The following is a 57,406-nucleotide window of genomic DNA, read 5'->3' on the forward strand; positions in this document are numbered from 1 at the left end:
TTCCGCAGCCGCAACGAGCCCATGGAAGACATCGTTCAGGTCGGCACCATCGGCCTGATCAAGGCGATCGACCGCTTCGACTGCGAACGGGGCGTCGAGTTCCCGACCTTCGCGATGCCCACCGTGGTCGGCGAGATCAAACGCTTCTTCCGCGACACCTCGTGGTCGGTGCGCGTGCCGCGCCGACTCCAGGAGCTGCGGCTCGCTCTCACCAAGGTCAGCGACGAGCTCGCCCAGAAGCTCGACCGCTCGCCGACCGTGCCGGAGCTGGCCAAGGCGCTCGGGGTCTCCGAGGAGGACGTGGTCGACGGCCTGGCCGTCGGCAACGCGTACACCGCCTCGTCCCTGGACTCCCCCTCGCCCGAGGACGACGGCGGCGAGGGCTCGCTGGCGGACCGCCTGGGGTACGAGGACACCGCCTTGGAAGGCGTCGAGTACCGCGAGTCCCTGAAGCCGCTGCTGGCCAAGCTCGCCCCCCGCGAGCGACAGATCATCATGCTGCGCTTCTTCGCCAACATGACGCAGTCGCAGATCGGCGAGGAGGTCGGCATCTCGCAGATGCACGTCTCCCGCCTGCTGACCCGCACGCTCGCCCAGCTCAGGGAAGGGCTCGTCGCCGACTGACCCCCGCACCGCGACGCGAGGGTTCCGATTTGACGGTCCGTCAGCCACACTGACGCGATGCGACGTCAGACGTTCGGACCGACCGGCCGCCGGGGCACCGTGATCGCCGCCTCGGCGGCTGTGCTGTGCCTGGGCGGCGCGGTGGCCGCCTGCGGCGGGGGCGCGGGCAGCGAGGGGTACGTGGCGGTCGGCGCGGCGGGCACGGGCCCGGCCGGGACGCCGGGTGCCGCGGCCCTGCCCTCGGACAGGGTCACGCTGATCCCGCTGGACACTCCCGGCGCGGAGCGCGGCCGGGGCGGAGACCGCGCGGGCGGCAGGACCACGGGGGAATCCGGGCCGGCCGACGAGCTGCCCGATGCGCTGGAGAACGCCAAGGGGCCTCGTACCGACACCACGAACCCCGGCGACAGCGGCAGCAGCAGCGGGGGCAGCGGCGGGGCGAGTGGCTCCGGCGGTTCGGCACCGGACGCCGCGAGCCCGGATCCCCCAGCGCCCGCAGACCCGTCCGGCAGCCCGGCCGCGGGAGGCACCGCCGGCGGCGGGGACCCGGGAAGCACCGGCGGCTCCGGAGGTACGGGCGGCACCCCGCCGCCTTCGAGTGGTCCCGCACCCGCCGCACTCCAGGTCGGCGACCCGGTGCACGGGGACGCGGACCGGCGCTGGTGCGAGAAGGTGACCGTGGAGTTCCGCAACACCGGTGGCTCACCGGTCCGTTCGGGCACCCTCACCTTCGAGACGCACATCATCGGCGCGCTCGGGGTCGACTGGGCGACCGTGGAGTCCACGCAGCCGCTCCCCACGCCCATCGACGCGGGAGCGGTGCGGAAGAAGACGTACACCGTCTGTGTGGAGTCCTGGCGGGTACCCCTGGGCATGCGGACCGAGACCCAGGACGTAGCCGCCAGCTGGAGGTGACCCCCACGGACGTGGGGGACGGGCGGTCAGCCGAGCGCGAGCCAGGCGACCGCACCGAGGACGACGACGACGGCGACGACGGCCGCGATCACTCCGACCTTCGGTCCGGACGAGGTCGCGGCGGGCTGCTGCCGGCGCTGCGGCTCGCCCTCGTCGACGAATGCGCGGAACATCTGGGTGCTGCCCGCCGGGTCGTTGGTGCCCTCGGGGCCCTGCTGAGGGGCGTGGGGGTTGTGTGCCATGGGCCAGGACCCTAGCGAACTCGGCGTTACCACCCAACCCCCGGGTGCCACGGAGGCAGGAAATGCGCGAGTGAACCACCGGCCGACCGACCGCTACGGAGTGTCGCACGTCACAGCGGCGAAGCGCCGACGGCACACGCCGCGCGTTTGACCCGGACCCTACTCAGGCTTTGGCGTTCCTTTACTCCTGCAAGGGTTCTTTCGTTTGCCTGTAGCAACCATCGGCTTCTATGGTTGCCCTAAGCAATTAGTTGGAGCCGAGATGCCGGGAGGGCTTGTGGCCACTCGGAGTCACTATCAGGAGCTCGCCCGGCAGCTCAGCGCGGTCGGCGCCGTCAAGCGCGGCCTCGCCAGGACCCTTCCCCCCGAGTGCCCGGGTGGCTCCGCCGCCGTGCTGGCGCTCCTCGCGGAGCACGGCGAGATGCGGATCAGCAGACTGGCCGAACTCCTGGCCGTGGACATATCGGTGACCAGCCGTCATGTCGCCCACGTGGCGGAACGGGGCTGGATAGAACGGTCACCCGACCCCGCCGACAAGCGGTCCCGCATCCTGCGGCTGACCCCCGCGGGAGGCGAGCAGCTCGACGAGCTGAGCCGCCGGACGACCGAGATGTTCGCCCGCAAACTCATCGACTGGTCCGACGAAGACGTCGGCCGGCTGAACGCCCTGCTGTCCCGGCTGCGCGACAGCTTCGCCTGCCGCGGCTCCGGTGAGTGCCTTCCCGGAAAACACAGCGGAGACTGCCGCACGCGGCACTCAGAGGACGCGCACACCCGTACACCTGTGTAACAGATGCAAAGAGAAGGAACTCAATGGCTACGACCACACCCACCGGTGTGCGGGGCGGCCACGCCAAGCACGGGGGCTCCGGAGCCCCCGACGGCACGCCGATGACGCACCGGCAGATCATGGAGGCGCTGGCCGGGCTGCTGCTCGGCATGTTCGTCGCGATCCTGTCGTCGACCGTCGTCTCGAACGCCCTGCCCGAGATCATCAACGACCTCGGCGGCGGCCAGAGCGCCTACACCTGGGTCGTGACGGCCTCGCTGCTGGCCATGACCGCCACCACTCCCCTGTGGGGCAAGCTCTCCGACCTGTTCAGCAAGAAGCTGCTGGTCCAGATAGCGCTGATCATCTACATGGCCGGCTCGGTCGTCGCCGGTCTCTCCACCAGCAGCGGCATGCTGATCGCCTGCCGCGTCGTGCAGGGAATCGGCGTCGGCGGTCTCTCCGCCCTCGCGCAGATCGTGATGGCCGCGATGATCGCCCCGCGCGAGCGCGGCCGGTACAGCGGCTACCTCGGCGCGGTCTTCGCCGTCGCCACCGTCGGCGGCCCGCTGCTCGGCGGCGTCATCACCGACACCAGCTGGATGGGCTGGCGCTGGTGCTTCTACGTGGGCGTGCCGTTCGCGGTCATCGCGCTCGTCGTGCTCCAGAAGACCCTGAAGCTGCCGGTCGTCAAGCGCGACGTCAAGGTCGACTGGGCGGGCGCCTTCTTCATCAGCGCCGCCGTCTCCCTGCTGCTGCTCTGGGTGACCTTCGCGGGCGACAAGTACGACTGGGTCTCCGGACCCACGTACGCGATGCTCGGCGGCACCGTCGTGCTCGTCGCGCTCTTCCTGCTCGTCGAGTCGAAGGCGAGCGAGCCGATCATCCCGCTCCGCCTCTTCCGCAACCGCACCATCACGCTGGCCTCCGTGGCCTCGCTGTTCGTAGGTATCGCGATGTTCGCGGGCACCGTCTTCTTCAGCCAGTACTTCCAGCTGGCGCGCGACAAGTCGCCGACGATGTCCGGTGTCATGACGATCCCCATGATCGCGGGACTCTTCCTCTCGTCGACCGTCTCCGGCCAGGTCATCACCAGGACAGGCCGCTGGAAGGCATGGCTGGTCTGCGGTGGCTTCCTGGTCACGGCCGGGCTCGGCATGCTGGGGACCATCCGGTACGACACCGCGTACTGGCAGATCGCGGTCTACATGTTCGTGTTGGGTCTCGGCATCGGCATGATGATGCAGAACCTGGTGCTCGCCACGCAGAACCAGGTCGCTCCCGCCGACCTCGGTTCGGCCAGCTCCGTCGTCACGTTCTTCCGTTCGCTCGGTGGCGCGATCGGCGTCTCGGCGCTCGGCGCCGTCATGGCCAACCGTGTCACCCACTACGTCAAGGACGGCCTGGCCGACCTCGGTCCCGAAGGCGCGGCCATGGGCCACGGCGGTACCGGCGGCGGGGGCATCCCCGACCTGGACACGCTGCCCGGCCCGTTCCGTACGGTCGTGGAGGCCGCGTACGGGCACGGGGTCGGCGATGTCTTCCTGTACTCCGCTCCGGCCGCGCTCGTCGCCTTCATCGTGACGATCTTCATCAAGGAGGTCGCGCTGAAGACGAACGCCGCGGACGGCACCCCGGCCGCCGCCGACGCGGCGGAAGCTGTCACGGAGACCGCTCAGGCGGGCGTCGCCGGGGTCACCTCGGCCGCCGCCCCCGAAGGGCCGGTGGACGCGGTGCCCGGAACGGCGGTACGCGGTGTGGTCCTCGGCGCGCAGGGCGAACCGGTCGCACGGGCCGCCGTCACGCTGATCTCACCGGCGGGCCGGCAGCTCGGGCGCTCCGTCGCCCAGGCCGACGGCGGCTACGTCCTTCACGCGCCCGGCGCGGGTTCGTATGTCCTGATCGCTTCCGCCGACGGCTTCCAGCCGCAGGCGTCCACGGTGGTCGTAGGCGACGAGCCGGTGGCGTACGACATCCTCCTCGTCGGTACGAGCGGTCTCACCGGGACCGTGCGGGCCGAGGAGACCGGGACTCCCGTCCAGGGCGCCATGGTCGTCGTGACCGATGTGCGCGGCGACGTGCTGGCGACCGGCAGGTCCGGCGATGCGGGCGAGTTCGCCTTCGGTGAGCTGGTCCCGGGCGCGGTGACCGTCGCCCTGAGCGCCACCGGGTTCCGCCCGCTGGCCCTGCCCGTGGAGATCGGCGGCCAGGGTGTCACCCGGGTCGAGGCGGCGCTCCGCGCCGGTGCGCTGGTCCAGGGCGTCGTACGGGCCGGGTCCGCCCGGTCCCCGCTGTCCGACGCCCGCGTCACACTGATCGACGCGGCCGGCAACGTCGTCGCCACCACGAGGACCGGGGAGGACGGGGCGTACGCCTTCACCGACCTGGACGCGGGCGAGTACTCGCTCATCGCGACCGGCTACCCGCCGGTGGCCGGCTCCCTGACCGTGGCCGGTCACGGCGTCGAAGGCCACGACATCGAGCTCGCCCACCCCGGCGAGTAACCAAAGACCCCTGGCGGGAAGGCGCTTCGAGCGGAGAGGCTGTCCCCGCCGGCGGAAATGGGCCCCGGGGGCGGATACGGCAGGCAGGGGACGGCCTGCCGCACCCGCCCCCCGGGGCCCGACTCATTTGACCCCCCGGGTCATGGAGCGAGAAGAGAGATACGGATGGCACTTCGCGCACAGGTACGGACGCGGGACGGCTGGGCGATCCAGCACGCGGTCGTGACAGTCACCGACATGACCGGCGCCCAAATGCTGCGCGCCGCCGCGGACGAGGACGGGTCGGTCCGCGCCGAGGACCCGCTGCGGGCCGGCGCCTACACCGTGATCGTCACCGCGGTCGGTTACGCCCCCACGGCCTCCACCGCGCTCGTCACGGCCGGCGGCCGGATCGACGCGGGCACGGTCGTGATGGCCAGGCAGGGCGGCGCCCAACTCCCGCCCCCTGGTACCTGGTCGCTGGACCCGGCGCACTCCTCGGTGGGCGCGTCCGCGCAGCACCTGGGGATCTCCACCGTCCACGGCCGGTTCACCGGCTTCACCGGGCGGATCGAGATCGCCCCGGACATCGAACGGTCCCGGGTCGACGCGGTCATCGACGCGGCCGGCATCGACACCGGCAACCCCATGCGGGACAAGCACCTGCGGTCGCCCGACTTCCTGGACACGGACCGCTTCCCGGAGATCACGTACCGCTCCGGCGGACTGACCCCGGCGGGCCCCGACCGCTGGACGGTGCACGGCGAACTCACCCTGCGCGGCGTGAAGCGCCCCGTGGACCTCGACCTCAGCTACCTCGGCACCGGACCCGACCCGTGGGGCGGGGTCCGTGCGGCCTTCCACGCCTCCACCGAACTGCGCCGCGACGACTTCGCCATGAACTACAACCAGGTGGTGCGCGCGGGCATTTCGGCGATCGGTACGACACTCCGCGTGGAGCTGGAAATCCAGGCGGTGCAGGGCGAGTCCCTGCCGTCGTAGGGGGCCGGGGGCGCCATAGGGTCAAAGGCATGGCACCCCAAATCGCGACCAACACCACCGTGGAACTCGACGAGCTGCTGGCGTTCGTACGGCCCCGGCACCGGGCGATCCTGCTGACCACCCGGTCCGACGGCCGCCCCCAGGGATCCCCGCTCACCTGCGGTGTCGACGACGCGGGCCGGATCGTCGTCTCGACGTATCCGGAGCGTGCGAAGACCCGTAACGCCAAGCGGGACGAGCGGGTGAGCGTGATCGTCCTGTCGGACGACTGGAACGGGCCCTGGGTGCAGATCGACGGGGCGGCCGAGGTGATCGACTCACCGGATTCGGTCGAGCCGCTCGTCGAGTACTTCCGGAACATCTCCGGCGAGCACCCGGACTGGGACGAGTACCGGGCGGCGATGGTGAAACAGGGGAAGTCGATCATCAGGATCACTCCTGAGCGGTGGGGACCGGTCGCCACCGGCGGCTTCCCGGCCCATCTGGCCTCCGGCAGCTGAGCACGCCGATGCACCTCGTAGCGCCCGCCCCCGGCCTGCTCGCGCGGGCCCGCCTCCTGGTCGCGCCCGAAGTCGGCGAACCCGTGCTCCGGGAGCTGGGGCGGATCGCCGGGAGACCGGTCGAACGGGCGGCCGGGAGCGTGCCGGACGGACCGTACGTCTATGTGGGCGCCTCGCTGCCTGACGGGCTGCGCGGCGGGCGGCTGGTCTGGTTCCACAGCGTCAACGCCGGTACGGACGCACTGCTCGGCTCCGGCCCGTGGCCGCCGGACGCGCTGCTCACCCGGACGGTCGGACGCATGGGCGAGCGGATCGCCCAGTACGTCCTGGCCTGGGTGCTCGCCGAGTGCCAGGCGGTCCCGGAGTTCGCCGCGCAGCACGCGCGGGCCGAGTGGCGGCGTATCCCCTCCGAGCTCGTCGCCGGGCAGACCGCCCTCGTCCACGGCACCGGGCGCATCGGTTCGGCGGTCGCCGGCCTGCTGCGGGGGTGCGGCATCCGGACGGTGGGGGTGGCCCGAGGTCCGCGGGCCGTACCGCCGCCAGGGTTCGACCGGGTGATCGGGGCTGACGCGGACACGGAGGAGCTGGGCGCGGCGCGCTGGGTGGTCGCCGCGCTGCCGCTGACCGGTGCGACGGAGGGGTACTTCGGTGCCCGCCGCTTCGCGGCCGTGCGGGGCGCGAGCTTCGTCAACGTGGGGCGTGGGGCGACGGTGGACCTGGAGGCGCTGGGTGCGGCCCTGCGCGCCGGGACCGTACGGCGGGCCGTGCTCGACGTGCTGCCCGCGGAACCCGCGGCGCCCGACGCCGACTGCTGGCGGCTCCCTCGCACGGTGATCACGTCGCACTCCGCCGGAATCACGGCCGACGAGGACGTCGTCACCGACTTCGGGGCGTGCTGGGACGAGCTGCGTACGGGCAGGGTGCCGGCGCTCGCCGTGGACGTGGACCGGGGCTACTGAGCGGGGACGCCCGCCTTGGCGCACATCGCCTCGATGCCGGCGACCACCAGGTCCAGTGCGAAGACGAAGTCGCGTTCGCGCATCTCGTCGACCGTGTCGCCGCCGCGCGCCTCCATCACGTCGAAGGAGGTGTCGACGAACTCCTTGAGGTGCGGCTGGGCCTTGATGGTGCCCATCGCCTGCTGGAAGTACTCGTCCTGGCTGAGCCCGGCCTCACGGCAGCGCTCCACGAAGTGACCCTCGATGGTGCTGAATCCGTAGACGAAGTGGAACGCGGCGGCCAGGGCGCCCGTCTGGTGCCCGGCCGGCAGCCCGGTGGCGCGGATGATGTCCTGGACGGCGTACGAGAACAGCATGGCGTGCGGGCCGATGTTGAGGAAGTGACCCGCCAGCGGCGACACCCAGACATGGCGGACGATCAGTTCGCGGTAGCTGCGGGCCATACCGCGCAGCCGGTCGCGCCAGTCCGCGTCCTCGCGGGGCGGCACGATCTCGGCGAAGACCGAGTCCATCGCCAGTTCCAGCAGGTCGTCCTTGGTGTCGACGTACCAGTAGAGGGACATCGCGGTGACGTCCAGTTCCGCGGCGAGGCGGCGCATGGAGAACTTGGCGAGGCCCTCCGCGTCCAGCAGCCGCACCGTCGCCGCGGTGATCCTCTCCCGGTCCAGGCCCACCGGCGACTCGGCTTTGCGGGTACGCGAGGGTGCCCGCCGATCCAGCCACACGCTGGTCCTCGCGGGGTTCTTCACGCGGTCGGCCGCGGACACCATGACGCACTCTCCTCGTTCTGCCGGGCGGGACGGACCGGGGCGGTGGGGGCCGGGGCTCAGAAACCGGGACTCCGGCTCGGGGTCCGGCTCTGCGTTCCGGCTCTGCGTTCCGGCTCTGCGTTCCGGCACTGCGTTCCGGCACTGGTTTCCGGCAACTGGTTCGGCACTGGTTTCCGGCACCGGGCTGGGGGCATGCACCGGACGGTCGGCATCCGGTACGTGTCCTCTCCGATGCTATGCCGCTGTTCCGGCCGAGTCTGCCGCAGCCGGGTCCTTCGCGGCAGGGCCCGCGGGCCCTGATTCCATCCGCTCGGCCCGCCTCAGCAGGGCCGCGGCGAGCAGCCCGCCCGCCAGCACCGCCACCGCGCCGACCAGCTGACTCGTCTCCAGTCCGGAGGCGAAGGCATCCGTGATGCGCTGCCGCTCACCAGCACTGTCCGCGGCGGCGAGCGCGGCGGGCAGGGACGCCGCTCCCACGGCCGCGGGTACGAGGGCGGCGAAGCGCGAGTTCAGAACGGCGCCGAGCACGGCGACCCCGAGTCCGTTGCCGAATTCGGCGAGCGTGCCGTTGACCCCGGCGCCCACTCCCGCCTTCTCCGGCGGAATGGCGCTCATGATCGCGTTGGCCATGGCGGGCATCGCGAGCGAGATACCCGCACCCATGACGACCAGGCCGAGGAGCATGCCGCCGTATCCCTCGCTGCCCAGCACCGCGATGGCACCGAGCCCGGCGGCCAGCAGACTCATCCCGGCGGCGATGGTGGCGGGTGTCCCCAGCTTCGGTACGAGGCGGGCGCCGAGCCCCGCGAGGTTGAGCAAGACCACGGTGAGTGCGAGCGGAGCCGTACGGAGTCCGGCCTCCAGGGGCCCGTACCCGAGCACGAACTGCAGGTGCTGGGTCAGCAGGAAGAGCGAGCCGCCCATCCCGAAGGCGACCAGAATCGCACCGGCGACGGCCCCGATGAACTTCTGGTTCCGGAAGAAGTGCATGTCCAGCATCGGGTACGGGACGTGGAACTCCCACAGGACGAACCCGGTGAGCACCGCGACCCCGGTGAAGGCGGTGAACAGGACCTGGCCGGAGTCCCAGCCGTGTTCGGGCCCGGAGATGATCGCGTACACGACGGCGGTCATACCGACGGTGGAGAGCAGCGCGCCGAACAGGTCGGGCCGGTCGCCCCGGGGGTTCTTGGACTCCGGCACGAGACGCACGACCGCGATCAGGCCGACCACGGCGACGGGGATGTTGATGAGGAAGATCGCGCCCCACCAGAAGTGGTCGAGCATGATCCCGCCGATGAGCGGTCCGGTGGCGAAGCCCAGCGAGTTGACCGTCGACCAGAGGCCGATCGCCTTGACGCGCTCGGTGTCGTCGAAGATCTGGACCACCACGGCCAGCGTGGTGGTGATCAGCAGCGCACCGCCGACGCCCATCCCCGCACGGGCGGCGATGAGCTGGCCGGAGGACTGCGCGAGCCCGGCAGCGAGCGAGCCGATACCGAAGAGTGCGAGCCCGGCGACCAGCATGCGCTTGCGCCCGTAACGGTCGGCTGCGCTGCCTGCCGTGAGGAGCAGACCGGACTGGACGAGCGAGTAGGCGTTGATCATCCACTGCACGTCGGCGGTGGACGCGTCCAGCTCGGTGGTGAGGGAGGGGATGGCGACGTTGAGGACGGTGTTGTCGAGCAGCACGGTGAGCTGGGCCAGACAGATGACGCCGAGGATCAGCCAGCGCTGCGGGTGCCCTTGGGGGGCGAGGTCGTTCGGCTCGGCGGTGGTCGCCGTCATGCGGGCTCCTTGAAGCTCCATTGCTGCTTGTACGGTGTATGGGAGTGCGTGGCGTCGTACACCGTAAAGCACTCCCTGTACGCCGTACAAGTCCATTTCGCGACCACCGCCGAAAGCCTGTCCTCCCCGGCTACTCGGCTCCGTCCGCCGGCTGGGTCAGGTCGTAGAAGGTCGCGCCGCCGACCGTGACCTTTCTGAAGGAGTCCTCCACCCACGAGGAGATCTGCGAGGAGATGCCCCTGTTGCCGCCACCGCCTCCCGTACCGCCCGAGACGAAGTAGTGGATCTTCCCGTCCTCGACGTAGCTCTTGAACCGGTCGAGCGTGGGGGAGGGATCGCTGCCGTTGAAGCCGCCGATGGCCATCACGGGCTCCCCGGTGGCGAGCTGGTAACTCGCGGCGTTCTGCGAGCCGATGGCCGCGGCGGCCCAGGTGTAGTCCCCGGCGTTCGTTTCGAGGAGCTTCTTGGCCTCGGCGCCGACGGACGCGCCGTTGATCAGTCCGCCCATGCCGCCCCTGCCGCCCCTGCCGCCTTCGGCCGCGGCGCCACCGGGCGCCATGCCCGGCGCCATGCCACCGGGCGCCATGCCACCGGGCATGGCGCGCTGGGGCAGCGCCTGGCCCTGGCCGGGCTGTGCCTGGCCCGGCTGGCCGTCGCCCGGCGGCCGGCCCATTCCGCCACCACCGCCCGGGGCCTCGCCGCCACCGAAACCGCCCCGGCCACCGCCCGCCATCATGCTGCTGCCCGTCGGACCCGCCGTGACGATCGAACCCTGGTGCCCGGTACCGAGCGTGCTGATCGTGTACGCCGTCGGTCCCGCGAGCGACGCGGCGAAGCCGAGACCCACGACCGCGAGCGCGACCCGGCGGGTTGACCGGGCGGCGAGCAGCAGGCCCACCGCACCGACCAGCCCGGCCGCCAGGACGGTCCAGCGCAGCCACGGCAGATAGTCCGGCGTGCGCCCCAGGAGGACGTACGCCCAGGACACCGTGACGGCGAGCGTGCCGGCGAGGACCGCCCGCGCCCACCACAGGGCGCGCTCCGACCACAGCACCGTGACGCCCATGCCCACGAGCGCCGCGATGTAGGGGGACAGGGCCACCGTGTAGTACTGGTGGAAGATGCCCTCCATGTAGCTGAAGACCAGCCCGGTCATCAGCAGCGCGCCGCCCCAGGCGAGGAACGCCGCACGCGCGGTATCGGTCCGCTTCGTCCTGCGGGTGAGCCACACGCCCGCGACCAGCAGGATCAGCGCGGCGGGCAGCAGCCAGGAGATCTGGCCGCCGATGTCGGAGGTGAACATCCGGCCGATGCCGGTCTCACCCCAGCCACCGCCCCAGCCACCGCCCTGACCGCCGCCGTCCCCGCCGCCGACGCTGCCGGTCTCCTCGCCGTTGAGACGGCCGAGTCCGTTGTAGCCGAAGGTCAGTTCAAGGAAGGAGTTGTTCTGCGAACCGCCGATGTACGGCCGCGAGGAAGCGGGCCACAACTCGACGATCGCCACCCACCAGCCGCTCGCGACGACCATGACGCCTGCGGCCAGGGCGAGTTGGCCGAGCCGTTTGCGTACGGAGACCGGAGCGCACACCGCGTACAGCAGGGCGAGCGGTGGCAGGATCAGGAACGCCTGAAGGGTCTTCGTCAGGAACGCGAGCCCGATGGCGGCACCCGCCCAGACCAGCCACTTCGTCCGCCCGTTCTCCAGCGCGCGGAGCACGCAGTGGACGGTGACGGTCATCAGGAGGGCGAGGAGCGCGTCCGGGTTGTTGAAACGGAACATCAGCGCGGCGACGGGCGTGAGCGCGAACACCGCCATCGTGATCAGCCCGGCGGGCGCGCTGAAGCGGCGGCGTACGGCGGCATGGAGCACCCCTGCCGTGGCCACGCCCATCAGCACCTGGGGGACGAGTACCGCCCACCCGTTGAGACCGAAGATCCGTACCGAGAGCGCCATCGGCCAGAGCGTGGCGGGCGGCTTGTCGACGGTGATGGCGTTGGCGGAGTCCAGCGAGCCGAAGAAGAACGCCTTCCAGCTCTGGCTGCCCGCCTGCACGGCCGCCGAGTAGAAGGAGTTGGCGTACCCGGACGCACTCAGGTTCCACAGGTAGGCCAGGCCCACGAGGAGCAGCATGCCGAGCACGGCCGGCCGCACCCAGCGCGGGTCCTCCTCCCTGCCGCGTACAGCGCCCCGCAGGGTGCGGCGGAGGAACGGCTCCCGGGGGCGCCCGTGTCCCGCGGAATCGCCCGGTGGCTGACCGGGCGGGTGGTCGGCCGGGTGGGCGGGCACGTGGTCGGGGAAGGTGGTCATCGGACGTTCCTCAGTTCGTGTTCGGAGCCACTCCGGTCGGGGAAGACCCAGGCGCGGAAGAGCAGAAACCGCAGCACCGTCGCCGCGAGGTTGGCCGTGACCAGGACGGCGAGTTCCGTGCCGTGCGAGGGCGATCCGGACGTCGCTCCGAGTGCGGCGAGCGAGCCGCTGGTCAGTGCCAGGCCGATGGCGAAGACGACGAGCCCCTGCGCCTGGTGACGTAGGGCGCTGCCCCGCCCCCGCACTCGGAAGGTGAGCCTCCGGTTGGCTGCCGTATTGGCGACGGCCGACACCAGCAGCGCTCCGCCGTTGGCGAGCTGCGCGCCGAAGCCCATCCGGAGGAGTGAGTACAGGGCGAGATGGACGAGCGTGGAAAGGGCGCCCACGACGCAGAACCCGACCAGTTGGCGGGCCAGGCCGCCCGGCACGCCGGGCAGCGCGCGGTCGCGCGGATCGTCCCCGAAGGGCCGGGCCAGCCGGTCCAGTGGCAGGGCACCGACGGCCAGCGCCCGCCCCACCCGCCACACACCCTTGAGGTCGTCGGCCGCCGTCCGCACGATGTGGACGGTGGAGTCGGGGTCGTCGACCCAGTCGACCGGCACCTCGTGGATACGCAGCCCGGCACGCTCGGCGAGCACCAGCATCTCGGTGTCGAAGAACCAGCCGATGTCCTCGACCATCGGCAGCAGCCGCTGCGCGACCTCACCCCGTATCGCCTTGAATCCGCACTGCGCATCGCTGAAACGGGCGGCCAGGGAGGAACGCAGGATGAGGTTGTAGGCCCGCGAGATGAACTCCCGCTTCGATCCGCGCACCACCCGCGAACTGCGCGCGAGCCGGGAGCCGATGGCGAGGTCGGAGTGTCCGGAGATCAGGGGCGCGACAAGCGGCAGGAGCGCGTTGAGGTCGGTCGAGAGATCGACGTCCATATAGGCGAGGACCGGCGCGTCCGAGTCGGACCAGACCGTACGCAGGGCCCGGCCCCGGCCCTTCTCCTCCAGCCGGTAGGAGCACACCTCGGGGAGGGTGGCCGCGAGCCGGGCCGCCACCTGGGGGGTGCGGTCGGTGCTCGCGTTGTCCGCGACGGTGATGCGGAACGGATACGGGAAGGTCCGCTCCAGGTGTTCGTGCAGCCTGAGGACACAGGTTTCGAGGTCCTTCTCCTCGTTGAAGACGGGGACCACGACATCGAGTACGGGTGCACCGGCCGCGTCGACCGCTCCGGCCAGGAGATGTTCCCGGGCCGGCAAGGTGCTCCAAGGGGTGTCGGTTCTCATGTCCCCGACGCTCGCCGACCCCGCTGTCACACCGGTGTGCTGAGCCTGTGCCGGTGCTGTGAGCCTGGACCGTTGTGGCGTGGACCGTTGTGGCCTGCGACCGTTCCGGGCCGGGACAGCTGCGAGTCGCGATCGCCATGAACCGCGATCACCGTGAACCGCGGTCACGGTGCGCCGCACTCGCCGTGAGCCGCAGTCACGGCGAGCGGCGACCGCTGCTCCGGCCCGGGACCTCTCCGACTACTGCTTCCCCGCGTACACCGGACCGGCCGGAATCCGCACCGAGAAGATGGTGTTCCCCGGCACCGACCGCACCTCCACCCGCCCGTCGTGCGCGGCGACGACGGCCTGCACGATGGCGAGCCCCAGACCTGTGGAACCCGCGTTGCGCGAGCGCGAGGCATCGCCCCGCGCGAACCGTTCGAAGACGTGCGGCAACAGGTCGGCCGCGATCCCAGGCCCGTCGTCATGCACTTCCAGCGTCACCCAGGGGCGGTCCGCGCCCGCCGCACGGACGCGCGCCGTGACCGTCGTCCCGGGCGGGGTGTGGGTAAGGGCGTTGGCCAGGAGGTTGACCAGGACCTGATGAAGCCGGGTGGGATCGGCGCGTACGGAGGCGGGAACGTCCGGCAGCTCCAGCCGCCAGCGGTGCTCCTCGCCCCACGCCCCGTCCCCGGACCGCCCGGCCGCCCGCGCGTCGCTCACCGCGTCCACGACGAGCGGTGACAGATCAGTGCTCTCGTACGAGAGCGGCCGGCCGGCGTCCAGCCGGGCCAGGAGCAGCAGATCCTCGACCATCCCGGTCATCCGCTGTGCCTCCGACTCGATGCGGCCGAGAGCGTGCCGGGTGTCGGGGCCGGTGTCCTCGCGCCCGCGCCGGGTCAGTTCGGCGTAGCCGCGTATCGAAGCCAGCGGGGTGCGCAGTTCGTGGCTGGCGTCGGCGACGAACTGCCGTACCCGCGTCTCGCTCTCCTGACGCGCCTCCAGCGCCGAACCGACGTGCCCCAGCATCCGGTTGAGCGCCGCACCGACCTGTCCGACCTCGGTGCGGGGATCGGCCTCGGCGACCGGTACGCGTTCGGCGAGGTCCACCTCACCACTGTGCAGGGGGAGTTCGGACACCCGGGTCGCGGTGGCGGCGACCCGGTGCAGCGGGCGCAGGGCGACACCGACCATGGCGGCCCCCGCGATCCCGGCGGCGACGAGTCCGGCCGCGGTGACGCAGACCTCGACGAGGATCAGGGCGGTGAGGTCGCTGCGCACCTCGTCGGCGGAGATGGCGACGAGGACCGTGGTCCCGTCGGACGTACCGACGGCCTCCACGCGGTAGCTGCCGAGGCCCGGCAGACCGACGCCGTGCGCCCCGGGACCCGTCTCGGCGCCGGCCGCCGCGAGCGCCCGTGATTCGGCACCGGTCAGTGCCCTCGTGCTCACCTGGGTGCGCTTCCCCGTGTCCTCGACGACCACCTTCGACTCGGTGACGGAACCGTCGGCGACCACCGCGCCGATCGTGCCGAGGGGCTGGCCGCCCATCCCGACGAAGACGAGCGGGCCGGCGTCCTGGATCTCCACCGGGAGCGGAGCACCGGGCGGCCGTTCGGCCCGTTCGGCCCGTTCGGCGATGGAGTGCAGCTGATCGTCCAGCTTGCCGTACATATAGCTCTGGAACGCGATGGCCGTCACCGTGCCGATGACCGCCGCCACGACGGCGATGAGCGAGACGGCCGACACGACGAGCCGGGTCCGCAGCGTCCACGGCCGCCCCGGCCGGCCCGCCGGGCGCATCCGCCTACTCACCGGGCTTGATCAGATACCCGGCCCCGCGACGCGTGTGGATCATCGGGGAGCGCCCCGCGTCGATCTTCTTGCGGAGGTAGGAGATGTAGAGCTCGACGACATTGGCCTGGCCGCCGAAGTCGTAGTTCCACACCCGGTCGAGGATCTGGGCCTTGCTCAGCACCCGGCGTGGATTGCGCATCAGGAAGCGGAGCAGCTCGAACTCGGTCGCGGTGAGATGGACCGACTGCTCGCCCCGGCTCACCTCGTGGCTGTCCTCGTTGAGCACCAGGTCACCGACGACGAGTGTGGAGTCGCTCCGCGCCGCGGCAGCCGTACCGGACCGGCGGATCAGTCCGCGCAGCCGCGCCACGACCTCTTCCAGGCTGAACGGCTTGGTGACGTAGTCGTCGCCCCCCGCGGTGAGCCCGGCGATACGGTCCTCCACCGAGTCGCGAGCCGTCAGGAACAGCACCGGCACGTCCGAGAGCTCCCGGCGCATCCTGCCGAGAACGGCGAGCCCGTCCATGTCGGGCAGCATCACGTCGAGCACGACCGCGTCGGGCCGGAAGTCACGCGCCGCTCGCACGGCCCCCGCCCCGTTCCCGGCACTGCGCACGTCCCAGCCCTCGTACCGCAGAGCCATGGAGAGCAGCTCGGCGAGCGGAGCCTCGTCGTCCACCACGAGTACGCGGACCGGACCGCGGTCCGGCCTGAGCAGTTCGGTCCGCCCCTGAGGCGAGGTCGTCGTCGTCATGGAACCCACCCTGGGAGACGCCCGTGAGAGAGCTCTTTCCCGTTCCTGTGAATTCCCTGAGAAGCGCCGGACGTCCTCAACGGACTCACCGGACCCCCGAACTCACGAACTCACGAACTCACGAACTCACGAACTCACGAACTCACGAACTCACCGAAACAGGGCGCTCGCGTTCCCATGGCACACGGCCCGCAACCACGCGTCGCCCAGCTCCAGCCGCTCCAGAGCGCGCAACTGGTGGACGTACGGGTACGGAATGTTCGGGAAGTCCGTACCCAGCAGAATCCGGTCCCCGAGATCCGCGAGCCGCACCCGTTCCCCTACGGGGAAGGGACTGAACTCCTCGCTGAAGTCCGTGAACGCCATCGTCGTATCGAGCCGCACCCCGGGATACCTCTCCGCCAGCGCCAGGAAGTCCGCGTACTCCGGCATCCCCATGTGCGCCACCACGATCCGCAGCCGCGGATGGCGTGCCAGCAGCCGCCCGACCGGCTCAGGTCCGGTGTACCTGCCGGGCGCCGGCCCCGACCCGCAGTGCATCACCACGGGCACGCCCGCCTCCGCGAGCAGCCCCCAAACACTCTCCAGCAGGGGGTCGTTCGGGTCGTACGCCCCCACCTGGAGGTGCGACTTGAACACCCGGGCCCCCGCATCGACGGCCTCCCGCACATACCGCTCCACGCCCTCCTCCGGAAAGAAGGTCGCCGTGTGCAGACAGTCGGGCACCCGCTCCGCGAAGTCCGCGGCCCAGCCGTTCAGCCAGTCCGCCATCCCCGCCCGGTGCGGATAGAGCATCGAGGTGAAGCGGAGCACCCCGAACGACCTCAGCAGCGCGAGCCGTTCCTCCTCGGCGTGCCGGTAGGCGATGGGCCACTCCATACCGGTCAGCGGACCCACCGAGTCGAAGTACGCCCACACCTTGCGGAGCACCTGCTCCGGCATGAAGTGCGTATGGACGTCGATGATCCCGGGAAGCCCGAGCCGCTCCCAGAACCGCACGACGTCCAAGCTGTCACCACTCACCCCGGCCCCTCCCTCTCCTCCCACCGACCCTCTCAGAACAACCCGCCCTGCACCCCGCCACCCCCGATATCGACGACGGGCACCGTCACTCCCGCCCCCGCATCTGCCCCCGTGAGCTCCCACCCGGTGACCAGCCGCGTGTCCAGCACCACCACACCCGTCACACCCCCCGCCCCCGTCTCCAGATGCAGATCGGGCCCGGCCGCCGCCACCAGCCGTCCGGCCACCACGCCCTCGTCGACCAGTCCGGTCACCGCCCGCGTCACCTCGGCCGCCACGCCGAACCCGAACACCGCGCCGAACACCGCGCCGTGATCGACGGCCTGGAACGGCAGACGCTCCAACGACTCGGGCCACCCGCCCCCTTCGAGCGCCGCAGCCCGGCCATACAGCTCCGCCACCTCGGCGGCCCGCTCCTCCACCCCCGGCAGCACGGCCCGCACCGCCCTCTTCCGCACGTACGGAATCCGGTCCGGCACCCCGAGCGCGGCCCGCAGCAGTTCCTCCGTCCGGCGCGCGGCCATCAACGGCCCCCGCCCCAGCCAGCTGAACACCACCGCCCCCTGCTCCCGCAACCGCGCCGCACCCCGCTCCTCGGCGGTGATGCCGACCTTGACCATCCCGGGCCCGAACCAGGCGAGGTAGACGCGGTACGTCCGCGGGTCGTCGGCGATCGTGTCGGCCGCGACGGAATGCATCCGGTCCAGCCGCGCGCACTCGGGACACCGGGCCCCGGTACTGCGCGCCGGCACCACGGCAGCCACCGGGCAGACGTTGCCCCGAGCCCCGACGCAGTGCCGCTCACCGACAGCCCGGAACCCGAGCTCCTTCCCGTACGCGAGAACACTCACCCGCCGGACACCGGCCGGACCGTCCTTGCACCACCCCAGCTCGGGCCCGCCCTCGGGCCACCGAAGACCGGTACACCGCCATCCCACGCGCTACCCCCGCACTCCACGAAAACGTCGGCGCACCCACGGTACGGGCGCCACGGGTGGGGCATCCTGTTCCGATGACCGGCCTCCGAATCGACCAGCCCGTCGGCGACGCCATGCTCAAGGACTGGCAGTACGTCCACAACGCGATCATTCCGGCCCACACCCTGTCGCTCGACGACGTACGGGGACGTGTCCTGCACAACCACCTGGAGGTCGCCTACCTCGACGACGTCCCCGTGGGCTGCACGACCGTCCGTCCCCCGGCCGACGACACCTTCACCGCGACCGTCATCGCCCGCGTCCTCCCCGAACACCGCCGTCGGGGCTTCGGCACCGAACTCTACGAACGCTCCCTGAAGCGGGCCCGCACCCTCGGTGCCCAGGTGATCGAGACGGTGGTCCTGGCCTCCGGCACGGACGGCCTGCGGTTCGCCCTGAACCACGGCTTCGTCGAGACGGAGCGCTACCTGCTGCCGGGCGACACCGTCCACTGGATCACGCTGCGACTCGAAGGAAACGACGCATCACCGTGGACGAAGCACCACGAGAGCTAGGATCCGGGCCATGGCTCTGACCATGAACGACGTGGACCGGTTCGAGGCCTCCAGGCCCCGCCTTGAGGCCATCGCCTACCGCCTCCTCGGCTCCGCGAGCGATGCCGAGGACGCCGTGCAGGACACGTTCCTGCGCTGGCAGGCCGCCGACGTCGAACGCATCGAGGTCCCCGAGGCCTGGCTGACGAAGGTGCTCACCCACCTCTGCCTCAATCAGCTCACCTCGGCCCGTGCCCGGCGCGAGACCTACGTGGGTCAGTGGCTGCCCGAGCCGCTGCTCGCCGGGGACCCGATGCTCGGTCCCGACGAGACCGCCGAGCAGCGCGAATCGCTCTCGTACGCCGTCCTCGCCCTCATGGAGCGCCTTTCCCCGAACGAGCGGGTGGTGTACGTCCTGCGGGAGGCCTTCGGCTACCCGCACCGGGAGATCGCGGAGATCCTCACCATCACCGAGGCCGCCGCCCAGCAGATCTTCCACCGGGCCAAGAAGCACGTCGCGGACGGCAGGTCACGCACCGAGATCGACGAGGCCTCCGCCCGGCGGATCGTCGAAGAGTTCCTCGCCGCCGCCGCCACCGGCCGGACGGAGCCCCTCGTACGGCTGCTCACCGAAGACGCCCTCGCGATCGGCGACGGCGGCGGGAAGGTCCCGGCCCGTGCCAAGGCGTTCGAGGGCGCCCTCGCGGTCGCGACGTTCATGCGGGGCCTCTTCAAACCCAGCAAGGCCAAGCGCACCCTCGCCGGCGGCTCGGCCGACATCTACGCCACGACCGCCAACGGCGCCCCCGCCGTCGTGGCGGTCGTCGACGGCCGCGTCATCGGCGTCATGTGCCTGGAGATCACCCCCGAGGGCATCGCCGCGTTCCGCAACCAGGCCAACCCCGACAAGCTCGAACGCGCGACCCTTCGGTGGGCGGCCACCGACCACGGGGAGCCCCAGCTCCGCGTCTTCTGATCGCGCCCGAACGCGACGTGATGTGCTTCACATCGCACTCCTGTCAGGAATCGACGGGCTGCCCGGTTCAGGTAGCGAAACCGCGTGAGACAGGAGTCAGGACATGCAGCACCGCATCATCGTCATCGGAGCCGGATACACCGGAGCCGTCGCCGCCGGGCGCCTCGCCAAGCGGCTGCACCGCGACGACGTCGCCCTCACCCTCGTCAACGCCGAGCCCGACTTCGTCGAGCGCGTCCGGATGCACCAACTGGCCGTCGGCCAGGACCTCGGAGCCCGGCCCTTCAGCGAGATGTTCGCGGGCACCGGCGTCGAACTGAAGCTCGCGAAGGTCACCGGAGTCGACGTCGACCGCAGGACCGTCGCCGTCATCGGCGCGAACGGCATCGAGGAACTGGAGTACGACACCCTCGTCTACGCACTGGGCAGCGGCTGGAACAGCCAGGACGTCCCCGGCACCGCCGAGTACGCCCACGAGATCGCCGGCCGCCCCGGAGCACTCCGGCTGCGCGAGCGGCTGGCCGGCCTGGACGCCGGACAGCCCGTGGTCGTCGTCGGCGGCGGCCTCACCGGCCTGGAGGCCGCGACCGAGATCGCCGAGACCCGCCCGGACCTCGATGTCGCCCTCGCCGCCCGCGGCGACCTCGGCGACCGGCTGTCGCCCAAGGGCCGCCGGCACCTGCGGAAGGTCTTCGGCAAGCTCGGCATCACGGTGCACGAGCACACCGTCGTCACCCGTGTGGAGGCCGACCACGTCATCACCGCCGACGGCACGTCCCTGCCGGCCGCGGTCACCGTGTGGACCACCGGCTTCGCGGTCCACCCGATCGCGAAGGCCACCGCTCTGGAGGTCACCGGCACGGGCCGGATCGTGGTCGACGCGACCATGCGCTCGGTCTCGCACCCGGACGTGTACGCCATCGGCGACGCGGCCCTGGTGGCCGGCCCCGGCGACAAGCCGCTGCGGATGTCGTGCGCCTCGGGCGTACCCACCGCGTGGCAGAGCGCCGACGCCATCGCGGCCCGTCTGACCGGTGGGAAGCTCCCGATCACCCCGATCCGCTACTTCAACCAGTGCATCTCGCTGGGCCGCAAGGAAGCCCTGATCCAGTACGTCACCGCCGACGACCGTGCCGTCGGAGCGGCCCTGACCGGACGGTTCGCCGCCCTCTACAAGGAACTGGTCTGCAAGGGCGCGGCCTGGGGCGTCGCCAACCCGACACTCGGAATACCGGCCCGCCGCCGCCGCGTCGTGCACGGACGAACCCTGGCCGCCCCGGCCGCCAGGGAGTCCGCCTGACCCACCCGGGGCTCCCCCACACAGGGAGCCCCACCCCCGGACGCCCTTTTCAGACCCCGCCCCAGGCAGGCGGATCGGGCCCGTTTCACAGAAGGGGCGAGGGCGCCGTCGAACACTGTCGTACCGACATACGACAGAGGCGTCACGACATACGACAGAGGCCCCAGGATTTCTCCTGGGGCCTCTGGCCTGCTGTGCACTCGGCAGGATTCGGACCTGCAACCTTCTGATCCGTAGGCGGGTGCGCCGTTGAGGCCGGCCAGCCTCTCGCGGCAGAAGACTTGCCCGTGAGCGGACACCAGTACGTGCGTGGGTGCCGATGTACACGGCCGTTGATGTCAGGCGCTGATGTCAGGCGCTGATACCAGGCCCGACAGCACCGCGGACATCACTTCACCACGACGTTGTCCCCGGACGACGTCGACGGCCCGGTGGTGGTGTTGCCGTAGTACACCCAGCGCCACGTAGCCGTCTTGGAGGCCTTCACGGTCGTCCTGAGATCACCCGAGCCGTTCGCGTACACCTTCTTCACCGTGGTGTAGGAGACGGCGCCGGCAGGCTTGAACTGCAAGCTCACCAGACGGCCTCCGTAGGAGGCGTACTTCCTCGTCTCCCAGTTGGCCCGCGTGACCTTCCCGGTCACGGTGATGGTGCTGTCTTTGGACACCGGTTCGGGTGAGGCGTTGACGGTCAGGCGGGAGTTGCGCTGGACGTGGACCGTCAGACCCTCGTCGTCGGTGTCACCACCGCCGCCCGTGAAGTACACCTCGGCCCCGACCTTCCAGGCCCCTGCCTCGCTGTTGCGCATGTCCCATACGCTCGGGTCGAAGTACATCCTCTCGTTGAAGTCGCAGACGCCCGAGCTCACCTTGATGCAGTCGCTCGTCTCGACGGCGTGCCACAGCCGATCACCCGCACCACCGCGGTACAGGAACACCGCCGGCCACTTCCACTTGTGAGTGGTCGCCATCCGGAAGGAGGCGGGCACCGCGACCTCCTTCGACACCCCGATCACAATCGGCTTGCCGCCATTCACCTGGACACGGGTGAACGAGACCCCGCCCTCCGCCGCCCCGGCCGGCACCGCGGCCACGGCCGTGAACACCGCCGCCGCACCACCCGCCACGACGACTCTCCAGACCTGCTTCCCCATCTGATCCCCAATCTCTGTACGGAAAGGCACCGAAGGCTCATCTCTCCAGCGCCTTACAGACAGTCGGCATCCACACAGGGTTGTACACCCGCGAATCACACAGGGCTGATTCGGGGTGGTCGTCATCGGTCCAGAAGTCCCGGTCAACCGGCGCGACATCAGCGCGCTTACGACCTTCCTGGCTGTGCTGGCCGCTCATGGTCGGTGCGGTTGCCTGACCGACACGCACGTCGGGCGGCTGTCCGCCGCCGCGCAGGCCAAGGGGGAGTCTCCCCGGCACTGCGCCGAGGCGTGGACCGACGCCCGCACAGCTCTGGGGATGTGAGCCATGTCGGAGGACGAGAAGACCCCGGCCCGTGAGGTCATCACCGACTACGCGCAGTCCCACTTCCGGTACTTCCGCACCACTGGGGGCACCGTCTACGCGCAGCGCAACGGGCACCCCGTGGCCCGCCCGATCCGCTCCCAGGGCACGACGGGCAGCCACCGACAGGAACTCATGGTCGGCCTCTTCAACGACGGGGTCGGCGTGTTCAACGGGACGTCACTCAAGGAGGCGTTGGACCTGATCGAAGCGCTCGCACTCAGCCAGGACGTCCAGCCCACCCCTGATCGTGGAATCCGGGCGCGTTGAAGTCACCCGCTGATGTCACCCACTGATGTCAAAGGCCCCCTGGACGATGTCCAGGGGGCCTTTGAGCTGTGTGCACTCGGCAGGATTCGAACCTGCAACCTTCTGATCCGTAGCTCTAGCCGAATCGGTCAATGGCGGTCATACCTGCCGCTACGAGACCGCAGAGAGCCACCAGCGGCCGGACGCGGTTGCTCTGGTTGCGGTACTCCGCTGCTGTACAGCAGCCAGGCACCGTCGCTCCTCCTGGGGCCAGACCGTTGTCAGTGCCACTTGCTAGATTGCCTGGTGGAAAGAGACCGGTCAGAGAACCTTCGAGGTCCGCGGTCAAGGGGGGTGGGCATAAAGGTCCCCGGGAGCCACCTCGGGACTATGTTGCAGGCCGTAGATCCCCGCCCCCCTCATCCTCCATGAGGCCAGCGGTCGGCACCTCCACTGAACGGCGGTACCGGGGAGGCTCCCTCAAATGTCCCCAGGTGGGATACGGCGATCGGCGCTCTCAGCGTCGTCCACGTGTCCGTGGGCGCACCATGCCTGCTAGGGATGAGGCATGGCCTCATCCTTATCAGGTCGATCACTGAGGTCTGTCAGCATCGACCAACCCCGCCTGCGCCTCGGACGATCGTCCACTGCGATCCGGCACCGACCGCTGCTGTTCGTGCTTGTTGGTGTCAGACGGTGATGTCAGGCGCCGCACGTGGTCTTGACAACGGCTACACGTTCCTCGCTGAGTCGCCCCGTGGTTTCCCGCTTCTCCCCGCGACCGTATCGGGGACGCGACGGGCACGCTCAATCGTCGGCCTGCTGATCTTCTTGGCTGCGAGGAAGGGTCGATCGGATGGACCACACAGCCGCGAGGAAGCCGAACCCGAAAGGCAGGCCGTCCCATGGCTGCGGCAACGTGGATTGGAGCCACCTGGTCCCCACGCAGATCAGCACGAGGACCAGGACCAGCAAAGGGCGCCGGACGATGTGCCTGACTATCGAGATGAACGACGCGCTGAATTGCCTCAGTCTCCCCGGCTTCATGTCCCGGGACTGTAGCGCCGCTTCCCCCACCTTCACCACGTACGCCAACCCACCACTCACCCCGGCTCCCATCCCGTCCGCCTTCGACCCACACTCCGTGGAGCGGTCGTGGTTCAGGGCGTCAAGGTGGAGCGCGCCACTGTACGAACGACCTTGACGCCCTGGGCCGCGACTGCTCGGCTTTTGCCTGGGTCGAAGGTGGTCGGGATGGGAGCCCACGACGCTCACCACGAATCCGCCGGCACTCGCGAACGGCGCCATCGCCATCCCGGTGCCGTAGCGCCCCCGCCGGAGGCATGTCTTGAAGCCGCGGGCTTGGTTCTCGTCTCATGCCCTTCGGGCCTGTCCATTGCGGGCGCGCGTCGGCGGCGGCAGCGCCGAGCGGGCCGAAGGCAGGAGCGCGGGCGCAGCCAGAGCCGGGAAGCGCGCCCGGCGGAGCGGAGCGCAGCCGGGTGCCTTGATGAGGTAGAGAAACCTGTAACAGCTCTCGGCGTCGTTCAAGCAGAGGGCGAATCGATCGAGAGGAGTCGACTGGTGAAACCGGCTTGGCGGAGTCGCTGGTACGCCTCGGCTACGTCGGCAGGTACGGGCTGGCTGATCATGAATCCCTGATCCGGGTAGATCATCAGTCGCTGCAATGCGCCCACGAGCATGTCGATCACCAGACGTGCGTCACCGATGGAATCCACGTACTCGTCCAGAGTCATCGGCGTCGAAGCGCTGACGATCTCCACCTCAGGCCACAGCTTGCGGGCAGTGGCGTATGCCCGCCGCTCCTCGTACGGCTTGCTGATCAGCAGGACAGAGGCCACCTGGACGCCCGCTTGCTCCAGCACTTCCCGCGAGAAGCGGATGTTCTCACCCGTGTTGCGTGCCCTCGGCTCCACGAGGACAGCTGAGCTGGGAACACCCAATTCGAGTGCCCGCTCTCGGTAGTGGACTGCTTCCCCTCGGGGCATCCGCTCCCTGGTCGTGGGGCTCGTGGCTCCGGTGAAGAGCAGGAGCGGCACCAATCCGCGCTGATACAGGTCTGCCGACGTGTCGGCCACTCCCAGGTCATGGCTGCCGAGCCCGATGGCAACGGAACAGGGTTGGAGGGTGTGGCCCATCTGGTGGTAGTCCCAAATGCGCCGCGCGTCAGCCCAGTCCTGTGCAGAGATCACTACGAGTCTTCCTTGTCCGTCGCTGAGTCAGGCACCTGAAACTCGTATTCCCAGGCGAAGCGCGATGCCGCGTGCACTCCAATGGCGAACTCCACTACCGTGCCGTCGGCCGTGTACGTCGTCCGGTGCAGTTCAACGACTGGCTCTCCCGGCGGGAGTTGGAGAAGCTTTGACTCGTCCAGTGTGGCGGCCCGAGCGAAGACCCGCTCTTTCATGTGGTCGATCTCGTAACCGGCGTCGTAGAGCACGCGGAACCCTCCGCCCCGGCCGGCGGGCCCGGGAGTCGGGTCAACGATGCGGGTTCCCTCAACGTGTTCGGGCCGGTAGTAACTCGTCAAAGTGTGGGTGGGCTGCTCGCCTTCCTTCACAAGTCGCGCCCGCGCGTACACCTCAGCCCCTGCAGGCAGGCCGTGCGCTTCCGATACGGCGGGTGGAGCCTCCACCAGGCTGACAGTCTGCGTCTGCTCGTTCCGGCGGTAGGAACGCCCACTTGCTACACGGTCCGCGATGAACGCCACTTCGTCGCCATCGCGCCACTTGGCCTTGTCGTACCGAGCGATACCAAGTCGCTTGAGGGGAACCTGCTGGCGCACGACCGTGCCGTGCCCGCGGGATGAAGTGACCAGACCTTCAGCTTCGAGAGCCTTGTAGGCGGCGTGGACGGTGGACTTGGAACCCTCACCCGCCTCCACAAGCTTCCGGATGTGCGGAAGCTGCGCACCCGGAGCGTAGTCACCGCCCCTGATCTGTTCGGCCAGCTTGTCTGCCAGCTCTCGCCACTTGGGCGCCATCCCGGACCCCTCTCGTCGGAACCAAGTCAAACACAGTCCCAGGACTGTTGACAGTCCCAGGACTACGAGTCATCATCTTGCTTAGCGGCTCGCAGTCCTAGGACAGCGGGTCTCTTGGAGCCCTCTTTGGGCTGCTCCACTCAATCCAGGGAGTATTCAGATGCCGTCCTTCAAGATCGACGTTTCGACCGCTGTCGTGTTCGTGGCGACGCCCCCGACCCCGAAGCTCGTGAGCAAGCAGACCGGTGAGATCGCGATGGACCGGGAGACCGGTGCCCCCCTCGCGACGGTGGGTCTGCTGATCTCGGACGAGGGGGAGGGCAACCTCTACCAGGTGACCGTGCCGAGCACGGGTGTCCCGGAGAACCTGAACCCGGGGACGCCGGTGACGGTGATCGGGTTGAAGGCCCGGGACTGGGAGAACACGTTCAACGGCCAGACCCGCCACGGGATCAGCTTCCGTGCGGTGGCCATCACGGCGGGTGCCTGACCATGTCGGATGTCGCCACGGTGATTGAGATCGCGGGGGCCTTATCGGCTGCCGGTGGTCTCGGGTATGCGAAGGTTCGCGCTCCTCGCGTGTTCTGGTCGCTGGCCGGTCTGCCGGTGGCACGGGTCCGGTTCTCCCTCACCTACCGATCCACGATGGATGTGTGCGGGCTGACGGTTCAGCCCTCCCGCCTGCGGGCGTTCATGGTCCGCAACGTGGCCCGTCGCCAGGATGTGCAGCCCGTCCCGCCGAGTGTCCGCCGTGTACGGGGTTCCTCCACCGGGATGCGGGTCACCCTCCGCCTTCCCGCTGGCCTGGAACCCGCGGACGTGGCTGCCGCCTCGGAACGGCTCCGGCACGCCTGGGGCGTCCACTCCGTCCACGTCGTGGAGATCAAGCCCGGGTTCGTAGAGCTGCGAATGACCGGCTACGACGTGCTGCGGCGGGTAAAGATGCCGCGCCGCCTGCCCCGCAAGCTGATGTCCGGCCCGATGGTGGTGCCGGTGGCACTGCGGGAGGACGGGACCGCGTTCGTCCGGGACTACAAGAAGATCCCGCACGCCTTGACCCTTGGGGCGAATCAGTCGGGCAAGTCGATGTATCAGCGCAACCTCATCGCCGGTCTGGCGAAACTCCCGGTCGGACTGGTCGGGATCGACTGCAAGCGCGGTGTCGAACAGCGCGGCTACGCACCCCGGCTGTCCGCCCTCGCCGTCACTCCGGAAGAAGCATCGAGCCTGCTGGAAGTCCTGGTCCGGGAGATGGAAGACCGCTTCGACATCCTCAGCGCGCACGGCGTCTCCGACCTGTGGGAACTGCCCGTCAAGGTTCGGCCGGTTCCGCTGGTCGTCCTGGTGGACGAGGTGGCCGAACTGTTCCTGGTCGCTGCGAAGAAGGACGAGGAACGGCGCGACCAGATGGTGATGCACCTGGTCCGGCTCGCGCAGATGGCCCGGGCGGTCGGCATCTACCTGGAGGTCTGCGGACAGCGCTTCGGCTCCGAACTCGGCAAGGGCGCCACCATGCTCCGCGCTCAGCTCACCGGCCGTGTCGTGCACCGCGTCAACGACAAGCAAACCGCAGACATGGGCCTGGGCGACATCGCCCCGGAAGCGGTCTTCGCTGCCACGACGATTCCGCCGGATCACCCCGGTGTGGCCGTGGCCGGTGACTCCTCCGGCGGCTGGTCCCGCATCCGCACCCCCGAAATGAGCGCCGCCGACGCCGTGGCTGTCTGCCACGAATACGCGCACCTGACCCCGGACATCCCGGCTCTGACTCCGTTCCGGCCGGTCGTCCGTACTGCTCCGGCTGGTGTTCCGCCGCTGGTCATTCCGGTGCCGGTCACCGAGTAACACCCGCACCTTCCTCGGTTGGCGTGACCGCCTCGCCAGGTCCCTACCCCACCCATGTCCGGCGCTGGGCGGTCGGCCCATCATCCCGCCCGGCCCCGGTCCCACCCCGAAACGGAGGTGAACCCGATGTCCCGCACCCTGCGCCTGGACGCCGTACTGATCCAAGCCGTGATCGCCGGTGCCCTGTCCTTCTCCCACCTGCACGACCTGGCACAAGCGGCCGGGCAAGACGGCTGGAAGGCATGGGCCTACCCAATCAGCGTGGATCTGTTGCTCGTCGCCGCCTGGCGCCGTATGCGTACCCACGCCGACAACCGGGCCGCGTGGATCTGGTTCGTGATCGCGCTGGCCGCGTCCCTCGGCGCGAACATCGCCACCGCCGGACTCCTCGACCTGGCCGACGTACCGGCCTGGCTCCGCATCCTCGTCGCCGGATGGCCCGCCCTCGCCTTCCTCGGCGGAACCCTCCTCGCCCACGCACCCAATGCGCCGGCCGATTTCGAACCGGTTCCGGCTGCTGCGGCCCTGGCCGAACCCGATGCCGAGCAGGCCCCGGACGTCACGGTGGAGCGCGCTCCCGACCCCGCCCCGCAACTCCCGCCCGCACCCGCTCCGGCCCCTACTCCGGCTGTGGCTGTTCCTCCGGCGTTGCTCGACCACGCCCGCAAGGTCGCCGACCAGCACCACGCCACAACCGGCAACCGGATCGACCCGGCCACCCTTCGTGCCCGGCTCGGCGTCCCGGCCCAGCTCGCTGACGCCATCACCGCCCAACTCACCTGAGAGGAACTGATCATGCGTCCGTCCATCCGCGCGGCCCTGAAACGGTCCGCCGAACTCACCCGGAACAACCGCCTCGTCGAGGGCATGGAGGTGGGCGAGTCCGCGATCCGCTCCGCCACCCCGGACGAGCACCCCGAGATTCAGGCCTGGCTCACCGACCACGCCGACGACTTCACCGGCACCACCGGCGGCACGGCATGACGCGCCCCAACCGCTTCACCAACGTGACCCGTATCGGCCCCGTCCAGGTCGGCACCCACCACGACGGACGCGGCCGCACCAAGCACACCGCCGCCTGCACCGCCCCCGGCTGCAACTTCTCCGCCGACTACCTCAACCGCGCCGCCGCCGAACTCGCAGCCCGAACCCACCGCTGCAACCCCTGACCGGAGGTGACCCCGTGCGCTACCCCGAAGACCAGCTCAACGCCGGTCACATCCCGACCGACCTGCTCGGACAGCTCCCGCCCGGCACCGACCCGAAACAGATCGTCATCGTCCGCGCTGCGCCCCGCAACTACACGGGCCCCATCCTGCTGGCCATCACAATCACCGGCGGAATCGCTCTGATCATCCTGATGATCGCCGTGACCCTGCACGTTGCCGCTGTCGCGACGGTCGCCGTTCTCTCAGCCACCGGCGGCCTGGGCCTCACGCTCAAGCGCCCCCAGCACCGCAGCAAGTAGCCCCCGGGGCGGCCTCAACCGCCAAGTTTCCGCCGCCCCGGGCGCCTCAACACCTTCCAGATCACGCAGACCCGAAAGGGAGATCCCATCATGTCCCAGCACACCAGGCCCCGGCCGATCTGCGCCCACTGCGACGGCTTCCCCCAGGTCGCCATCACCACCGGCCAGAGCACCTCGAACGGACAGCGCCGCACCGTCACCGCGACCTGCCTCCCCTGCAACGGGACCGGCCACACCAACCTCATCCGGGCCTACGCCCGCTCCGGGAAGTGACCGCGTGACCGACACCGCCACCGCGGCGGGCCTGGACCCGGCGACCCTGAGCGATGTGCTGAGGGTGGCCGGGTCCACCGGCTTTGACCGCTGGGAAGAACAGATCCGCCGTACCGGAGGATGCGCTCAGCCCATCCACCTGACCGGCGCCACCAAGACCACCGACCGGGCAACCGGCACCCTCCTGCACCACTACACGACCGATACCGAGCCTGGTGGCCGGTTACGGATCGCCTGCGGCAACCGCCGCGCCTCCCGCTGCCCCGCCTGCGCCTGGACCTACGCCGGAGACACCTACCACCTCATCCACGCCGGACTCACTGGAGACCCGGACAAGGGCACCCCGCACACCATCCGCGATCACCCCCGGGTCTTCGCCACCCTCACCGCACCCTCGTTCGGGCCTGTCCACAACCGGCCCGGGAACCGGCCCTGCCGCTGCGGCATCCACCATCCCGAGACCGCCCCCGAACTCGGCAAGCCGATCGACCCCAGGACGTACGACTACGCGGGCGCGGTGCTGTGGAACAACCACGCTTCCGATCTGTGGCGCTACTTCACGATCTACCTGCGTCGCGAGATTGCACGCCGAGCCGGTCTCACCCAAAAGGCGGCCCGCGAACAGTCCCGGCTGTCGTTCGGGAAGGTCGCCGAGTACCAAAAGCGCGGCGCGGTCCACTTCCACGCGGTGATCCGCTTCGACGGACCAGACGGCCCCGACTCCCCGCCCCCGGCCTGGGCCACCCTCGACCTGCTCGACGACGCGATCCACGCGGCTGCCGCCCGGGTCGAAGTCACTGTGCCGGCCAATCCGGCTGCCGGGATCGCCAATGACTGGGTGCTGCGCTGGGGCACTCAGCTCGACGTCCAGCCCATCGGCGCCTTCGGCAACGGTGAAGACCTCACCGAACAGGCCGTGGCCTCCTACGTCGCCAAGTACGCCACCAAAGCAGCCGAGACCACCGGCACCGTCGACCACCGCATCGGCAACAAAGAAGCCCTGATCCTCCTCGGCGTCCCGGATCACCCCCGACGCCTGATCGAAGCGTGCCTTGACCTCCACCACGCCTATCCCGATCGCAAGCTCCGCGACTGGGCCCACATGCTCGGCTTCCGCGGCCACTTCTCCACCAAATCCCGCCGCTACTCCACCACCCTCGGCGCCCTCCGCCAGGTCCGCGCCGACTACCGCGCCAACCAGCAACGCGCCGCCCTCGGCCTGCCCGACCCCGACGACCACCCCGAAGCAACCACCCTCACCCTCGCCCACTGGGCCTACGCCGGCCACGGCCACACCCCCGGCGAATCCTGGCTCGCCGCCAACATCCACCGCGACATCCAACACAACCGCGACACCGCCCGCGAACACCGAGCCGAACTGCAAGCCCTGGAAGGGGAGGAATGCTGATGACCACCACCGTGATCGAGCGGAAGTGGCACACCACGGCCGAGGTGGCCGAGATGCTGAGCTTCGGGCTCTCCAAGACGAAGATGCTCGTGCTCACCGGTGAGATCCGCTCGGTAAAGGTCGGCCGCAACCGCCGCATCCTCCCGGCCTGGGTGGACGAGTACGTCCAGCGCGTCACCGGCGACGCCGATGGGTGGGCAGCATGACCGGCAAGCGCGGCAACGGAGAAGGGTCCATCTACCCGTACAAGAACGGCTTCGCGGCCTATGTCTGGGTGACCAAGCCTGACGGCAAGCGTGCCAGGAAGTACGCATACGGCAAGACGCGCGATGAGGTCCACGACAAGTGGCTGAACCTCCACGCCGCAGCGAAGCAAGGGCCGGTGGCCACCCGGCACCGCACCCTGGACGCCTTCCTGGCCTACTGGCTCGACTCGATCGTGAAGCCCAACCTCGCCCCGTTGTCGTACGTCTCGTACGAGGGCTACGTCCGGCTCTACATCGCTCCCCATCTCGGCGGTAAGCGGCTAGACAAGCTGACCGTGCGGGACGTACGCGAGTGGCTGACCAAGTTGGGGACCATCTGCCAGTGCTGCGCTCAGGACAAGGATGCCAAGAGGGCACCGGCTCGCCGGAAGTGCTGCGCGGTCGGGGATTGCTGCGAGTCGTATCCATCCCGACGGGTGATCCAAGCCTCCCGTGATGCTCTGCGCGCTGCACTGACCCACGCGGTCACAGAAGAGGAGATCGGCAAGAACGTCGCCTCGCTGGTGAAGGTGCCCAAACCTCGTCGCCGTCGGATCAAGCCGTGGTCCGTCGCCGAGGCCGGACAGTTCCTCGCGGACGCGGCGGCCCGTGATGACCACCTCTTCGCAGCCTGGGTCCTCGTGCTGACGCTCGGCCTGCGCCGCGGGGAGGTCCTGGGGCTGACGTGGAAGTCCATCGACTTCGAGGCCGGTGAACTGTACGTGGATCACCAGATCCAGCGGGCCGGACGTCAGATCCTCCACCGTGAGACCAAGACGGAGGACTCCGACGACTTCTTGCCGCTGCCGGCGCTCTGCCTCAAGGCGCTTCGGATGCGCCGCGCTCAGCAGCTCGGCGACCGGAAAGCCGCGGGCGAACTCTGGCAGGACGCGCACGGCCTGGTCTTCACGACTAAGTACGGCACTCCGATCGAGCCGGGGAATCTCACCCGGATGTTCGCGCTGCGCGCTCGTCGTGCCAGCCTGCGAGTGATCCCACTGAGAAACACCCGGCACACATGCAGTTCGCTGTTGGTCGCGCTCAAGGTGCATCCGAAGATCGCTCAGCGCATCCTTCGGCACTCGCAGATCGCCATGACGATGGAGGTCTACGCCGAAGCGAGCGAGGACGCGGTGCGCGACGCAATTGGGAAGCTGTCCGACGCGATGGGCGGTACCGGCTGACACGGTTGCTGTACTTCGCTGCTGTACGGGCAACGCGAGAGGCCCTCAGGATTTCTCCTGAGGGCCTCTGGCCTGCTGTGCACTCGGCAGGATTCGAACCTGCAACCTTCTGATCCGTAGTCAGATGCTCTATCCGTTAAGCTACGAGTGCCTGCCGTTGGTGTGAACCGCTGGCTTGCCTCCCGGGCTTCTGTGCCCCGTCGGCGTTGCGAGAACAACATTACATGACCTGCGCCGTCACGCGAAATCCATTAGCTCCACCAGTCCTGAGCTGCGAAAAGGCCGTCTCGGGAGCGCTGCGAGGCAAGGGCCTTCCTCACCCGTACGGAGTCGTCGGCGGCCGGAGACGACCGAAGCCCCGTGCCAGGGGCACGGGGCTTCGGATGAGAGCGGAGGCGGAGGGATTTGAACCCTCGATGGGCTTTAAGACCCAAACCGCATTAGCAGTGCGGCGCCATAGACCGGACTAGGCGACGCCTCCAGCACACCCCGCGCAAGCGCGGGTGGTGCGTTGCAGATGATGACACAGACGAGCGCGCTGTCACCAATCGCGGTCCACCGTACTAGGCAGGCGGGTGCCAGGGCAAAGCACCGCAGCGGTTGCGCATCGTCAGGGCGTGCGGAGCGTTAGAGGGGGCGGGGGCGCCGCCCCCGCCCGTTCCGCCGCACATCGTGTCCAGAGCACAGGAGCCCCGCATGCTGCGTCGCCTCACCGTCACCGCTGTCGCCTCTCTCGCCCTACTCGCCGCCGCCGCGCCGGGGGCGACCGCCCTGCCACCGGTCCCCGTACCGCTGCTGCCGGTGCCCCTGTTCCTGGACGACCCGCAGGACCCGTGGGGTCAGGTAGGGAAGGGAAGCCCGGAGGGCGGTCAGGGAGGTCACGGCGGTCAGAGCCCCCGCGGCAGCCAGGAGGTCAGCGTGCGGATGACCGTGACCGTCACGGATTCCGGGGACCCGTCCGCCGACGGCACCTTCGAGCTCGTGTGCGGGCCGGACAGGGCGGGCGGCACCCACGCGAAGGCCCAGGCGGCCTGCGACCGGCTGGCGGACGCGTACGCGGCGGACGAGAACCCGTTCCTGCCGACGCCCAAGGACGCCATGTGCACCCAGATCCACGGCGGACCCGCCACCGCCCGGATCGCCGGAACCTGGCAGGGGCGGGCCGTCTCCGCACATCTGAACCGGGTGAACGGCTGCGAGATCTCGCGCTGGAACAACCTGATTCCGGTTGTGCCCACCGTCTGACAGCTCTCCACCCGCCCCTCCCGAGACCCCGGCCGCCGACTGTCCGCGCACGTCACACGGTGCGCGGACAGTCACAGGTCACGCCCCAGGCGTACACCGCTCGCACAGAACCTTGGTGAGAGCTCCCCCTCATAGACCGCCCTCCGGCCCTCCCCTGCCTTTAGACTCCTCCAGTGACAGTCTGAGAGCCCGAGGGGCAAGATGGGGCCCGCTGTCGGCAAGGTGCGGTAATCAGGGAGGAAGCGTCGTCGTGAGCAGCAGGCCATCCCGAGGCACTGCTCGCCTCGCAGCCATACTCGACGCCCTCCCGGACGGGCTTCTGCTCGTCAATTGCAACGGCACGGTCGTCAACGCCAACACCATCGCCCTCGAAATGTTCGAGACTCCGGGCACCGCGCTCGTCGGGCGCGGACTGCTCGATCTGCTTCCGGAGTTCGACTCCAAGCTCATCCCCGGGTCGATGCGCCGGCCGGAGGCTGCGGACGAGCAGGGCAGGACGAAGCCGACGCGGATGACCGCACGGCGTACCGACGGCATCGAGTTCCCGGCGGAGATCACCAGCGCGAGCCTGGACAGCGGCCAGGCCGAGTACAACGACATCCACTCCAGCTACACCGGCGACGAGCTGCTGATGCTGGTCGTCCGCGATCTGTCGGGCACCGTCGACACCGAGGCCGAACTGGCCCGTTCGCAACGCCAGACGGAAATGATCCTGCGGGCCGCGTCCGAGGGTGTCGTGGGCACGGACACGGACGGCCGCGTCGTCCTCGTCAACCCGGCCGCCGCGCAGATACTCGGCTTCCGTGCCAGCGACCTCGGCGGCAAGCAACTGCACCCGCTGATCCTGCACTCACGGGCGGAGGGCGAGCCCTTCCCGTACGAGGAGTCCCCGCTCGCCGACACCCTCAAGTCCGGGCGCAAGCACCGGGTGCGCGGGCAGGTGCTGTGGTCCAGGAGCGGTGCCCAGGTGCCGGTCGATCTGACCACCGCGCCGGTCAGGGACGGGGACCAGCTGGTCGGTGCGGTGATGACGTTCACCGACCGCAGGCCTTACGAGGAGCTCACCGAACAGCACACGGACGAAGTCGCCGAGCTGACCAGCAGCCACACCGCGGAGACCACCCGGCTCACCGAGGCCCACGCCGCGGAGCTCGCCGAGCTGACCGAGCGGCACGCGGCCGAGCTCGCCGACCGCACGGAGCGTTACGCCTCCGAGCTGGAGAAGCAGACCGACCTCGTCGCCGGGCTGAGTTCGCGGCAGAACCAGCTGACCGCCGTGCTCGGTGAGTCGCTGCGCGGCCCGTTGGAGGAACTGCGCGGCGAGCTGTCCACGCTCGCGGCCGATCCGGCCGGCCAGCTGTGGCCGGAGGCCAACCAGATCCTGCATCACCTGGCCGCGGGCTACGCCCGGATGACGACCCTCGTCGACAACGTGCTGGGGTTCCAGCGTCTGGACTCGGGTACGGAGGGTCTCACCAAGGTCCCCGTACTGCTCGACGGTGTCGTGGCGGCCGGTATCGAGGGCGCGGTCGAGCTGATCGGGCCGGGGCGCGCGCAGTTCGCGGTGCACGCCCCGCCGATCGAGGCCGAGGTGGACCCCGGGCGGCTGGCGACGGCACTCGCCCACCTGGTCGCGGACGTCGCCGGTGTCGACTCGACGGGCAAGACCCGGCAGACGCCCGGCGGCGGTTACGTCGACTCGACGGTCGTCGTGGCCGCCGCGCAGCGCGGTGAGGTCGTACGGATCGAGGTGCGCGGGCCGTTCGCCGGGGGAGACCCGGTGCACGAGCCGATCGTGCGCGGGATCGTACGGGCGCACGGCGGTGTGCTCCAGACGCACGAGATGCCGGGGATGAGCGGCAGTGCTTACGTACTCGAAGTACCGCTCGGGACCGGTTCCGGGACGGTCGCAGCCCCGCCGGTGGAAGCCCCGCCCGTGGAAGCCCCGCCGGTGGAAGCCCCGCCCGTGGGGCAGCAAGGCGTCCCGGTACAGCAGGCCACTCCGGTACGGCAGGCCGCTCCGCAGGACCAGGAGACCGAGACCGCGGGGGGCGGCCGGCGCAGGGCGCGCAGGTCGTCGACCGACGCCTTCCTGGGGAGTCCTGTCGGCGCCGCCGCCGCGGACACCGATGCGGCGGAGCCGACCGGGCGACGCAGGGCGCGGCGCGGGACGCCGGCGGAGGAATCCGCTCTCCCGGCTACCGAGGAGCAGGAGCAGGAACAGCTCGTAGGGCCCGGCACCGGCGCGCCCAACGGTGGTTCCGGCCGCAGGCGGGGGCGCCCCAGCCCGGCCGAGGCGGGTGCGGTGGAGACGCCGCAACAGGGTCAGGCGTTGGCGCTGACCGTCGGCGCTCCAGGGCCCGCCGTGGTCCCCGCTCCTTCCGAGGGGTCCGTGGTGACCGCTGCGGAGGGCGCGCAGGGCCGTCCGCAGCTCGGCCGGACCGTGCCACCGCAGGGCGTGCCCTCGGGCGGGCAGATGCCGGTCTCACCGACGGGCCGCCGTGCGCGACGCGACGGGGAGGCCCAGCCCGCCCTTCCGGCCGTCGCCTCACCGCAGCCGTCCCCCTCCCCGGCCTCCCCTTACCCTTCCCCGGCCTCCCCTTCCCCCGCCTCTCCGGACGACTCCCTGGGGTCGCAGCCTGGCGGGCGGCGGGCGCGACGCGCCCTGTCGGCCGCGCAGGAGCGTGCCGCCCGGGCCGAGCCGACGGGGCCGCGTACGGCGTTCGCTCTGCCGCCCGCCGACGCGGACCGCGTCCCGCCCGCGGCGGAGGCGGCGGCCGAAGCGGCGGTTGAGCGCCACGACGCCGTACAGAACACGCCGGACGCGGAGCACACACCGCCACAGGCGCACCCCGGGCATCCCGGGCATCCCGTACCGTCCGGCCGCCGCCGGGCGCGCCGCCCGATCTCGCCGGAGGAGCCGGGCGACGCGTCCACGCCTCCGGGCTGGGGCGAGGACGGCACCTCGGGCCAGGGCCTGGCCGCACTGGCAGTGGACGGGTCCGACGACGAGTCCTGGGCAGGCCCCGGGCAGACCACGCACACGACCGGTGGCGCCCCGGCGCCCTCGTCGGCCCCCACGCGGGACGGCACACAGCCCGCCGCGCCCCGTCCCGCCGGCCAGGGGACGCCCGTACAGGACGTGCGGCGGCAGCCGCTGCCCGCCGAGACACCGATGCCGTCCTCGGACTCGACCCAGGGCCGCGCGTTCAGCGTGCGGACGCTGGGCCAGGGTGTGCCGTTCGCGCAGCACCCGGCGCACCAGCAGAACCAGAGCCTCGGCGGTGCCGGGCGACGCCGCAAACTGGCCGCCCCGCCGGAGGCCGAACCGCCCGCACCTCCCGTTCCGTCCGCACCGTCCACATCGCCTGTTCCGCCTGTTCCGCCTGTTCCGCCGCAGCCAGGTGCCGCCCCGGCCGGCCCCGAACCGGCCGCCACACCGTTCTCGCAGTCCGCTCAGGTCGGACAGTCCGCGCAGTCGCCGGGTGGTGCCCCGAAGGGCTCCGGGTCCGGCCAGCTGATGTCGACCCCCGTGGCCGCAGGGCGCGCGTACGCCATAGGGGCCCCCGACAGGGGGGCCGCCGAGGGTCCGGAACTGCTCGACGGCCCCGGTGGTGCGGTCGAGGTGGCCAACCGGCCGCAGCCGCACCCCGTCGACGACGAGCTGCCTCCGGAGCCGCTGGACAACCCTCGGCGGCTGCTCGTCTGGCCCGCGCCCGACGTCCACACCCAGCAGGCGCTGAGCGACCGCGGCTACCGTCCGGTGATCGTGAACTCCCGCGAGGAGGTCGACGCCCAGATCGCCGCGTTCCCCGCCGCGCTCTTCGTGGACCCGCTGACCGGACCGATCACCCGGACAGCCCTGCAGTCACTGCGCCAGGCGGCTGTGGCGGCCGAGGTGCCGGTACTTGTGACCGCCGGGCTCGGGCAGGCGACGCGCGAGGCGGCGTACGGTGCCGACCCCGCCGTACTCCTCAAGGCCCTGGCCCCCCGCGACAGCGAACAGCATCCACCGCGCGTGCTCCTGATCGAGGAGCACGAGGAGATCGCGGTGGCCCTGACGGAGACGCTGGAGCGCCGCGGGATGCAGGTGGCGCGGGCGGCGTCCGACAGCGAGGCGGTCGAGCTCGCCACCCGGATGCGGCCGAACCTGGTGGTGATGGACCTGATGCAGGTACGCCGCCGTCGCGCCGGGATCATCGACTGGCTGAACGCGAACGGCCAGCTGAACCGCACGCCGCTGGTCGTCTACACCTCGGTCGGCCTGCACGAGTCGGAACTGTCCGGGCTCAGCTCGGGCGAGACCGTTCTCTTCCTCGCCGAACGCTCCACCAGTGACGAGGTGCAGTCCCGCATCGTCGACCTGCTGGCGAAGATAGGCACCAACTGAGGACACGGGCTCCGGCCCCGCGCATACGAGGAGGGCGGTACGGGAAGTCCCGTGCCGCCCTCCTCGTCGTGCCGCCCTCCTCGTCGTGCCGTCGTGCCGTCAAGCCGTCGTGCCAGGGTCAGTCAGGTCAGGTCAGAGCTGGGTGATGTCCAGCTCACCGTCCGCGTACTGCCTGCGGATCACTTTTTTCAAGAACATGCGCGAAGGACACTAGTCGTCACGTAGGCTGCTCCCTGCCGTGTTGGCAGGTCACAGCGCCCGACAGGGCGCAAGGGAGGGGTCAGCTGTGGTTGTGCGGTTGGGGGGCTACGCCCGGATCAGCTTGGACAGGGATGGCGAAGAGCTGGGCGTGGAGCGGCAGCGCCAGGACATTCACGCGGCCACGGCCGTTCGGCCGGGATGGACCGTCGCGGAGCAGTACATCGACAACGACCTGTCGGCATGGAAGCGAAACGTTAAGCGCCCGGAATTTGAGCGTCTGATTTCTGACCTTGAGACCGGGACCATAGATGGGTTGATCACATATGACCTTGACCGGCTCACGCGCCAGCCGCGCGAGCTGGAAAGGCTGGTGGACATCTACGAGACGAACCCGAAGTTGGTGTTCGCGACGATTGTTGGCGACATTGACTTGTCGTCGTCAGACGGCCGGACCATGGCGCGAGTGATGGTGGCCTTCGCCAACAAAGCTTCGGCCGACACTGGCCGACGTGTTGCCCGTAAGCACAAGGAGTTGGCCGACAACGGCAAGAACGGCGGCGGCTTCCCCGCGTTCGGCTGGACAGAGGACCGGATCACGATTGATCCGGAGCAGTCCGCACTCATCATCAAGGCGCACGATGACCTGTTGACTGGCTCTCGCCTGGCGACGATCGTTCGCGACTGGCAGGCCAAGGGCGTGCAAACGTCCCGAGGTACGGGCAGCCCGATTTCTCGCACTGCGGTTAGGTCCATCCTGCGGAACCCGCGCCTGGCGGGTTTCCGTGCGGTGAAGGGTGACCTTCATTATGGTCCCGATGGGCAGCCTGTACGGGGCGAGTGGGAGCCGATCTGCACTCCGGAACGGCTAGAGGCCGTGACGGCTGTTCTGGACGGCATCAGGGACCGATACAAGGGCCGGACGAAGAACGGTACGAACGCCTATCGGTATCTGCTCACGGGGATCCTGCGCTGCGCTCTGTGCGGTACGCGGATGCTGCCCAACGCTCGCTCGTCCTGGAGCGAAGGAAGCAAGGGCAGTGCCTTCACGTACCGCTGCCCGGTCGTTTCAGACGGAGGCTGCGGCAAGGTTGCCCGCGCCGGTGAGCCGGTGGACGCGTACATCGTGAACCTGGTCCATGACGCTGAGAGGCGTCTCTCTGCGCCGCCCGAGGCGGACAAGCTCTGGCACGGTGAAGCGCGCTTGGCCGAGGCCGAGGAGGAGCGTGCGGAATTGCTCGCAGCGAAGGCCGCTAAGAAGATCAGTGTTGGGACGCTGATTGCTCTTCTGGAGCCGCTAGAGGCGGAGTTGGAAGAGTTGAAGCGGGACCGTGCCACGCACGCCGTGAAGGTCGCACAGGCCGCTAATCCGAGCCTGATAGAGGAATTCGAGCGACTGCCCTTGGAGCAATGGTCCTGAGTTAGCTGCCCGGGGTGCGATGATCTTGGGGTGGAGCGGATTGAGGGTGTGGCCGCGGGGCGGCTGACGGATGACGTGTCGATCGGGTTGCTGGCGGCGGTGTTCCCGGAGGAGGCCGTGCGGGCGGCGATCGATGAGGCGGGGGCGCGTGAGGAGCGAACGCGGTCGTTGCCGGCGAAGTTGATGATGTATTTGTCGCTGGCGTTGTGGTTGGAGCCGGGCAAGGGGTACGTGCGCACCCTGCGGGGCCTGCTGGAGGGGCTGCGGTGGTCGCGGGGCGGCTGGGGCGAATACCGGGTGCCCAGTGACGGGGCGATCTCGCTGGCCCGTTACCGGTTGGGTGAGGCGCCGTTGCGGAACCTGTTCGACGAGGTCGCAGCCCCGGTGGCCGATGAGCGCACCCCGGAGGCGTTCTGGCGGGGGCTGCGGTTGATGGCGGTGGACGGCACGGTCTTCGATGTGCCCTCGGGGAAGCGGAACGAGGCGGCGTTCGCGGTTCCGGCCGGTGGAAGCCGGCCGCAGGTCCGCCTGGTGGCGCTGGCCGAGTGCGGCACGCTGGCCCTGACCGGGGCGGCCTTCGACTCCATCGCGGTCGGTGAACGCACCCTGTTCACCCGCCTGTTGGACCGGTTGGCGCCCGGCATGCTGCTGCTGGCCGACCGCGGCTTCCCCTCGTTCGGCCTGTACCGGGCTGCCGCCGCGACGGGCGCACAACTGCTGTGGCGCGTCTCGGCTTCCTTCACCCTGCCCGTCAAGAAACGGCTGGCCGACGGCACGTACCTGTCCGAACTGCGCGGCGAGCGGAAGTCGCAGCGGGTCACGGTACGAGTCATCGAGTACTCCGTCGCCGACGACGGCGGAATCAGCGAGGTCTTCTGCCTCATCACCACCCTGCTGGACCCTGAGCACGCGCCCGCTTTGGAGCTGGCCCGCAACTACGCCGAACGCTGGTCGGTGGAAGTGCTCTTCAAACTGCTCAAGGTCGACCTGCGGCAAAGTGGCGGCATCCTGCGCTCGGGCAAACCCGAGGGAGTACGACAAGAACTGTGGGCGCTACTCTGCGTCTACCAGGCCCTGCGCACCCTGATCGCCAGGGCCGCCGTGATCGCGGGCATCGACCCCGCCCGCATCAGCTTCCCGCCCGTCCTGGACGCCGTCAAAAGCTCCCTCAGGACGGCTTTTTCCCCCTGACCAGCTCGCGAAGGCCCTGCACTTCCTCATAGCCGACCTCCCCGGCATGCACATCCGAGACCGCCCCACCCGCACCACGCCCCGCACCACGAAACGCCCCCATCTCAGCTACCAAACCCGCAGCTCAACCGACCCCGGAACCCGGCGCGTCACCCGCACCATCGTGCTCCACACACTGACACCCGACCCGATCTAACTCATGGCCATTGGCCCTTGGAGAGGCAGCGCGCAGTCATCATGAAGCACATCAAAGCTGCCATGGTGTCCCCTGCGGGTCGAGGCGCCCGCAAGTTCAACCCGGACCTTCTGGAAGTTGTGTGGGCCGCGTAGCGGTCAACAAGAGCACGAAAGGCCCTCGCTCGGTGAGCGGGGGCCTTTTTCGTTGCCCATCACTTCGATAGCAATGCATAGCCGTAGGTTCGATAGAGCTCTTTCGTCAAAGCCTCGCCCCTCATGGGAGCGGAAACTAGTTGGCGTTCTATCCATTCTTTCATCTCCGGACTGCGCTTATCAGCGGGAATGTAACGGCTCAAGTGTGAATCCTCCGTCCGTCGGCCAATAGAGACACTGTGCGACGGAACAGGAAACCGGTCCGGAGGAGGCTGAGCCAGGCCCGCTTCACTGCCTCAACGGGCCGCACCTGAAGGGCTCTTGGGGCAGCCCCGTACGGAGCCCCCGGCGGCTGCCAGGGGCTCCGTACGGGGCTCAGTCGAGGTCAGTCGAGCGTGGTCACGTCGAGCTGGCCCAACCTATGTGCTTCACGAATCTTCTTCTTGTCGAACTTGCCGACGCTCGTCTTAGGGACTGCCGGAACGACCGCCCAGCGCTCCGGCAGCTGCCACTTGGCGACCGACTGCGCGAGGAACGCCTTCAGCGCTTCGTAGTCGGCGGTCGCTCCCTCCTTGAGAACGACGGTGGCGAACGGGCGCTCGCCCCACTTCTCGTCGGGGACGGCCACGACGGCGGCCTCGGCCACATCCGGGTGACCCATCAGCGCGTTCTCCAGCTCCACACTGCTGATCCACTCGCCGCCGGACTTGATGACGTCCTTGGCCCGGTCGGTGAGCGTGAGGAAACCGTCCGTGCTGATCACACCGACGTCACCGGTCTTCAGCCAGCCGTCCTCGCTGAACTTGTCCTCGGGCCGCAGATGCTCGCCGTCCGAACCGCCGTAGTACGCACCGGCGATCCAGGGTCCGCGGACCTCCAGCTCACCGGCCGACTCGCCGTCCCAGGGCAAGTGCTCCCCGCCGGGGCCGACCAGCCGCGCCTCGACGCCGGCGGGGAAACGGCCCTGCGTGATGCGGTACGGCCACTCCTCCTCGTCGGTCAGTCCGGCGGGCGGGTTGGCCATGGTGCCGAGCGGCGAGGTCTCCGTCATCCCCCAGGCGTGGCAGAGACGCACTCCCAGCTTGTCGTACGCCTCCATGAGAGAGGGCGGGCAGGCGGCGCCACCGATGGTGACGTTGGCCATGGACGTCAGGTCGCGCGGATTGGCGGTGACCTCCGCGAGCAGCCCCTGCCAGATGGTGGGAACGGCGGCCGCGTGAGTCGGCTTCTCCCGCTCGATCATGTCGGCGAGCGGAGCCGGCTGAAGGAAGCGGTCCGGCATGAGCATGTTGATGCCGTTCATGAAAGTCGCATGGGGCAGACCCCACGCATTCACATGAAACTGGGGCACGACGACCAGGGTGGTGTCCTTGTCCGTCAACCCCATCGACTCGGCCATGTTGACCTGCATGGAGTGCAGGTAGATCGAGCGGTGGGAGTAGACGACACCCTTGGGGTCGCCCGTGGTGCCGGAGGTGTAACACATGGCGGCGGCCTGGCGCTCGTCCAGCTCCGGCCACTCGTAGTCGGTGGCCCGACCGGCCAGCAGCTCCTCGTACTCATGGACGCGCGGCGCGACCCCGCTGAGCCCGGAGCGGTCACCCGGGCCCGAGACGACCACATGCTCGATGGACGGCAGGTGGGGGAGCAGCGGCACGAGCAGCGGCAGCAGCGAACCGTTGGCGATCACGACCTTGTCGTCGGCGTGATTGACGATCCACGCCAGCTGTTCGGCGGGCAGCCGGAGATTGAGCGTGTGCAGTACGGCGCCCATGGCTGGGATCGCCAGATATGCCTCGACATGTTCGGAGTTGTTCCACATAAGGGTGGCGACCCGCTGGTCACCGTCGATTCCGAGTTCGTCGCGCAGGGCGTTGGCCAGCTGTCCGGCGCGCCTGCCGATCTCGGCGAAGGTGCGACGGTGCGGCTCGGGTTCGCCGGTCCAGGTCGTGACCTGCGACTTCCCATGAATCGTCATCCCGTGGTTCAGGATGCGGGTGACAGTCAGCGGTACGTCCTGCATGGTGCTGAGCACGGCGTCCTCCCGGTGGGCGCTACGCGGCAGTAATGTTCCGCTGATTCTGCGCACATACCAAGCGGTATGTCACTACTCCCGCGCATACGAATCGGTGTCGACGGGCACATTCGCTCATCCCGGGACGGGCTGCCCTTACCGGACTACCGGACGTGGCCGGTCCCCTACCGGACCGGGGACAGCTCCGGGTCGTCGCGGAGTTTGCCCAGGGCGCGCGACACCGCGCTCTTGACCGTCCCGATGGACACCCCGAGCACCTCGGCCGTCTGTGCCTCGCTGAGATCCTCGTAGTAGCGCAGGACGACCATGGCGCGCTGGCGGTCCGGGAGCTTGAGCACGGCCCGCCACATCGCGTCGCGCAGGGACTGCTGCTCGGCGGGGTCGGGGGCCGGTACGGACTCCTGCTCGGGCAGTTCCCCACAGGCGAACTCGTCGACCTTGCGCTTGCGCCACTGCGAGGTCCTCGTGTTGACCAGGGCCCGGCGGACGTATCCGTCGAGCGCCCGGTGGTCCTCGATCCGCTCCCACGCGACGTACGTCTTGGTGAGTGCGGTCTGCAGCAGATCCTCCGCATCGCTCGGGTTCGCGGTCAGGGAGCGGGCCGTCCGCAGCAGTACGGGTCCCCGAGCTCGTACGTACGAGGAGAACGACGCGTAGGGTGCGTAGGTCGGGTGTCCGGCGGCGGCGACTGCCCTGGAGGCGCCGGTGCAGACTGGCGTGGTCATGCCCTCCACGCTAGGAGCGGGCGCCATCGAGGGGATCGGCCCCAGGTCCCGAAGCGACGTCCGCCTCAGGTTGTAGGGGTGGGCCGGGCTCCACCTCCTGAAGGTGGAGGACCCGGCTGCCCGAGTCAGGGTCCGTCCCTGAGCCGGATACCGGCCGGCCTGCACCTGCGCGAACCGCCCTGCCGGATCGCCGCAGACCCGCGCTCTCAGTCGTCCGTGCCCAGGATCAGCCCCGAGGTGGGAACACCCGTGCCGGCCGTGACCAGCGTCCTGGCCGCACCGGATATCTGGTTCACCGAGGTGGAACGGATCTGTCGGACCGCCTCCGCGATGCCGTTCATCCCGTGCAGATACGCCTCGCCCAGCTGCCCTCCGTGCGTGTTCAGGGGCAGCTCGTCGCCGGCCACGAAGTCCGCTGCCTCCCCCGGCCCGCAGAAGCCGAACTCCTCCAGCTGCATGAGGACGAACGGTGTGAAGTGGTCGTAGAGGATGCCCACATCGATATCGGCGGGGGACAGCCCGGAACTGCGCCAGAGCTGCCGGGCCACCACACCCATCTCCGGCAGCCCGGTGAGCCCGTCCCGGTAGAAGCTGGTCATCTGCTCCTGGGCCCGCCCCGCCCCCTGGGCCGCGGCGACGATCACGGCAGGTGGCTGGGGAAGGTCCCTGGCCCGTTCGGCGCTGGTGACCACGATCGCCTGGCCGCCGTCGGTCTCCTGACAGCAGTCGAGCAGCCGCAGCGGTTCGACGATCCACCGCGAGGCGGCGTGGTCGGCGAGGGTGATCGGCTTCCCGTAGAAGTGAGCCGCCGGATTCGTCGCGGCATGGCGTCGGTCCGTGACCGCCACATGCCCGAAGGCATCCGGGCTCAGACCGTAGGTGTGCAGATAGCGCTGCGCCGCCATCGCGACCCAGGAGGCGGGAGTGAGCAGCCCGAAGGGAAGATTCCAGCCGAGCGCGGTCCCTTCCGCCGTGGGCTCGCGCTGCTGGACTCCGGAGCCGAATCTGCGCCCGGAGCGCTCGTTGAACGCGCGGTAGCAGACGACGACCTCCGCCACGCCGCTCGCCACGGCCAGCGCCGCCTGCTGCACCGTGGCGCACGCGGCACCGCCGCCGTAGTGAACCCGGGAGAAGAACGACAGCTCTCCGATTCCGGCCGCCTGCGCGACCGTGATCTCAGGACTGGTGTCCATGGTGAACGTGACCATCCCGTCGACATCGGCGGGTGTCAGCCCGGCATCGTCGAGAGCGGCCCGAACGGCCTCGACGGCCAGCTTCAGTTCGCTGCGCCCCGAGTCCTTGGAGAACTCGGTCGCCCCGATCCCGGCGACCGCCGCCTTCCCGCCGAGCGAATCGGCCTTGTGCAGACTCATGCCACCGCCACCGCCTCCGCGGAGCTGCCGGCCGCCTGCAGAGCGACGGTCACCCTGCCGGAGACATGGCGCCCCAGCCCGTTGGTCCCCACGACCTCCACCTCGACGACCCCCCTCGGGTCCTGCGTCGGGTCCGGCGTCGAGTCCGGCGATTCCGGCGCGCCGTGTACCGCGACGACCTTTCCGGTCAGCACCATCAGGTCACCCGGGTAGTTGGGGGCGCCCAGCCGGATCGCAACCTTCCTCAGCACCGCCGACGGACCGAAGCGGTCGGTGACGAACCTGCCCACGAGGCCGTTGGTCGTGAGGATGTTCATGAAGATGTCGGGCGACCCCTTCTCTCGTGCCAGCTCGGCGTCATGGTGCACATCCTGGTAATCGCGGGAGGCGACGGCCCCCGCCACGATGAGGGTGCGAGTCACCGGGATCTCCAGCGGCGCCAACTCGTCGCCTACCAGCGGCCGCCCCACCGCATCGTGAACACGGTGAACCTGCCCCTGCCCCTGCCCCTGCCCCTGCCCCTGCCCCTGCATCATGTGGGCACCTCCTCCGCCCCCGCAGCTGTCTCCGCCAGCAACCGGCCCAGTTCTTCCAGCACCTCACTGCCGCATCCCAGGTAGGCGTCGAGCTGGCGCCCCCACAGGAAGTGCCGATGGACGGGATGCTCCAGGTCGGCACCCGTCCCGCCGTGGAGATGCTGTCCTGCGTGCACGACGCGCCGGCCCGCCTCCGATGCCCACCACGCGGCCGTCAGCGCCTGCGCCCCGTACGCCAGCGAGTGATCGCGCCGCCACGCCGCCTCGTACGCCGTGACCCGGATCGCCTCGGTGTCCATGTGCGCGTCGGCGGCCCGCAGCAGTACCGCCTGATGGGTGGAGAGCGGGCGGCCGAACTGCTCCCGGGACCCCGTGTGGTCGACGGCACGTGCCAGCGACCCGGCCGCCACTCCTGCCTGCAGTCCCGCGAACGCCGTACGGCTCGTCGCCAGCACCGAGGCGTAGGCCTCCGCACCGCCGATTCGCTCCCCGGGCGCCCCGTCCAGTTCGAGCCGCGCCGCCGCCCACGGAGCCGTCGTCTCCACCGGCTGCACCGACACCCCCTGGCCCGCGGTACCGACCAGCCACAGCGCCGTGTCCGCGTCGGGCACCAGGACATGCGTCGCGTCCCGCAGCCACGGTACGTACGGCACGCGCCCGCTCAGCCGCCCACCGCCCCCTTCCGAGCGGATACCACCGCGCGCCGGAAACGCCCCCGTCGCCACCGCCGTGCCGTCCCGCAGGGAGGGAAGCAGCCGCTCCCGCTGTTCCGCCGTGCCGTGCTCGTCGACCGCAAGCACTCCGTATACGCATGTTGCCGCGAAGGGCACCTGCGCCGTGGTCCTGCCCTGCTCCTCCAGCAGGAGCACCAGTCCGAGCAGTCCGATCTCCTCCACCGCGCCGATCAGCCCTGCTGCGCACAGCTCCTTCCAGAGCTCCTCGTCACTGCCCGTACCGGCAGCGGCCAGCCGCTCGGGCGTGGACAGATCCCTGAAGATCCGGGCGGCGAGCCCCTGGCCCGCGGCCTGCTCCTCCGTAGGCGTGAAGTCCATCTCAGCCCTCACTCACCCGGAACACCGGTAGTTCCAACCCGGGGTCCGTCCGCAGGAATTCGAGTCGCACCGGCATGCCCGTCCGCACTTCGTCGGCGGGCACTCCGAGGACACTGCTGACCATCCGCACGCCCTCGGCCAGCTCGACCAGCCCCACCGCGTACGGCCCGGGCTCCCCGGACCGGCTGAAGGCGGGGAAGGGCGGATGGTGCATCACCACATACGAGAAGACGGTGCCCTCGCCACTCGCCTCCACGGTGTCCCACTTCTGGCACCCGCACTCGTTGCACCCGGGGAGCCAGGGGAAGCGCAGTGTCGCGCATTCCGTACACCGCTGGATCAGCAGTCTGTGCTCGGCCACCCCTTCCCAGAACCCGGCGTTGTCCCTGTTGACCACCGGGCGGGGCCGCAGGCTCCTGGCGCTCGGCCTGCTCGGTTCACGACTCGTCGGCCGGTACTTGAGAATCCTGAAACGGTGCGTACCGGCGGGCTTCCCGTCCGCCTGGACGTCCATCCGCGTCGTGAGGAAGTACCCCGTGCCGAGCTTGGTCGTCTTCCGCTCGGAGACCGACTCGATCACCGCGTCGAAGGTGATCCGCTCACCCGGGCGGAGAAGCCGCAGATACTCCTGTTCGGAGTCGGTCGCGACCACCGAGGTGAAACCCGCGCCGTCAAGCAGGGCGAACAGCTCCTCGTACGCCTTGGAACGGTCCGGGTGCCCGGAAAGTCCGCCCATCGTCCATGCCTGGAGCATCGTCGGCGGTGCGATCGCGTCCGGTCCCTCGTACGCCGGGTGACGGTCCCCCATCGCCTCGCACCAGTGCCGGATCATCGCCTGGCTGACCAGGTCCTTGCCGACGCCCGCGGTGGCCGCGGCCCGCCCCTCGTACCCCTTGATACGCCCGTATAGCTCATCCGGCCGGTGCTGCCCCGTTCCCCCTTCCTGCCCCTCCGTCACCGCTTCCCCCTCTTCATACCGAGCCGCATCGTCGCGACGATCTCCCGCTGCACCTCGCTCACCCCGCCCCCGAAGGTGTTGATCTGCGCCGCCCTGTTCATCCGCTCCAGCTCCCCGTCCCCGAACGAACCGAGTGAGCCGCCGCGGATCATTCCGGCGTCGCCCGTGATCTCCTGGCACATTCGATACACCTCGACGGCGCTTTCGGTTCCCACGAACTTCACGCCACTCGCTTCGCCGGGGGCCAGTGAGCCCGCCCCCACGGACCCCACCAAACGCCAGTTGAGCAGGCGTGTCGCCGCCAGCCGGGCATACGCCTCGGCCAGCTTGGATCGCACCCAGGGCTCGTCAACCCGCCGCCGCCCCGTCACCGGATCGGGGGTCCGGGCGCAGGTCAAGGCCGCGTCGTAGAAGTCCTCGGCCTGCATTCCTGTCGCGGCCAGCGCCACCCGCTCATGGTTCAGCTGGTTGGTGATGAGTCCCCAGCCCGCGTTCTCGGCGCCGACGAGATGGGTGACGGGTACGCGGACTCGGTCGTAATAGGTGACCGTCGTGGTCAGCCCGCCCACGGTCTCGATGGGCGTCCAGGCGAAGCCCGGGTCGTCCGTCGGCACGAGGATGATCGAGATGCCCTGGTGTTTGGGCGCTTCGGGGTCGGTACGGCAGGCGAGCCAGATCCAGTCCGCGTGCTGGGCGTTGCTGGTGAAGATCTTCTGCCCGTCGATGACCCAGCACTCGCCGTCCCGCACGGCCCTGGTGCGCAGTGCGGCCAGGTCCGTTCCCGCCTCCGGCTCGCTGTAGCCGATCGCGAAGACCAGTTCGCCGCTGAGAATCCTGGGCAGGAAGTACGCCTTCTGCTCGTCCGTCCCGTACTTCATCAAGGTCGGTCCGACGGTGTTGAGCGTGACCATCGACACGGGCGCGCCCGCGCGGTACGCCTCGTCGAAGAAGACGAACTGTTCGTCGGGGCCGCGGCCCTGCCCGCCGTACTCCACGGGCCAGCCGAGTCCGAGCATGCCGTCGGCGCCGATCCGCCGCAGCAGTGCGCGCTGCCCGGACGGGTCCTTCGCTTTCGTCTCCGGCATGATCTCGCGGAAGTACGTGCGGAGTTCGGCGCGCAGCTGCTGCTGCCGCTCCGTCGGGGCGAGGTGCACGATGGCGTCCTCCCGGGCGTGCGGTCGGCGAGGTCATGACTTTCTGACTGTCCGTCAGATTCAGTCGCCCTGTCAAGACCGCTGCCGCACCCCACGGCACCCACCGCGGCGGGCGGCCCTCGCCCCGCCAGCAGCACCGCACCGCACCGCACAAAGGTCTGCGCGACGGCACCGAAGTGCCGCCGCGCAAAGCGTGCTTCACATCACCGTGGACCTACCCCCCAGCAGTCCTCGGGCGTCCGGCTCACCAGAACGGGGTGAAGTTCACCGCGTAGTCGTGGTTGGACTGGTCGATCGCCGTGAAAGCTGAGCCGTTCACCTGGGCCGAGTTGCTCTGGTTCGAGGCGTCGGAACCGACCGCCTGCTGCTGCGAGGTCGACGAGTTGCCGAGGTTGTGGCCACCGACACCGCTGCCGCCGATCGTCGCCACCGCCGCGTTCGATCCGTCGTTCGCGAACGAGCCGTTGTCGGCCGCGGCCACACCACCGAAGAGCGCGACAGTGAGCGGCAGGGCGGCAACAGCGGCGAAGGTGCGAACGATACGAATGCTTGCCATGTCAATTCCTCCAGGAACCGAAAATGCGGCTTGATACGGCTGTTACGGCCGATTTCCGGAGCAGTTGGCCGACCGCTCCGGAGTTGTTGGGCACGACGTCGCAGAACCAGAGTTGCCCACCGAATCCCCGTCGAACCACCCCGCAGCCCTCGATTCCCCCTCAAGCGTGAGGAACAGCCGACAAACCTCTCCCACCGCTCGAAACCGCCAGTTCGCAGCCCTACGGTCACCTCACCCTGCACCACCCATGGGAAGAAGCGTTCCTGCGCAGCCCCTCCCCACCGGCCCTCCGCCCGCCGGCAGCCTTCGCACCCTTCCCTCTATCGAACGCCTGTACGAGAATGAAGCATGGCCACCATAGACCGGCAGTCCGCCACCCTGGCCCTGGCCCACGCGCTCGCCGCCGCCGAGCGGGGGCTCCCCGTCATCCCGTTGTCCGCCACCAAGCTCCCCGCCCTGCGCTCCCCCCATCACGGCGAGGACCCCCCGATCCACTGCCGGGGCGCCTGCGGGCGGCCCGGCCACGGAGTCCACGACGCCACCACCGACCCCGCCGCCGTACGCGCCCTCTTCGCCGCCGCCCCCCGCGCCACGGGCTACGGCATCGCCTGCGGCCGGCCACCGCACCGCCTCATCGGCATCGACCTCGACTTCGACACCGCGCGCGGCAAGGACTCCATGGCCGCGCTCCAGCAGTTGGCCGAGCGGCACCGGTTCACCATTCCGCCGACGATCACCGTGCTCACCCCGAGCGGCGGCCGCCACCTCTGGCTGACCGGTCCGCCCGACGTGGCCGTACCGAATTCGGCGAGCCGCCTCGCGCCCGGCATCGACATCCGCGGCTTCGGCGGATACCTCGTGGGCCCCGGCTCGGTCACCGCCCACGGCACCTACCGCCTGGCCCCGGGCACCGCCCACCTCACCCCCGCCCCATGCCCCCGCACGCTTCTCCACCTGCTCACACCCCCCACACGTCTCCGCCGCCCCCGTCGTCCCACAGACCATCGCCCCGCATCCCACCAGGGCGCGGGCGGCCGAGGCCAGGGCCTGATCCAGTTCGTACGGTCCGCCCGGGAGGGCCAGCGCAACACAAGTCTGTTCTGGGCAGCCTGCCGCGCCTACGAACACGGCTTCGGCGACGACCTCGCGGACGGCCTCACCGCCGCCGCGGTCCACACCGGCCTCTCCGAACAGGAGGCCAGAGCCGCCATCGCCTCGGCTGCCCGCCTGACCACGGGCCACCCCGGCCACCCCTGAACGTTCAGGGGTGGCCGGCGGGCACGCCTGCCACCACATCCCTCTTCTCACCGGTCGTCGGTCTGCTGGCCGGTCGCCCCACTCGCCGAGACCAACGTCCGGTCGCACAAGGCCCCTTGCCCCGCTCCCCGGCCCGCACACCGTCCACACATGACAGAGGCCTTTCGAGGTGAGACGGCGCCCATGCAGAAGGGGCGCCCCTCAAGCGGAGCGCCCCTTCTGATCCGTACCTGTGCCTACCTCGGCGGTGGGTGTGGGATTTGAACCCACGGTGACATCGCTGCCACGACGGTTTTCAAGAGGGTGCTGCGGGAAGCCTCTCGAACGTTCCTGACCTGCTCGTTCCCCGCTCTCCGGGCCCCTCGCTCCCTCCGGCGGTCCACACCTGGTCCACTGGAGGAGTCCGGACGATGTCAGCGCAGCTCGCGTGTCATGCAGGCGAAGACGGGAGAGTCGGGGAACGGCTGCTGCTTGCCGATCGTCCGGTAGCCCCATGCCTCGTACACGGCCTGGACGGCGCCATTGCCGTTGGCGGGGTTGACCAGGAGGGTGACGCGGGACTCGGTGCGGCGGGAGAGCCATTCCTCGTGGATCTGCCAGGCGATGCCGCGCCCGCGCCAGGGCTTGCGGACGACGATCTCGTTGAGGGCGACCGTACGGACGCCGTCCTCGTCGGTGTAGCCGTCGGGCAGCTCGGTGATCATGGAGGCCCACCATCGGGTTTCCGCAGGGAGAGGGCAGCCGAAGGCGAACCCGACGGGCTCCCCGTCCTCGGTGGCGAAAGCAGCACTCCAGTCGGGCCGAGAGGCGTAAGTGGACAACCGCTCGTCGAAACGTTCCACGTCGTAGAACGGTCCGGTGAGTCCGAAGTCTCGATGTCTCACCTCGGCGTGGATGTCAAGGATGTGCTGCCTGATCTCCGGGAGCTGCTCGGCGGTGTAGTGCCGGATCTCGGCGGTCATTGCGGCCTCCTCGGGCGGTACTGGTCCATCCACTCGGTCGTGCACCGAGCCCTGGGCGCGGCAGAGTTCAGCCCTGCTGTGAACTCCGTGAGCAACCGGCTGGTGCGCTCAGTCAGTGAATCACCCGGTTGTGTGGGCAGTACAGAGAGGGCGGTCGTGCATGCCTGTTCAGCCTCGCCCTGCCGCAGTTGAGCCAGCGCGAGGTGGGACCGGTAGTACGAGCGGTTGCGGTTGAAGCCAGGGCGCAGCAGGGACAACGTGTGGTGGAGGTGGGCCTCCGCCTCGTCGTGACGGCCGACGCCGGCGTGGACGAGGGCGGACAGACCGTGCAGCTCCGCCCGGTCGTAGAAGCCCATCCAGACGGGCCGGTCGGCGTGGGGGTCAGCACCGTCGAATGCCTTGATGGCGTGTTCGAGGGTCCGCAGGGCGTCGGTGGGTCGCTTGGCTCCGGCATACGCGCCAGCAAGACGCGCGTGAGCTAGCGAGCGGAAGAGTGGGTCCCGACGGCAGGCGGCAGAGGCCCGGGCGGCGGTCGCTGCGGCAACGGCGTCGTTGAACTGTCTGGTCTGGCGGGCGAGGATTCCGGCGTGTCCCCACAGGCGCAGGGTGATCTCGGCGCTGCCGGACAGACCGGCCAGGGTCATCGCCCGTTCGAGGTGCCGCTGTGCTCGCTCCGGTTCGCAGGAGTCCACCGCGGCCCACAGTGCGGTCCCGGTGAAGGCGGCGGCGAGTTCGTAGAGCCGGGCGCGGACGCGCTGACTGGCGGACCCGACGGCCTGAAGCTCCATCGCGTGGTGGGCGAAGGCGACCGCACGGGTCTCCAGGCTGGGGGTTCCTCCGGTCACATTGTCGGATGCGACGAGATCGGCGAAGGCGACACGGAGACGTTCGGTGTCGCTCATTCCGATGCGACGGTACGACGTGGCGGGCAGGGGCGGCAGTGCGGTGGCGGCAACGAGGCCGACCACGTTGCCGGCGAACGTTCGTCGCCGCACGGATTCCTCCGGTGGTAATGAGGGCGGTGCTGTGGAGCGCGACGGCGGAATGAAGCCGAGCTCTTGAGCAGTACACCCGATTACTGCTTCGAGAGCGCGCCGTTGTCGTTCCTGCGGCCACCTGGTTTTTCCGGTCAGCCAGTTCCGTACGTGACGGTCCTGGAGAGTGCCGGGCCTGCCGGTGAGGGTGCCGATCTCGTCGTTGAGCGCCTGGGCGAGTTCGTGCTGTCTCAGGCCCGCCGCTGCCATCTTGGCGGCGAGTAACTCGTTCCCCGTCATGCGGTCACGGTAACCGTGGGCACGAGAATGTGATGCCTGGTCAGGTAAAAATTACCGGTTGGCAGCAGGCGCCCCAGTGGGGGAATTGCCTGTGCCTTGACTGGTGGGCGGCGGTTCTCTGGTGGTGCGGCGGTCCGAGGAGGCCGCGGTTTGGACCGCCAGCGAGGAGGAACCGTGACGGTGGCCTCGATCGAAGACCCGCAGACCGTGGCTCCTGTGGAGCAGGAGTGGTCGCTTGGATACTCGATGGTGAGCGGCAGCGTGCCCCTGGCCCGTATCCACGCTCGCCGGACGCTCACCCTGTGGCGGTGGGGCGGCGATGTCGAGGACGCCGTCCTGATCCTGTCCGAGCTGGTCGCCAACGCGGTCAGGCACGCCAGCAAGCCGGACGCTCTGGTCGGTGTGCGGCTCGCGCTTGAGGACCGAACGCTCCTGATCGACGTGTCCGACCCGATGCCCGCGTTCCCCGGCTTCGGATCGATCGTCGCTCCGTCCCCGGACCAGGCGTCCGGCCGCGGAATCTGCCTGGCTCGGGCCCTGGGTGCCCGCGTCGGCTGGTTCCTGAACGCGGACGGCAGCAGCAAGACCGTACGCGCCGAACTGCTTGCTCCGGACGGTGCCGCAATGCAGTGCACGCACTGGCGCCGGGTGCCCCTCGACCTGTCACGGGAAGCGCGGGAGAAGTCGGCCGCCACGTATGTCGACAGGGCGGTTCAGTGCCAGCTGTTCGCGCACAGCGAGGGTGAGCACTTCGGTCTCCTCGCCGACTCCGGCGCGTACGGGACCGCTCTGTGGCTCCGCTGGCACGGGACGGACGAGGCGCGGCTCGTCGTACTGCCGGACTGCCCGGTGGCCGCCCAGGGGCCCGACGGCGAGGGCTGCTGCCTGTTCGCCGACCACACCGAGCAGCACACCTGGGAAGACTCCCTGGAGGAGATCTCGTGCACCAGCTGATCGCAAGCCCGTACAACGGAACGTTCCTGGTCGCCCGCCCTGGCTCCAAGGGCGGCATGCGCATTCCCCGGACGCTCTACGAAGAGCTGGCCTCGACCGCCGAGAGCAGTAGCCCTGTGCCGGTCTGGCTCCTCGACCACGCCCGCACAGCCTGGGGCCTGGACCTGGCGGGCGCGGTGATGCGGGACGTCGTTCTCGTACGCTCCGAGACCGGCCTCGGTTACGGCCGGGCCACGTACGAGATCAACAAGGGTTGCAACTTCAACTGCGAGCACTGCTACCTCGCGGAGCGGAGGTTCGAGGGGCTGCCCTGGCCGGACAAGGTCCGGCTTCTGCGCCTGCTGCGGGACGCCGGGGTGCTGTGGCTCCAGTTCACCGGTGGTGAGCCGCTGATCGACCGGCACTTCATGGACGCGTACGCGCTCTCCCATCGGTCCGGGATGCTGATCGAGATCCTGACCAACGGCTCCCGGCTCCACCGCCCCGAGATCATCGAGCTCCTGCGCGACCTGCCGCCGCACAAGGTGACCGTCTCCCTCTATGGGGCGACCCCCGACAGTTTCGACTCGCTCACCCGGAAGCCGGGAGCGTTCAAGCTGGTCGAAAAGGGGCTCGTCGCGGCACGCGAGGCCGGCATCGCGCTGGAACTGGCGCTGATCATCACCCGGCACAACGCCCATGAGCTGGACGCCATGCGGGCCCTCGCCGAGGGGTACGGGGCGGGCCGTCAGGAGTACGGAACGATCTCTCCCACGTACACGGGCACGCCCGAACCCCTCGCCGCGCAGGCCCCTGGCTTCCTGGACAAGAGCAGCGTCTTCAAGGGCTGCCCCGCCGGCCACACCTTCTTCCACGTCGACCCGCACGGTCTGGCAACCATGTGCAAGGTCGGCCGCGAGAACCCCATCGACCTCATGACCGAGGGCTTGGACGGACTCCTCCGTCTGCCCGGCATCGCCGATGCCCAGATGCTTCGCACCGGTGGCTGCGGCGGCTGTCAGCTCTCCGGCACCTGCCGGGTCTGCCGACCGCTCGCCAAGGCGTACCAGGAGGCGAAGGCACCACTGAACACCTACTGCCAACACGGAAGCGAGGAAGCGTCATGACCGCTGTCATGGTGGAGATCGGCCCCCGGCCGCCGGCCACGGAGGAGCCCGAGGGGGTGGTCCTCCTGGACGACCTGGAGGTGCTGGCCGAGGGCGCAATCCCGGGCTGCAACGACGACAACCCCTACCGGTAGACAACCGGCCGGAAAGAACCGCGGGGGCCTCGGGACGTTCTTCCACCCGAAGCCCCCGCACCACTGCGCACCCACATGCCCGCACCCGTGGAAGAGTGAAGCCCCATGGCGACCACCCGCATCGGCCTCGACCGGCTGCCGTCCGCTGCCCGCGCCGCCGTCGTGGCGCACACCGGCCCCCTTCTCACGGTCGAAGAGGCAGCCGAGGGCTTCAATAGTGAGATCGCGGCCCGCGTCACCTCCGCCACGGGCACCTGGCACATCAAGGGCCTGCGCACCGACCACCCCCGCGCCTGGACCCAGCGCCGGGAGGCCACCGTCGCCCCCTTCCTCACCGGCCTGGCCCCCGCCCTCCGCTGGCGCGTCGAGACCGCCGGATGGGACCTTCTCGGCTTCGAAGCCCTCGGCGGCCACCACGCCGACTACTCCCCCGGCTCCCCCGACCTCCCCGAAGTCGCCGCCCTCCTTTGCCGCCTCAGCGAGACCTCCTGCCCCGGCATCGAACTGCGCCATGCCGAACAGCGCCTGGAGCACTACGCCGCCCACCCCGACGACCTCCGCTTCTTCTCCGGAACTCACCTCCTCCACACCGACCTGAACAACGCCAACGTCCTCGTCGACGGCCACGCCCCCCAGGGCGATCGAGCCCGCCTGGTCGACTGGGCCTGGGCGACCCGCGGAGCGGCCTGGCTCGACGCCGGCTACTGGATCATCTGGCTCATCGCCGCCGGGCACACCCCCGCATCGGCCGAAGAGTGGGCAGCCAAGATCCCCGCCTGGCACACCGCCGCCGCCGAGGGCATCACCGCCTTCGCCGCAGCCAACGCGAACGTGTGGGCCGAGATCAGCACCGCCGACCCCGACCCGTGGACCCTGCGCCTCGCGACCGCCGCCACCACCTGGCACGCACACCGCAGAGCTGGTTGAACCGAACCCTCAGCTCCGGTGAGCCGAACGAGCGGCCGGCCGGAGCGTCTTTGGCCGGTGTCCTGTTCGGGTTGGGGTCGGGCATGTTCAGGGGGCCGTACGCTGGCCCGGCAACTCGGGCAGGCTTTGCCCCTGCCCGGAATTTGAACGAGTGGCCCCCTGGACTTGCCCGACGCGGGCCCCGGCCCGAACAGGTGGGTAAAGCCGTGGAGGCCGGCCGCCCCAGCTACGGCTGGTTGAACGGCAATCCGCGGTGACCGGTGCGGACTTGGCATGCGCCCCGCCCCTGCCGGCCGTGCTCGCCACGGGGCGGCTGTCGGGGTTCTTACCGGGTCCGTCCGCCCGCTTCTCGGGCTTTGCGGAGCGAGTGGGCGGGGGCCGTCGCGGGCGGTGGCGGAGACATGGAGCCAGCGGCGGCCTGGGGCCGCCGCGCGGCCCGCGCCAGCGGGCCGCCTTGATCCAGTAAAGAAACTTTGGACAGCTCACCTCTTCGGCCGCGGCGGCCGGTAGAAGTGGGCTACTTTGTCATGGATTGCACGATTCATCGGCTGAATTGTCTATTCGCCCGCTCTTGCCTGGGGCTGTTCGTGAAATCGACGATAACTATCCACAGGTGAACCGTAGTTGGCTCATTTGGTCGGGTTATCCACAGGCAGGGGGCGAGAGATGCCCGTTTGGGAGAGTTATTCGCTTTGTCGACTGTGCTGGCCGCGCCGGGGGAAGGGGCCCGTTTCGCACGGATGCGGAGGCGTGGTCCAGGTCACCTCGCGCGGGGTCACACGCGGGGCATCTCTCGCACCTCTATACGTGATCCGCGATTGCGGGCCGGTGAACATAGCCGACGATCGCCGGTTAGCCGAACCGGGAACTCTCTGGACCCTTGTCAGCACGGACCAGGAAGCCAGACCCGTGAAGGGAGTTGATTGTGATGCGCACCACACGGGCGGAACTGGCGGGGAGCGTCATTCCGGTTATGCGGTATTCCCCTCGGCGAAGGTCGTACGGCCGCTCATCATCCAGCTTGTGAACGCCCTTGAGCGCGCCCCGTTGCGCTGACCCGCAACCGGACAACGAGGTGGCGGGTGGTGAACCTGGTGCATACGATCCCGGGATGGCTGGAATGTCGATCACCGTATGCCTGCCCGGTTCGGCTGCGAAAAGGGTGGACGAGGCGGTCGCGGAAGCGATGGCGCCGTTTGCCAGTGACGGTGTGGGCGCCGTGGAACGGGATGTGTGGGACAGCTATCGGATCTGCGGTTCCGTGGGTCTGCCGGTGCTGGCGGGTCATGAGGGTGATCTGCGATTGGTCGCTGATCGCCCCCGCTGGGACGGTTCGTTGGAGCCCGCGGTCCCCGGGGGATGCGCGGGAGGGCCGCGGGGGCTGATCGACTTCCGCGACGTCCTGCGGGCGGAAGCCGCTGGTCACGCGGGTCGGGTGTGGGATCGCTGGCAGGAGGTGGTTTCCCGCCACCTGGCCCCGGACGACGAATCAGTGTTTT

Annotated in this window: 52 protein-coding genes, 2 tRNA genes and 2 pseudogenes (2 of these 56 running past the window's edge); 32 read left to right on the forward strand and 24 right to left on the reverse strand. The window is 69.7% G+C overall.

Features of this window, described 5'->3' with window-relative positions; translation table 11 throughout:
• Together F0344_RS16885 and F0344_RS16890 are read left to right on the forward strand one after the other, a co-directional pair.
• On the forward strand, window positions 1-624 hold the 3' portion of the coding sequence (locus F0344_RS16885; protein ID WP_185299575.1) for an RNA polymerase sigma factor SigF. It extends 243 nt beyond the left edge of the window; only the last 624 of its 867 coding nucleotides appear in the window; the start codon falls outside the window, past its left edge; the stop codon is at window positions 622-624.
• A 57-nt stretch (window positions 625-681) separates the two neighbouring features.
• Window positions 682-1,539: a hypothetical protein gene (locus tag F0344_RS16890; RefSeq protein ID WP_185299576.1), complete on the forward strand. Its 858-nt coding sequence runs from the start codon at window positions 682-684 to the stop codon at window positions 1,537-1,539.
• A 26-nt stretch (window positions 1,540-1,565) separates the two neighbouring features.
• Here the strand turns inward: F0344_RS16890 and F0344_RS16895 are convergent, their stop codons facing one another.
• The gene (locus tag F0344_RS16895) at window positions 1,566-1,781 is read right to left on the reverse strand and encodes a hypothetical protein (protein WP_185299577.1); all 216 of its coding nucleotides are present in this window, start codon (window positions 1,779-1,781) and stop codon (window positions 1,566-1,568) included.
• Window positions 1,782-2,058: 277 nt separating this feature from the next.
• Here F0344_RS16895 and F0344_RS16900 point away from each other — a divergent pair, with 277 nt between their 5' ends.
• The 5 genes from F0344_RS16900 to F0344_RS16920 all read left to right on the forward strand — a co-directional run bounded on the left by F0344_RS16900 (window position 2,059) and on the right by F0344_RS16920 (window position 7,494).
• On the forward strand, window positions 2,059-2,571 hold the full coding sequence (locus tag F0344_RS16900; protein WP_185299578.1) for a MarR family winged helix-turn-helix transcriptional regulator: 513 nt from the start codon (window positions 2,059-2,061) through the stop codon (window positions 2,569-2,571).
• A gap of 23 nt (window positions 2,572-2,594) precedes the next feature.
• Window positions 2,595-5,054 (forward strand): MFS transporter, encoded by a 2,460-nt coding sequence (locus F0344_RS16905; RefSeq protein ID WP_185299579.1) that lies wholly within the window; start codon window positions 2,595-2,597, stop codon window positions 5,052-5,054.
• Between the two features lie 165 nt (window positions 5,055-5,219).
• Window positions 5,220-6,035 carry a YceI family protein gene (locus F0344_RS16910; protein WP_185299580.1) on the forward strand — a complete coding sequence of 272 codons (816 nt, stop codon included), beginning with the start codon at window positions 5,220-5,222 and terminating at the stop codon, window positions 6,033-6,035.
• A 29-nt stretch (window positions 6,036-6,064) separates the two neighbouring features.
• Window positions 6,065-6,535, forward strand: a complete 471-nt coding sequence (locus F0344_RS16915; RefSeq protein ID WP_185299581.1) for a PPOX class F420-dependent oxidoreductase — start codon at window positions 6,065-6,067, stop codon at window positions 6,533-6,535.
• Window positions 6,536-6,543: 8 nt separating this feature from the next.
• A complete protein-coding gene (locus F0344_RS16920; RefSeq protein WP_185299582.1) occupies window positions 6,544-7,494 on the forward strand; it encodes an NAD(P)-dependent oxidoreductase in 951 nt (316 codons plus the stop codon).
• On the opposite strand, the gene F0344_RS16925 is transcribed toward F0344_RS16920, so the two are convergent.
• The 8 genes from F0344_RS16925 to F0344_RS16960 all read right to left on the reverse strand — a co-directional run bounded on the left by F0344_RS16925 (window position 7,488) and on the right by F0344_RS16960 (window position 18,131).
• Window positions 7,488-8,264 carry a TetR/AcrR family transcriptional regulator gene (locus F0344_RS16925; protein ID WP_185299583.1) on the reverse strand — a complete coding sequence of 259 codons (777 nt, stop codon included), beginning with the start codon at window positions 8,262-8,264 and terminating at the stop codon, window positions 7,488-7,490. The two genes, F0344_RS16920 and F0344_RS16925, sit on opposite strands and share 7 nt — an antisense overlap.
• Window positions 8,265-8,498: 234 nt before the next feature.
• On the reverse strand, window positions 8,499-10,052 hold the full coding sequence (locus tag F0344_RS16930; RefSeq protein WP_185299584.1) for an MFS transporter: 1,554 nt from the start codon (window positions 10,050-10,052) through the stop codon (window positions 8,499-8,501).
• A 130-nt stretch (window positions 10,053-10,182) separates the two neighbouring features.
• Window positions 10,183-12,360, reverse strand: coding sequence for an ArnT family glycosyltransferase (locus tag F0344_RS16935; protein ID WP_185299585.1), 2,178 nt, complete (start codon window positions 12,358-12,360; stop codon window positions 10,183-10,185).
• On the reverse strand, window positions 12,357-13,637 hold the full coding sequence (locus F0344_RS16940) for a bifunctional glycosyltransferase family 2/GtrA family protein (RefSeq protein WP_185299586.1): 1,281 nt from the start codon (window positions 13,635-13,637) through the stop codon (window positions 12,357-12,359). Before F0344_RS16940 ends, F0344_RS16935 begins: the two co-directional genes overlap by 4 nt.
• A 240-nt stretch (window positions 13,638-13,877) precedes the next feature.
• Window positions 13,878-15,422 carry a HAMP domain-containing sensor histidine kinase gene (locus F0344_RS16945; RefSeq protein WP_185302729.1) on the reverse strand — a complete coding sequence of 515 codons (1,545 nt, stop codon included), beginning with the start codon at window positions 15,420-15,422 and terminating at the stop codon, window positions 13,878-13,880.
• 4 nt (window positions 15,423-15,426) lie between these two features.
• On the reverse strand, window positions 15,427-16,170 hold the full coding sequence (locus F0344_RS16950; protein ID WP_185299587.1) for a response regulator transcription factor: 744 nt from the start codon (window positions 16,168-16,170) through the stop codon (window positions 15,427-15,429).
• A gap of 150 nt (window positions 16,171-16,320) precedes the next feature.
• Window positions 16,321-17,193 (reverse strand): amidohydrolase family protein, encoded by an 873-nt coding sequence (locus tag F0344_RS16955; protein WP_185299588.1) that lies wholly within the window; start codon window positions 17,191-17,193, stop codon window positions 16,321-16,323.
• A 32-nt stretch (window positions 17,194-17,225) separates the two neighbouring features.
• Window positions 17,226-18,131 (reverse strand): DUF2797 domain-containing protein, encoded by a 906-nt coding sequence (locus tag F0344_RS16960; RefSeq protein ID WP_185299589.1) that lies wholly within the window; start codon window positions 18,129-18,131, stop codon window positions 17,226-17,228.
• A gap of 74 nt (window positions 18,132-18,205) precedes the next feature.
• Here F0344_RS16960 and F0344_RS16965 point away from each other — a divergent pair, with 74 nt between their 5' ends.
• The 3 genes from F0344_RS16965 to F0344_RS16975 all read left to right on the forward strand — a co-directional run bounded on the left by F0344_RS16965 (window position 18,206) and on the right by F0344_RS16975 (window position 20,940).
• Window positions 18,206-18,685, forward strand: coding sequence for a GNAT family N-acetyltransferase (locus F0344_RS16965; RefSeq protein ID WP_185299590.1), 480 nt, complete (start codon window positions 18,206-18,208; stop codon window positions 18,683-18,685).
• A gap of 10 nt (window positions 18,686-18,695) precedes the next feature.
• Entirely contained in the window at window positions 18,696-19,640 is a 945-nt protein-coding gene (gene sigJ, locus F0344_RS16970) for an RNA polymerase sigma factor SigJ (RefSeq protein ID WP_185299591.1), read from the forward strand.
• Window positions 19,641-19,743: 103 nt separating this feature from the next.
• On the forward strand, window positions 19,744-20,940 hold the full coding sequence (locus F0344_RS16975) for an NAD(P)/FAD-dependent oxidoreductase (protein WP_185299592.1): 1,197 nt from the start codon (window positions 19,744-19,746) through the stop codon (window positions 20,938-20,940).
• 388 nt (window positions 20,941-21,328) lie between these two features.
• Here the strand turns inward: F0344_RS16975 and F0344_RS16980 are convergent, their stop codons facing one another.
• Window positions 21,329-22,093 (reverse strand): hypothetical protein, encoded by a 765-nt coding sequence (locus tag F0344_RS16980; protein WP_185299593.1) that lies wholly within the window; start codon window positions 22,091-22,093, stop codon window positions 21,329-21,331.
• Window positions 22,094-22,265: 172 nt separating this feature from the next.
• Here F0344_RS16980 and F0344_RS35850 point away from each other — a divergent pair.
• Window positions 22,266-22,418, forward strand: a pseudogene (locus tag F0344_RS35850) (DNA primase); the annotation flags it as partial.
• 3 nt (window positions 22,419-22,421) lie between these two features.
• Window positions 22,422-22,700 (forward strand): annotated as a pseudogene (locus F0344_RS16985) (ATP-binding protein); the annotation flags it as partial.
• Window positions 22,701-24,250: 1,550 nt separating this feature from the next.
• Here the strand turns inward: F0344_RS16985 and F0344_RS16990 are convergent.
• A complete protein-coding gene (locus F0344_RS16990; RefSeq protein ID WP_185299594.1) occupies window positions 24,251-24,916 on the reverse strand; it encodes a YdcF family protein in 666 nt (221 codons plus the stop codon).
• Window positions 24,916-25,707: a GntR family transcriptional regulator gene (locus F0344_RS16995; protein ID WP_185299595.1), complete on the reverse strand. Its 792-nt coding sequence runs from the start codon at window positions 25,705-25,707 to the stop codon at window positions 24,916-24,918. The genes F0344_RS16990 and F0344_RS16995 overlap by 1 nt, the downstream gene beginning before the upstream one ends.
• 160 nt (window positions 25,708-25,867) lie before the next feature.
• Here F0344_RS16995 and F0344_RS17000 point away from each other — a divergent pair, with 160 nt between their 5' ends.
• From F0344_RS17000 to F0344_RS17045, 10 genes are all read left to right on the forward strand, one after another.
• Entirely contained in the window at window positions 25,868-26,197 is a 330-nt protein-coding gene (locus F0344_RS17000) for an SCO3933 family regulatory protein (protein ID WP_185299596.1), read from the forward strand.
• 2 nt (window positions 26,198-26,199) lie between these two features.
• On the forward strand, window positions 26,200-27,552 hold the full coding sequence (locus tag F0344_RS17005; RefSeq protein ID WP_185299597.1) for an FtsK/SpoIIIE domain-containing protein: 1,353 nt from the start codon (window positions 26,200-26,202) through the stop codon (window positions 27,550-27,552).
• A gap of 126 nt (window positions 27,553-27,678) precedes the next feature.
• Window positions 27,679-28,335 carry a DUF2637 domain-containing protein gene (locus tag F0344_RS17010; protein ID WP_185299598.1) on the forward strand — a complete coding sequence of 219 codons (657 nt, stop codon included), beginning with the start codon at window positions 27,679-27,681 and terminating at the stop codon, window positions 28,333-28,335.
• A gap of 12 nt (window positions 28,336-28,347) precedes the next feature.
• Complete coding sequence (locus tag F0344_RS17015) at window positions 28,348-28,536, forward strand: hypothetical protein (RefSeq protein WP_185299599.1); 189 nt, start codon at window positions 28,348-28,350, stop codon at window positions 28,534-28,536.
• The gene (locus tag F0344_RS17020) at window positions 28,533-28,721 is read left to right on the forward strand and encodes a mobile element transfer protein (protein WP_185299600.1); all 189 of its coding nucleotides are present in this window, start codon (window positions 28,533-28,535) and stop codon (window positions 28,719-28,721) included. Before F0344_RS17015 ends, F0344_RS17020 begins: the two co-directional genes overlap by 4 nt.
• Before the next feature lie 14 nt (window positions 28,722-28,735).
• Entirely contained in the window at window positions 28,736-29,020 is a 285-nt protein-coding gene (locus F0344_RS17025) for a hypothetical protein (protein ID WP_185299601.1), read from the forward strand.
• A gap of 90 nt (window positions 29,021-29,110) precedes the next feature.
• The gene (locus F0344_RS17030) at window positions 29,111-29,293 is read left to right on the forward strand and encodes a hypothetical protein (RefSeq protein ID WP_185299602.1); all 183 of its coding nucleotides are present in this window, start codon (window positions 29,111-29,113) and stop codon (window positions 29,291-29,293) included.
• A 4-nt stretch (window positions 29,294-29,297) separates the two neighbouring features.
• Window positions 29,298-30,701 carry a replication initiator protein RepSA gene (gene repSA, locus F0344_RS17035; protein WP_185299603.1) on the forward strand — a complete coding sequence of 468 codons (1,404 nt, stop codon included), beginning with the start codon at window positions 29,298-29,300 and terminating at the stop codon, window positions 30,699-30,701.
• Window positions 30,701-30,907 carry an excisionase family DNA-binding protein gene (locus tag F0344_RS17040; protein WP_185299604.1) on the forward strand — a complete coding sequence of 69 codons (207 nt, stop codon included), beginning with the start codon at window positions 30,701-30,703 and terminating at the stop codon, window positions 30,905-30,907. Before repSA ends, F0344_RS17040 begins: the two co-directional genes overlap by 1 nt.
• Complete coding sequence (locus F0344_RS17045) at window positions 30,895-32,130, forward strand: site-specific integrase (protein WP_185299605.1); 1,236 nt, start codon at window positions 30,895-30,897, stop codon at window positions 32,128-32,130. The genes F0344_RS17040 and F0344_RS17045 overlap by 13 nt, the downstream gene beginning before the upstream one ends.
• 78 nt (window positions 32,131-32,208) lie before the next feature.
• Here the strand turns inward: F0344_RS17045 and F0344_RS17050 are convergent.
• A tRNA-Arg gene (locus tag F0344_RS17050) sits at window positions 32,209-32,281 on the reverse strand.
• 239 nt (window positions 32,282-32,520) lie between these two features.
• Window positions 32,521-32,611: transfer RNA gene (locus F0344_RS17055), tRNA-Ser, on the reverse strand.
• 215 nt (window positions 32,612-32,826) lie between these two features.
• Between F0344_RS17055 and F0344_RS17060 the strand changes: the two genes are divergently transcribed.
• The 4 genes from F0344_RS17060 (at window position 32,827) to F0344_RS17075 (ending at window position 40,574) form a co-directional block, all read left to right on the forward strand.
• Entirely contained in the window at window positions 32,827-33,375 is a 549-nt protein-coding gene (locus tag F0344_RS17060; RefSeq protein WP_185299606.1) for an SSI family serine proteinase inhibitor, read from the forward strand.
• A gap of 250 nt (window positions 33,376-33,625) precedes the next feature.
• Window positions 33,626-37,765 (forward strand): PAS domain-containing protein, encoded by a 4,140-nt coding sequence (locus F0344_RS17065; protein WP_185299607.1) that lies wholly within the window; start codon window positions 33,626-33,628, stop codon window positions 37,763-37,765.
• 292 nt (window positions 37,766-38,057) lie between these two features.
• Complete coding sequence (locus F0344_RS17070; protein WP_258050271.1) at window positions 38,058-39,383, forward strand: recombinase family protein; 1,326 nt, start codon at window positions 38,058-38,060, stop codon at window positions 39,381-39,383.
• 30 nt (window positions 39,384-39,413) lie between these two features.
• Entirely contained in the window at window positions 39,414-40,574 is a 1,161-nt protein-coding gene (locus tag F0344_RS17075; RefSeq protein WP_185297178.1) for an IS4 family transposase, read from the forward strand.
• Between the two features lie 715 nt (window positions 40,575-41,289).
• Here the strand turns inward: F0344_RS17075 and F0344_RS17080 are convergent.
• From F0344_RS17080 to F0344_RS17115, 8 genes are all read right to left on the reverse strand, one after another.
• Window positions 41,290-42,939 (reverse strand): long-chain fatty acid--CoA ligase, encoded by a 1,650-nt coding sequence (locus F0344_RS17080; RefSeq protein WP_185299609.1) that lies wholly within the window; start codon window positions 42,937-42,939, stop codon window positions 41,290-41,292.
• 164 nt (window positions 42,940-43,103) lie between these two features.
• Entirely contained in the window at window positions 43,104-43,664 is a 561-nt protein-coding gene (locus F0344_RS17085; protein ID WP_185299610.1) for a SigE family RNA polymerase sigma factor, read from the reverse strand.
• 206 nt (window positions 43,665-43,870) lie between these two features.
• Window positions 43,871-45,037 carry a lipid-transfer protein gene (locus F0344_RS17090; RefSeq protein WP_185299611.1) on the reverse strand — a complete coding sequence of 389 codons (1,167 nt, stop codon included), beginning with the start codon at window positions 45,035-45,037 and terminating at the stop codon, window positions 43,871-43,873.
• Complete coding sequence (locus F0344_RS17095; RefSeq protein WP_258049977.1) at window positions 45,034-45,459, reverse strand: MaoC/PaaZ C-terminal domain-containing protein; 426 nt, start codon at window positions 45,457-45,459, stop codon at window positions 45,034-45,036. Before F0344_RS17095 ends, F0344_RS17090 begins: the two co-directional genes overlap by 4 nt.
• Window positions 45,460-45,569: 110 nt before the next feature.
• Window positions 45,570-46,625, reverse strand: a complete 1,056-nt coding sequence (locus tag F0344_RS17100) for an acyl-CoA dehydrogenase family protein (protein ID WP_185299612.1) — start codon at window positions 46,623-46,625, stop codon at window positions 45,570-45,572.
• A gap of 1 nt (window position 46,626) precedes the next feature.
• Window positions 46,627-47,583: a bifunctional MaoC family dehydratase N-terminal/OB-fold nucleic acid binding domain-containing protein gene (locus F0344_RS17105; RefSeq protein WP_258049978.1), complete on the reverse strand. Its 957-nt coding sequence runs from the start codon at window positions 47,581-47,583 to the stop codon at window positions 46,627-46,629.
• Window positions 47,580-48,737 carry an acyl-CoA dehydrogenase family protein gene (locus tag F0344_RS17110; RefSeq protein ID WP_185299613.1) on the reverse strand — a complete coding sequence of 386 codons (1,158 nt, stop codon included), beginning with the start codon at window positions 48,735-48,737 and terminating at the stop codon, window positions 47,580-47,582. Before F0344_RS17110 ends, F0344_RS17105 begins: the two co-directional genes overlap by 4 nt.
• A 244-nt stretch (window positions 48,738-48,981) precedes the next feature.
• Complete coding sequence (locus F0344_RS17115) at window positions 48,982-49,293, reverse strand: hypothetical protein (RefSeq protein ID WP_185299614.1); 312 nt, start codon at window positions 49,291-49,293, stop codon at window positions 48,982-48,984.
• Between the two features lie 348 nt (window positions 49,294-49,641).
• Between F0344_RS17115 and F0344_RS17120 the strand changes: the two genes are divergently transcribed.
• On the forward strand, window positions 49,642-50,550 hold the full coding sequence (locus F0344_RS17120; protein WP_185299615.1) for a bifunctional DNA primase/polymerase: 909 nt from the start codon (window positions 49,642-49,644) through the stop codon (window positions 50,548-50,550).
• Between the two features lie 413 nt (window positions 50,551-50,963).
• Here F0344_RS17120 and F0344_RS17125 read toward each other — a convergent pair whose 3' ends face one another.
• Together F0344_RS17125 and F0344_RS17130 are read right to left on the reverse strand one after the other, a co-directional pair.
• The gene (locus F0344_RS17125; RefSeq protein ID WP_185299616.1) at window positions 50,964-51,512 is read right to left on the reverse strand and encodes a GNAT family N-acetyltransferase; all 549 of its coding nucleotides are present in this window, start codon (window positions 51,510-51,512) and stop codon (window positions 50,964-50,966) included.
• A complete protein-coding gene (locus F0344_RS17130) occupies window positions 51,509-52,786 on the reverse strand; it encodes a hypothetical protein (protein WP_185299617.1) in 1,278 nt (425 codons plus the stop codon). The genes F0344_RS17125 and F0344_RS17130 overlap by 4 nt, the downstream gene beginning before the upstream one ends.
• A gap of 180 nt (window positions 52,787-52,966) precedes the next feature.
• Between F0344_RS17130 and F0344_RS36840 the strand changes: the two genes are divergently transcribed.
• The 5 genes from F0344_RS36840 to F0344_RS17155 form a co-directional block, all read left to right on the forward strand.
• Window positions 52,967-53,740 carry an ATP-binding protein gene (locus F0344_RS36840; protein ID WP_185299618.1) on the forward strand — a complete coding sequence of 258 codons (774 nt, stop codon included), beginning with the start codon at window positions 52,967-52,969 and terminating at the stop codon, window positions 53,738-53,740.
• The gene (locus F0344_RS17140; RefSeq protein WP_185299619.1) at window positions 53,728-54,846 is read left to right on the forward strand and encodes a radical SAM protein; all 1,119 of its coding nucleotides are present in this window, start codon (window positions 53,728-53,730) and stop codon (window positions 54,844-54,846) included. Before F0344_RS36840 ends, F0344_RS17140 begins: the two co-directional genes overlap by 13 nt.
• Window positions 54,843-54,980, forward strand: a complete 138-nt coding sequence (locus F0344_RS17145; protein WP_185299620.1) for a hypothetical protein — start codon at window positions 54,843-54,845, stop codon at window positions 54,978-54,980. The genes F0344_RS17140 and F0344_RS17145 overlap by 4 nt, the downstream gene beginning before the upstream one ends.
• A gap of 105 nt (window positions 54,981-55,085) precedes the next feature.
• The gene (locus F0344_RS17150; protein ID WP_185299621.1) at window positions 55,086-55,907 is read left to right on the forward strand and encodes an aminoglycoside phosphotransferase; all 822 of its coding nucleotides are present in this window, start codon (window positions 55,086-55,088) and stop codon (window positions 55,905-55,907) included.
• 1,111 nt (window positions 55,908-57,018) lie between these two features.
• A protein-coding gene (locus tag F0344_RS17155; protein WP_258049979.1) for a hypothetical protein crosses the window boundary here: on the forward strand, window positions 57,019-57,406 show its start. It continues 413 nt past the right edge of the window; only the first 388 of its 801 coding nucleotides appear in the window; it begins with the start codon at window positions 57,019-57,021; its stop codon lies beyond the right edge, outside the window.

This window comes from Streptomyces finlayi (assembly GCF_014216315.1).
GTDB classification, from domain to species: Bacteria; Actinomycetota; Actinomycetes; order Streptomycetales; family Streptomycetaceae; genus Streptomyces; species Streptomyces finlayi_A.

Coding starts and splice junctions, on each gene's coding strand:
- F0344_RS16890 (WP_185299576.1), top strand. CDS start 682: ATGCGACGTCAGACGTTCGGACCGACCGGCCGCCGGGGCACCGTGATC.
- F0344_RS16895 (WP_185299577.1), bottom strand. CDS start 1,781: ATGGCACACAACCCCCACGCCCCTCAGCAGGGCCCCGAGGGCACCAAC.
- F0344_RS16905 (WP_185299579.1), top strand. CDS start 2,595: ATGGCTACGACCACACCCACCGGTGTGCGGGGCGGCCACGCCAAGCAC.
- F0344_RS16910 (WP_185299580.1), top strand. CDS start 5,220: ATGGCACTTCGCGCACAGGTACGGACGCGGGACGGCTGGGCGATCCAG.
- F0344_RS16915 (WP_185299581.1), top strand. CDS start 6,065: ATGGCACCCCAAATCGCGACCAACACCACCGTGGAACTCGACGAGCTG.
- F0344_RS16920 (WP_185299582.1), top strand. CDS start 6,544: ATGCACCTCGTAGCGCCCGCCCCCGGCCTGCTCGCGCGGGCCCGCCTC.
- F0344_RS16925 (WP_185299583.1), bottom strand. CDS start 8,264: ATGGTGTCCGCGGCCGACCGCGTGAAGAACCCCGCGAGGACCAGCGTG.
- F0344_RS16930 (WP_185299584.1), bottom strand. CDS start 10,052: ATGACGGCGACCACCGCCGAGCCGAACGACCTCGCCCCCCAAGGGCAC.
- F0344_RS16935 (WP_185299585.1), bottom strand. CDS start 12,360: ATGACCACCTTCCCCGACCACGTGCCCGCCCACCCGGCCGACCACCCG.
- F0344_RS16940 (WP_185299586.1), bottom strand. CDS start 13,637: ATGAGAACCGACACCCCTTGGAGCACCTTGCCGGCCCGGGAACATCTC.
- F0344_RS16945 (WP_185302729.1), bottom strand. CDS start 15,422: ATGCGCCCGGCGGGCCGGCCGGGGCGGCCGTGGACGCTGCGGACCCGG.
- F0344_RS16950 (WP_185299587.1), bottom strand. CDS start 16,170: ATGACGACGACGACCTCGCCTCAGGGGCGGACCGAACTGCTCAGGCCG.
- F0344_RS16965 (WP_185299590.1), top strand. CDS start 18,206: ATGACCGGCCTCCGAATCGACCAGCCCGTCGGCGACGCCATGCTCAAG.
- sigJ (WP_185299591.1), top strand. CDS start 18,696: ATGGCTCTGACCATGAACGACGTGGACCGGTTCGAGGCCTCCAGGCCC.
- F0344_RS16975 (WP_185299592.1), top strand. CDS start 19,744: ATGCAGCACCGCATCATCGTCATCGGAGCCGGATACACCGGAGCCGTC.
- F0344_RS16980 (WP_185299593.1), bottom strand. CDS start 22,093: ATGGGGAAGCAGGTCTGGAGAGTCGTCGTGGCGGGTGGTGCGGCGGCG.
- F0344_RS16995 (WP_185299595.1), bottom strand. CDS start 25,707: ATGGCGCCCAAGTGGCGAGAGCTGGCAGACAAGCTGGCCGAACAGATC.
- F0344_RS17000 (WP_185299596.1), top strand. CDS start 25,868: ATGCCGTCCTTCAAGATCGACGTTTCGACCGCTGTCGTGTTCGTGGCG.
- F0344_RS17005 (WP_185299597.1), top strand. CDS start 26,200: ATGTCGGATGTCGCCACGGTGATTGAGATCGCGGGGGCCTTATCGGCT.
- F0344_RS17010 (WP_185299598.1), top strand. CDS start 27,679: ATGTCCCGCACCCTGCGCCTGGACGCCGTACTGATCCAAGCCGTGATC.
- F0344_RS17015 (WP_185299599.1), top strand. CDS start 28,348: ATGCGTCCGTCCATCCGCGCGGCCCTGAAACGGTCCGCCGAACTCACC.
- F0344_RS17020 (WP_185299600.1), top strand. CDS start 28,533: ATGACGCGCCCCAACCGCTTCACCAACGTGACCCGTATCGGCCCCGTC.
- F0344_RS17030 (WP_185299602.1), top strand. CDS start 29,111: ATGTCCCAGCACACCAGGCCCCGGCCGATCTGCGCCCACTGCGACGGC.
- F0344_RS17040 (WP_185299604.1), top strand. CDS start 30,701: ATGACCACCACCGTGATCGAGCGGAAGTGGCACACCACGGCCGAGGTG.
- F0344_RS17060 (WP_185299606.1), top strand. CDS start 32,827: ATGCTGCGTCGCCTCACCGTCACCGCTGTCGCCTCTCTCGCCCTACTC.
- F0344_RS17085 (WP_185299610.1), bottom strand. CDS start 43,664: ATGACCACGCCAGTCTGCACCGGCGCCTCCAGGGCAGTCGCCGCCGCC.
- F0344_RS17090 (WP_185299611.1), bottom strand. CDS start 45,037: ATGAGTCTGCACAAGGCCGATTCGCTCGGCGGGAAGGCGGCGGTCGCC.
- F0344_RS17100 (WP_185299612.1), bottom strand. CDS start 46,625: ATGGACTTCACGCCTACGGAGGAGCAGGCCGCGGGCCAGGGGCTCGCC.
- F0344_RS17115 (WP_185299614.1), bottom strand. CDS start 49,293: ATGGCAAGCATTCGTATCGTTCGCACCTTCGCCGCTGTTGCCGCCCTG.
- F0344_RS17120 (WP_185299615.1), top strand. CDS start 49,642: ATGGCCACCATAGACCGGCAGTCCGCCACCCTGGCCCTGGCCCACGCG.
- F0344_RS17125 (WP_185299616.1), bottom strand. CDS start 51,512: ATGACCGCCGAGATCCGGCACTACACCGCCGAGCAGCTCCCGGAGATC.
- F0344_RS17130 (WP_185299617.1), bottom strand. CDS start 52,786: ATGACGGGGAACGAGTTACTCGCCGCCAAGATGGCAGCGGCGGGCCTG.
- F0344_RS17145 (WP_185299620.1), top strand. CDS start 54,843: ATGACCGCTGTCATGGTGGAGATCGGCCCCCGGCCGCCGGCCACGGAG.
- F0344_RS17150 (WP_185299621.1), top strand. CDS start 55,086: ATGGCGACCACCCGCATCGGCCTCGACCGGCTGCCGTCCGCTGCCCGC.